Source organism: Oceanobacillus sp. NCCP-135 (assembly GCF_059698015.1).
Window position 1 is genome coordinate 57,672 of sequence record NZ_BAAKSZ010000009.1, and the last position, 57,671, is coordinate 115,342.

Below are 57,671 nucleotides of genomic sequence, written 5' to 3' on the forward strand. Positions count from 1 at the left end.
GATTTGTTTATGTCAATCTTGGTAGAATTGAAGCTAAACTGGCTGAGCCGGAACAGATGCCCACTGAAGAATATCATGTCCATGATCGATTAAAAGTATTTGTTACAAAAGTGGAAAATACGAGCAAAGGGCCGCAAATTTATATTTCGAGATCTCATCCTGGGCTTCTAAAGCGGTTATTTGAGATGGAAGTACCTGAAATATATGATGGAATTGTTGAGATTAAATCTGTTGCAAGGGAAGCAGGAGACCGATCCAAAGTATCTGTTTATGCTGCTGACCCTGATATCGATCCGGTTGGTTCATGTGTTGGGCAAAAAGGCCAACGGGTTCAAACGATTGTTAATGAACTAAAAGGTGAAAAAATAGATGTTGTAGAGTGGTCAGAGAATCCAGTAGTGTATGTTTCAAATGCATTAAGTCCTTCAAAAGTAGTTGATGTGATAGTAAATGAAGACGAAAAAGCCACTACTGTAATTGTTCCTGACTATCAATTATCACTAGCTATTGGAAAACGGGGGCAAAATGCAAGACTTGCCGCTAAATTAACTGGATGGAAAATTGATATTAAAAGTGAATCAGAAGCAAAAGAACAAGGTCTTCTTCACATAGAAGAAGATAATTATTCTGACAATGATGTAGAAGATTTGTTTGAATAAGGAGGGACCACGATGGTTCAAAAAAGAAAGATACCTGAAAGAAAATGTATAGTAACAAATGAATCGAAACCCAAAAAAGAATTAATCCGCATAGTCAGAAACAAAGAAGGACAGGTTTTTGTTGATCCGACAGGGAAGAAAAATGGCCGAGGTGCGTATCTATCGCGTGATATGGATGTTATCGCAAAAGCTGAGAAATCGAATGTGTTGGGCAGGCATTTAAATGCCGAGGTGGACTCAAGCATTTATGAAGAGCTAAAACAGCAGGTACATGGTATAGAAAATGGAAAATAACTATTTGAATATGGTCGGACTTGCATACAGAGCAAGGAAATGTTCGATAGGTGAAGAAACAATTTTGAAGGATATTAGGCAAAAGAAGGCAAAATTAATATTGTTAGCTAGTGATATTGGACCACAAACGAAAAAAAGACTTACAGATAAATGTAAATACTATGAAGTACCATTTGAAATAGTAGATGAACGGGAAACATTATCACATGCAATTGGAAAATCCCAAAGGGTAGCTATTGCTATTTTAGATGCAGGATTTGCTGCTAAGATTAAATCGTTACTCGGGTAATTAAATTCGGGGGTGAACGTATGAGTAAAATACGTGTATATGAATATGCAAAACAAAATAATACGTCTAGTAAAAATGTACTAAACTATTTAAAAGAATTAAAGGTTGAAGTTTCTAATCACATGTCAACCATATCAACAGAAACAAAATCAAAATTGGATGCCAGGTTTAATGCTAAGTCAAGTAATCATACAAAACAACCTGCTAAACAAGAAACTTCATTGAATACATCTAAGAAATCCATGAATAATAAAATGAATAATCAGGAAAATAAGGGAAAGCCCAAAAACAACCCGAATAAACAAGCAAATCAAAATAAACAATCTAACAGAAATAATAGTTTTCAAAATAGAAAGCCAAAAGGCAAAAAAGGAAAAGGAAATAGACAAGTGAATAATCAAAAAGCAGTAATAAAAGAGACACCAAAACATATTACGTACAACGGGACACTTACTGTTAGTGAACTTGCAGAGAAACTTAATAAAGAAGCAGCAGAAATTATTAAAAAGCTCATGTTCCTTGGTGTAATGGCAACAAAAAACCAGGATCTTGATGATGATGCAATAGAGTTATTATGTGAAGAGTTTGATGTGGAAGTAGAAAAGGAAATTATATTGGAAGATACAGATTTTGATAAGTATATTGAAGAGGAAAATGAAACTGACTTAATTGAAAGACCTGCTGTAGTAACGATTATGGGTCACGTTGACCATGGTAAAACGACACTTCTGGATTCGATACGTCATACAAAGGTTACAGCGGGAGAAGCAGGGGGAATTACGCAGCATATCGGTGCATACCAAGTAGAGAATAAAGGAAAAAAAATCACATTCCTTGATACACCAGGACACGCAGCTTTTACAAGCATGCGTTCCCGTGGAGCTCAAGTAACTGATTTAGCGATATTGGTGGTAGCAGCTGATGATGGTGTAATGCCTCAAACTGTTGAAGCAATCAATCACGCCAAAGCTGCAGAGGTTCCTATTATTGTAGCAGTTAACAAAATGGATAAGGAAGCAGCCAATCCAGATCGAGTAATGCAGGAATTAACAGAATATGAGCTTATTCCTGAAGATTGGGGCGGTAACACGATTTTTGTTAACCTATCAGCAATTAAACGGGAAGGTATTGACGATTTATTAGAAATGATACTTTTAGTGGCAGAAGTTGAAGAACTAAAAGCGAACCCTAAGGCAAATGCTTTTGGTACGGTTATTGATGCACAGCTTGATAAAGGACGAGGATCTGTAGCGACATTACTTGTTCAAAATGGAACTTTACATGTTGGAGACTCTCTTGTAATTGGAAATACCTATGGACGTGTCCGTGCTATGGTTAGTGATATTGGTCAGCGTGTGAATGAAGCAGGACCATCGACGCCAGTGGAAATAACCGGTCTAAATGAGGTTCCACAGGCAGGAGATCAATTCTTAGTATTTGCTGATGAGAAAAAAGCCCGTCAAATCGGGGAAACTCGTCAACAAAAATATATTGTTGAAAGTCGCAGTGAACAGTCAAAGGTTAGCTTGGATGACTTGTTCGAACAAATCAAACAAGGCGAAATGAAGGAACTTAATATCGTTCTCAAAGCAGATGTACAGGGTTCTGCTGAAGCACTTGCTGGATCATTGCAGAAAATTGAAGTAGAAGGTGTGAATATCAAAATCATTCACACTGGAGTTGGTGCAATAACGGAATCAGATATTATTTTAGCCTCTGCATCAAATGCGGTAGTAATCGGTTTTAATGTTCGACCAGATGTTAATGCTAAAAAAGCTGCAGAATCTGAAAAAGTAGATGTCCGACTGCATCGCGTTATATATAAAGCAATTGAGGAAATTGAAGCTGCAATGAAAGGATTGCTTGACCCTGAATATGAAGAGAAAGTTATTGGTCAAGTAGAAGTACGGGAAATATTTAAAGTCTCTAAAATCGGTACAATTGCTGGAAGCTATGTGACAGACGGTAAAATTACAAGAGATTCCGGAATAAGACTGATTCGTGATGGGATTGTTCTATTCGAGGGAGAAATAGATGCATTAAAACGTTTTAAGGACGATGTAAAAGAAGTAGCACAGAACTATGAATGTGGGATTACTGTTAAAAACTTCAATGATATTAAAGAAGGAGATGTTATGGAAGCATTTGTGATGGAGGAAATTGAACGTAAATGATTATCTATGCAGAAGTAGAATGTATGTTGTATGTGGGCATTCACTAAAGCAAAAAAGGTCTGTAATCAAGCGTTTAATGGCTAAACTGCGCAATGATTTTAATGTAGCAATTACAGAACTCGATTATCATAACTTATGGCAGCGGACCAAAATAGGTATTGTTACGATTTCAACTGAACGAAATCATGCAGAACAGGTAATACAGGAAGTTATACGAATAATCGATGGATATCCGGAGCTTGAACGCACAATTACAAATGTAGATCGTTTATAAGCTCAAATATAAAAGGTAGAAGCTTCCACTAATGAGGTGAATAAATTGGCTGAACTACGTGCAAATAGAGTAGCAGAGCAAATGAAGAAAGAATTAGGAGAAATCCTGGCCCGTAAAATAAAAGATCCTAGAGTGGGTTTTGTTACAATAACAGATGTAGAAGTGACAGGTGATCTGCAGCAAGCAAAAGTATTTATATCTGTTTTAGGTGATGATCAGCAAAAAAAGGATACACTTTTAGGGCTGTCAAAAGCAAAAGGATTTATCCGCTCGGAAATTGGCTCACGTATCCGTTTGCGGAAGACTCCAGAATTAACTTTTGAATTTGATGAAGCATATGAATATGGTAATCGTATTGAAACTATTCTTCGTGATTTAAACGAATAATGAAAGAATAATAATCTGACTTGTTCACGATAGCAAGTCAGATTTTTTCCATGTACTAAATCATAATGGAGGCAGAAAATATGAATGGTATATTACCATTATGGAAGCCAAAAGGATTGACATCACATGATTGTGTTATGAAAATACGTAGACTTTTTAAAACCAAAAAAGTAGGTCATACTGGTACCCTTGACCCGGAAGTTGAAGGTGTCCTTCTGATATGTATTGGGCAAGCTACAAAGATTGTGCCCTTTTTAACAGATACAAAAAAAACTTATATTGCGGAAGTAACACTTGGTAAAAGTACAGATACGGAAGATAGCCAAGGGAATACACTTGAGGAAAAAGAAGTAATTGATCCGCCTACCAATGAAGAAATAGAAAAGGTGCTAAGTGCTTTTGCAGGAACTATTACACAAATTCCTCCAATGTATTCTGCCGTAAAAGTGAACGGGAAGAAATTGTATGAATATGCAAGAGCAAATGAATATATTGAACGACCAGAAAGAAAAGTAATCATACATGATATTAAAAAATTACCTACAAATAATAAAGACAATAATTCTTTTTGTATGAAAATCGTTTGCTCTAAAGGTACATATATTCGTACGCTTTGTGTTGATATCGGAGAACAGTTAGGGTATCCAGCACATATGTCCAATCTAATTCGTACAGAAACTGCGGCATTTAATAAGCAAAATACAGTAACTTTTGCTACTATAGAAGAGAGAGAAAAATCAAATCAACAAAATCGGTTGTTATTGCCAATTACTGCCGGTTTAGACCACTTAGATAAATTATTTGTCGATGATGAAATGAAAAAAAGAGTTCTTCATGGTCAAAAGCTTTTGAAGCCTGAACAAAGTATAACAACAGATCCATTTGTTATTATGCATGGTCAGAAATTACTAGCGATTTATCAAATACATCCAGAAAAGGCAGAACAAATTAAGCCTGTTCGTGTTTTTAATGCTTAGTAAAACGGTTTCCCTTAAGAGAAAGAACTAGAGAAAAAAGTGTAGGTGAATGAATTTGAGAACGATTGAGCTAACATATCCACACACATTAGATGTGGAAGAATTACCAAAAACAGCATGTGCCATAGGTTTTTTTGATGGTATACATAAAGGTCATCAGGAAGTAATTGGCGCGGCTGTTAAAGCGGCAAAAAATAAAAATATGGAAAGTGCGGTAATTACATTTCATCCGCATCCATCCGTTGTTTTGAAAAAAGATACACAACATGTGCAATATATTACACCAATGCGTGAAAAAAAAGAACTACTGCAGAAGCTAGCTGTTGATCGATTATATATTATAAAATTTAATAAAGAATTATCCTTATTGTCTCCACAGGAATTTATTAATCATTTTATTATAGGATTAAATATAAAGCATCTTGTAGCGGGGTTTGATTACTCATACGGGCATAAGGGAAAAGGGAACATGAATAATATAGAAGACCATGCAAATGGTTTATTCACACATATTGCAATCGATAAGGTGACATTGAATAAGGAGAAAATAAGCTCTACAAAAATTAGAGAGTTCTTTAAATTAGGAAAAATCGAAGAGGCTAACATATTGCTTGGAAGACCTTTCGCAATTAATGGTATTGTTATAAAAGGCGCGCAGCGAGGTAGAGAACTCGGCTACCCGACAGCAAATTTACAGGTAAACCCTGATGCGTTATTGCCCAGATCTGGAATTTATGCAGTAAAAGTACATTATAAGAATGAAGTATATGAGGGGATGGCTAATATTGGTACAAACCCAACCTTTACCGAAGATCGAAAAGATTTATCAGTAGAAGTAAATATTTTTGATTATAATAATGATTTATATGGTGAAGAGCTTCTTGTTGAATGGCATAAATATATTCGGAAGGAAGAGAAATTTGATAGTGCCGATGCCCTAATAAAAAAAATCGCTGATGATGAAAGAAACATACGCAATTATTTTCTGAATTAGTGTTTACCGTCGATGAACCTGAGATTTCACTTGCATTTTTTACTAAAAAGATGTACGATAAATAACGTAAAACCATCGCTTGGCAAATCGTAACTCCGACGTTTGCTAGGGGGTTGGGGCTAAGACATAATCATAGGAGGTGAACCAGGATGGCTATCACACAAGAACGTAAAAATGAAATTATTAGCGAATACAAAGTTCATGGCACTGACACTGGTTCTCCAGAAGTACAAATTGCTGTACTTACTGAAGAGATCACAACGTTAAACGAACATTTACGTGTTCATAAAAAAGACCACCATTCACGTCGCGGTCTTTTGAAAATGGTTGGTAAACGTCGTAATTTACTTAACTACCTTCGTAATAAAGATGTTACCCGCTATCGTGAATTAATTAAAAAACTTGGCTTACGCCGATAATTATTCAAAAAGCAGGAGCAATCCTGCTTTTTTTATAATTATCGTTCTGTTCAAAAGGTGATAAAGAATCGAGAAAGCTCGGGGGATAGCTTGGGTTTGAATAATAGGATTCCAGCTTATTTTATGGATGCAGTAAATCCATGAAAAGAGATGCAAACGAACGAAAATTCAAAGAGTAATTTTGCCTTATTTTTTTAAATAGCTTCTTTTTAGCTTTTTTTACCTACATAAAATTTACATTTATCGATATAAACTATAAAATGAAAGATAGAATGTTCTATTGAAAGGAGTACTATATCTAATGACAGAAGAAAAACAAATATTCTCCACTGAAATTTCTGGTAAAAAATTTACTGTCGAAATAGGCGAATTAGCAAAGCAAGCGAATGGGGCTTGTATGATTCATTATGGTGATACATCTGTATTGTCAGTAGCCACAGCTTCAAAAGACCCAAAGGATTTACCATTCTTTCCATTGACTGTGAACTATGAAGAACGTTTATATGCTGTTGGAAAAATACCAGGAGGGTTCATCAAACGTGAAGGAAGACCAAGTGAAAAAGCTATTTTATCTTCACGGTTAATTGACCGGCCTATTCGTCCTCTATTCCCTGATGGATTCAGGAATGAAGTGCAAGTAATCAGTACGGTAATGAGCGTCGATCAGGATTGTCCGTCAGAGATTGCGGCAATGATAGGCTCATCCATCGCACTTAGCGTTTCGGATATTCCATTTGCTGAACCAATCGCAGGTGTGAATGTTGGACGAGTGGATGGGGAATTTGTAATCAACCCTACAATTGAACAGATGGAAGCAAGTGATATTGAACTTACTGTAGCAGGTACGAAGGATGCTATAAATATGGTTGAGGCTGAGGCGAATGAGGTACCTGAAGATGTCATGCTTGAAGCTATCATGTTTGGTCATGAAGAAATCAAGCGGCTTGTAGCTTTTCAAGAGGAAATTGTGCAAGCGGTAGGAGTTGAAAAGTTACCTGTTCAATTATTTGAGCTAGAAGATGAATTAACTCAGAAAATTGAAGCAGAAGCAAAAGGAAAACTTGTTGCAGCAATTCAAGTAAAAGAGAAGCAAGCAAGAGAAGATGCAATTAATAATGTAATAAATGAGGTATTAGAGGGTTATGAGGAAGAAGCGGCAGAAGTTATCAAACAAGTGAAGTCTTTGTTAGATAAAATGATTAAAGAGGAAGTACGACGCCTAATTACAAAAGAAAAGGTACGTCCAGATGGTCGTAAACCGGAAGAAATTCGCCCGTTATCGTCGCGAATTAATATCCTTCCTAGAACTCATGGTTCTGGATTGTTTACGAGAGGACAAACCCAGGCGCTCAGCATATGTACACTTGGAGCCCTTGGTGATGTGCAGATTTTAGATGGTTTAGATTTAGAAGAATCAAAACGATTTATGCATCATTATAACTTCCCGCAATATAGTGTTGGCGAGACGGGGCCAATTAGAGGTCCTGGACGCAGAGAAATTGGACATGGAGCACTTGGGGAACGTGCACTTGAAAAAGTGATCCCATCCGAAAAAGTTTTTCCATATACAATCCGACTGGTTTCCGAAGTATTAGAATCAAACGGGTCCACCTCACAGGCAAGTATCTGTGCAAGTACGCTGGCAATGATGGCTGCAGGTGTACCTATTAAAGCCCCGGTTGCAGGTATTGCAATGGGTCTGGTTAAATCCGGAGATGATTATACAATTCTAACTGATATTCAAGGAATGGAAGATGCACTTGGTGATATGGACTTTAAGGTAGCGGGAACAGCAGAGGGTGTTACTGCATTACAAATGGATATTAAAATCGAAGGACTTTCAAAAGAAATTTTGGAAGAAGCGTTAAGCCAGGCTAAAAAAGGACGTATGCACATTCTTGAGTCTATGCTTGCAACAATTAAAGAACCTAAAATCGAGCTTTCTGAATACGCTCCTAAAATCTTAACAATGAAAATAAATCCAGATAAAATCCGAGATGTCATTGGGCCAAGTGGTAAACAGATTAATCAAATCATTGATGATACGGGAGTAAAAATAGATATAGAGCAGGATGGAAATGTATTTATTTCATCAACAGATGCAGTTATGAATGAAAAAGCTAAAACGATTATTGAAGATCTTGTTAGGGAAGTTGAAGTTGGTCAATTGTATTTAGGAAAAGTAAAACGAATTGAGAAATTCGGCGCCTTTGTTGAATTATTTAAAGGTAAAGATGGTCTTGTTCACATTTCCGAGCTTGCTGAGGAACGTACGAACAAAGTGGAAGATGTTGTATCGATTGGTGATGAAATAATGGTAAAAGTTAAAGAAGTTGATCACCAGGGACGTGTGAATCTTTCCCGTAAAGCAGTTCTGAAAGAAGAAAGGGAAAGACAGGAAAAAGCTAAGTCATAAGAAGTAAGAGAAGCTGGATAACCAGTTTCTTTTTTTATTGCTTTTCAAGATAATAAAATCATACCTTGTCCCATATGTTCATATGAATGAACAAGGGGGGATTTGTATGTATCGCTTTCGAGGTGTTGTTAATTTATGTGTGTTTATGATTATAGTTGGATTAGCATTTAATTTTGAATATAATCCGTTTGTTATGAAGGAAGCAAACACCTTAATACAAGCAACTAAAACTGAAAATGTATTATATAAAGAAATTCAAAATAAAAGTATAGATTTGACTGAACCTCCGCAAAATGCATATATTGACGATGTTTGGAAAAAAACACCAGGGAGAAATGGTCTATCAGTAAATTTGGATAAATCATATGAAAAGATGAAGGAAGAAGGTAAGTATAATGAAGCGCTGCTTGTGTATGAACAGAAATCTCCGGAGATATCGATAAAAGACTTACCCGCTTCACCGATATATCGAGGACATCCTGAAAAAGATATGGTTGCATTCTTAATTAATGTTTCCTGGGGAAAAGAATACATACCGGATATATTAAATATATTAAAAGATAATAAAATAAAAGCAACGTTTTTTATTGAAGGCAGGTGGGCAAGAGATAATTCTGAACTTGTTAAAATGATTGATGAACAAGATCATATAATTGGAAATCATGCGTATAATCATCCTGATATGGCTAGAATATCTAATCAGAATATTATGGAACAGATCAGTCAAACAAATGAAATAATCGAAGCGATAACAGGAAAAAAACCTGAATGGTTCGCACCACCTAGTGGGAGCTTTAATAATCAAGTTGTTAATGCAGCACACCAATTAAATATGGAAACAATTTTATGGACAGTTGATACAATTGATTGGAAGAATCCTACTGTATCTGTTATGATAAACCGAGTAAATAGTAAAATCCATCCAGGTGCTACCGTATTAATGCATCCAACTTCTTCGATCGCTAATAACCTTGAAGCTTTAATTAAAACTATTAAAGATCAAGGATATAAAATAAGCACCATTGAAACATTATTAAGTGAAGAAAGATAACACGTAGGAGGATTTAAATTGATTGAAAAACATACGAGTAAGAACGGACTTCGAATAGTATTAGAAAAAATTCCAGCAGTTCGCTCAGTTACAATCGGTATATGGGTACTAACTGGATCAAGAAATGAAACAGAGCAAAATAATGGTATTTCACATTTTCTTGAGCATATGTTTTTTAAAGGTACAAATACAAGATCAGCACAGGATATTGCTGAGGCATTTGACTCCATTGGTGGTCAAGTAAACGCTTTTACCTCTAAAGAATACACTTGTTTTTATGCAAAGATCCTAGATACACACAAAGAGTATGCTTTAGAAATTTTAGCGGATATGTTTTTTAATTCATCATTTGATGAGGAAGAGATGGAACGAGAGAAGAAAGTAGTATTTGAAGAAATAAAAATGTATGAAGATACTCCAGATGATATTGTTCATGACTTGTTGGCAAGGGCTTCATATGGTGAACATCCATTAGGATATCCAATTCTGGGAACAGAAGAGCAATTACAAGCATTTAAACCCGAAGCTTTAAGAAATTATATAGAAGAGCGTTATACACCGAAAAATGTTGTGGTGTCGGTAGCTGGGAATGTGGAAGAATCCTTTATTGATAAAATTGAAACTTACTTTGGTTCGTATCAATCTGATTTTGAACGTGCAACGATAATGAAACCAACATTTTTAGCAAATAATATCGAACGTGACAAAGATACAGAGCAAGCACATTTATGTTTAGGCTATGATGGTTTGGAAATAGGTCATGAAGATATTTACAGCCTAGTTATAATGAATAATGTTCTTGGTGGAAGTATGAGTTCAAGACTCTTTCAGGACGTCAGGGAAAAACAAGGATTAGCATATTCGGTTTTTTCTTATCATTCATCCTTTCTGGATAATGGATTACTAACCATTTATGCCGGAACCGGTAAAAAACAGCTCCCATTATTAAAAGATACAATCAGTAAGACGGTTGATAAATTGATCAGCAATGGACTAACAGATAAAGAACTAAAAAATAGCAAAGAACAGCTTAAAGGTAATTTAGTGTTGAGCCTTGAAAGTACAAATAGCAGAATGAGCCGCAATGGTAAAAATGAATTGCTGTTGCAGCGTCATCGTACATTAGATGAAATGATTCATGAAATTGATGAGGTTAGTCATGCATCGATTCAAAAAGTAATTGAAACTATATTTAAACAATCAGCTGCTCAAGCTCTAATCGCACCTAAAATGATTAACTAACTTATGTGGAATAACATAGGTTAGTTTTTTTCTGCATATATATGTATTACCTATTAATAATGGAGGGTAATCAATGCGCTATAAAGAGATAAGTGGAAAAGAAATTGTAAATGTCAACCAAGGCTCAAGATTAGGAATACTAGGCCAAACAGATTTGGAAATTAATGAAAAAACAGGACAGATTGAAGCATTTATTATCCCAAATTACAAATGGTTTGGGCTAAAAAAAGAGGGAGAAGAAACTAAAATCCGCTGGAGTGCTATAAAAAAGATTGGTGAAGATATGATCATGGTGGAAACAGATCAATTTGAATAATATTTTTTTAGCAAAGTCAGGCTAGTATCATTTTTTCGAGATACTAGCCTTTTTATTTTGTTTTTTTAAAACATTATCACTATCGGTCTACAAACACATAAGCTATAAAGAAATAACATTAGGAGTATGTCTGGAGGTATATACAAGAATGAGTCGATTAATAGCTGTTATAGGTGGAGACGGTCGCTATCTTGAGTTAATTCGGCAGTTGCAAGGATTACCTGACACAACTATCGTACTTACAGGATATAGTAAATTGGAACAAGGATTTACAGGTCTAAAACAGATGGAATTTAAGGATCTGGAAGTAGAAAAATTGGATGTGATTATCCTACCAATTACCGGAATGGACATAGAAGGAAATGTGGAAATTGTTTTTTCGGATCAGCCAATTCAAATAACGAAGCAATGGTTTACTCGATTGAAGAAAACGTCCCTTGTATTTACTGGAATTACAAATGATTTTTTAAATACTGCTACTAAAGAAGCTGATATTTCACTAATACCTTTACTGGATCGTGATGATGTTGCTATTTATAATTCAATACCAACAGCAGAAGGAGTAATAATGATGGCGATCGAACATACCGATTATACCATTCATTCTTCCCGCGTTTTCGTTACTGGTTTTGGAAGAGTTGGAAATACGGTAGCAAATAAGTTTTCTGCACTTGGAGCAAAGGTATCTGTCAGTGCCAACAATATAAAGGATTTGGCACGTATTACAGAAATGGGTTTAACAGCTATCCCATTAGATCAGCTTGATAAATCTACGGATAAATGTGATTTATTAATAAACACAATTCCTGCCATGGTTATTGATAAAAAGACAATCCAACAGTTACCTCCACATGCATTAATATTTGATCTTGCTTCACATCCTGGTGGAACCGATTTTAAATATGCTGAGCAACGTGGAATAAAAGCTATACTGGCAAAGAGCTTACCAGGTATCGTTGCACCAAAAACAGCTGGAAAGATATTGGCCGATGTAATAAAGCAATTATTGCAGGAAGAAGGTGGAGTAAAATGAACCTTGAAGGTAAAAGAATTGGTTTTGGTCTAACAGGTTCACATCATACGTATAGCCAGGTTTATCCACAAATTGAGAAACTAATGGCTGAAAAGGCTGAAGTAATTCCGATCGTTTCTTATACGGTAAGAAACATTGATACAACGTTTGGAAAAGCAGAAGAACATATAGAAAAAATTGAATCAATTACGAAAAAACGTGTTATTTCAACAATGCCGGAAGCGGAACCATTAGGTCCAAAAGAGCCATTGGACTGTATGGTAATAGCCCCCTTAACAGGAAACTCGTTAAGTAAGATGGCAAACGCATTGACAGATTCCCCTGTATTAATGGCTGCTAAATCTACAATGAGAAATCAAAGTCCTGTCGTCCTGGGCATAACAACAAATGATGCGCTTGGATTAAATGGGGTTAATTTAATGCGTTTAATGGCAAGTAAATATATTTATTTCATTCCGTATGGTCAAGATAATCCATATAAAAAACCCAATTCGTTAGTAGCTAATTTGGACTATTTGGTAGATACAGTTTATGCTGCACTAAAGCATGAACAACTTCAACCTATAATAATTCCCTATAATTAAATAAATTGTGATAAAATATAAAGTTAAGAACTATAATAAAATATTTTTCAGGGTGAAGGGAGTTATCAAAATGACAGAAAACAAAACATACAATATTGCAATATTGGGAGCAACAGGTGCAGTAGGACAGAAAATATTGCAAATTCTTGAAGATAAAGCTTTTCCATTAAATGAGATAAAGCTATTATCTTCAAAACGGTCTGCAGGAACAGAAATAATGTTTAAAAATAAGCGAATAGCTGTTGAAGAAGCAACTCCAGATAGCTTTACTGATATAGATATTGCTTTATTTTCTGCAGGGGGATCTGTGTCAAAACAACTTGCTCCAGAAGCGGTAAAACGTGGTGCTGTTGTAGTTGATAATACGAGTGCTTATCGAATGGCCGCGGATGTTCCATTGGTTGTACCAGAGGTTAATCAAGCAGATCTAGCAAACCATCAAGGTATTATCGCTAACCCTAACTGTTCAACCATTCAGATGGTAGCAGCATTAAATCCAATAAAGGATGCTTTTGGCATTAGCAGAGTTATTGTTTCAACATATCAAGCGGTATCAGGTGCAGGAGCAGAAGCTAATTTGGAATTAGAAAATCAAACGAAGCAGTTTTTAAATGGGGATGAATTGACGGCAGAATTACTTCCTGTAAAAGGAGATAAAAAACACTATCCAATTGCTTTTAATGCTCTGCCACAGATTGACGTTTTTCAAGAAAATGGCTATACATTTGAAGAAATGAAAATGATTAATGAAACAAAGAAAATCTTGCATGCCCCGAACCTATCTGTTGCTGCAACATGTGTTCGATTACCGTTTTTTACTTCTCATGCGGAAAGTATTTATATAGAGGTAGAAGAGGCGGGCATAACAGCAGCTGAACTGTGGAAAGTATTAGAAATCGCTGAGGGTGTTGTTTTAGAGGATGATCCTAGTACTCAAACTTATCCAACCCCATTAAGTGCTGCGAATAAAGAAGAAGTTTTTGTCGGTCGTGTAAGAAAAGATTTAGATAATGAAAAAGGATTTCATATGTGGGTAGTATCCGATAATCTTATGAAGGGTGCTGCGTGGAATACAGTACAAATTGCCGAAAGCTTAATAAAAAATAAATGGCTTTAAAAAAAAGAATATACGGTCGATCAATGTAACTAACGTAAGAGGTGTTACAATGCAGGTATTAGTTCAAAAATTTGGTGGAACTTCCGTACAATCTAAAGATAGAAGAAAGCATGTTATCAACCATATTAAAGAGGCTTTAATTAAAGGATATAAGCTAGTAGTTGTAGTATCTGCAATAGGAAGGAAATCAGATCCGTATGCAACTGATACATTACTCGAAATGGTTGACTTTCCAGCGAACTATAACTCAAATCGTGAACTTGATCTCTTAATGTCATGCGGAGAAATTATTTCCGCTGTTGTTCTATCAAATGAACTTAAAAAACATCATATAACTGCTTCAGCACTGACTGGTGCACAAGCAGGTATTATAACAACAGCAGATTTCAATCAAGCTAAAATTAAGAAAGTTGAAACGAAAAGAATTAGTAAAGAATTGGAAAATAATGATGTTGTTGTTGTTGCTGGATTTCAAGGGCAAACTGAAAGTGGTGAAGTAACTACAATTGGACGTGGTGGCAGTGATACTACTGCTGCTGCACTTGGTTCAGCTTTACATGCAGAAATAATTGAGATATTTACAGATGTTGACGGTATTATGACAGCAGATCCGAGAGTAGTGAAAACTGCACGTCCATTAAAAAATGTTACCTATACAGAAATTTGTAATCTGGCATACCAGGGTGCTAAGGTAATACATCCACGTGCTGTTGAAATTGCAATGCAAGCCAAAATCCCACTTCGGGTTAGGTCCACTGGATCTCATAAAAAAGGGACGATGATAACTTCCACTCTTATTCCAGAAGCAGGAATAGATATTGCTGATCGGCTGATTACCGGGATTGCACATATCGTGTCGATAACACAAATAAAAGTTCCTACAAAGGAAGACGACGTATTTCACCTTCAGTCAAACGTATTCAGGGCAATGGCAGATTCAGGTATTTCCATTGATTTTATTAACATTTCACCAACGGAAGTTATCTATACAATTCCTAAAGTATTTACAAAAAAAGCGGTTAATATATTAGTAAATTTAGGCTTTCAACCTGAAATTACTGAAAATTGTGCAAAAGTGTCAGTGGTTGGTGCTGGTATGACAGGGGTTCCTGGCGTTGCTTCTAAAATCGTGCAAGCACTAATGAATGTAGAGGTGCAAATTTTACAGTCTGCCGATAGCTATACTACAATCTGGGTTCTTATACATGAAAAAGATTTAGTATTGGCAGTAAATGCATTACATGATGTGTTTGAATTAAGCAGTATAAAAAAGCAAACAAATTTTCAAATCATGTCATCATAAAATTATTAAAGAAAGGTGAAATGAATGAACTTCGGTAATGTATTAACAGCAATGGTAACTCCATTTGATCATAATGGAGCGATTGATTTTGAGAAAACATCTATGATAGTTGAATACTTGCTGAATAACGGAACAGAAGGACTTGTACTTTCAGGAACAACTGGTGAGTCACCCACCTTGTCAACGGAAGAAAAACTAACCCTTTTTAAACATGTTGTTAAAGTTGTTAATAAAAGAGTCCCAGTGATTGCTGGATCTGGCAGCAATAATACGAAAAGCTCAATAGCTTTAACAAAACAAGCTGAAAATTGTGGTGTGGATGCAATCATGCTTGTTGTCCCATATTATAATAAACCAAGCCAGCGCGGTATGTATGAGCATTTTACCACTATTGCTAAAGAAACCTCATTGCCGATAATGTTATATAATATACCGGGTCGTTCTGCTGTTAAGATGAGTGCAGAGACTATAATCAGTTTGAGTAGTGATCATAAAAACATTATCTCGGTAAAAGAAGCTAGCGGTGACCTTGATCAAGTCACAGAAATTATTGAAAATACAAGTGATCATTTTAGCGTTTACTGTGGAGATGATGGGCTGACATTGCCAATGCTCTCCATCGGAGCACAGGGTGTTGTTTCTGTTGCTTCTCATATTATTGGTAGTGAAATTCAAGCAATGGTTATAGATTTTAAAAATGGCAATGTAAAAAAGGCTGCAGCAGCGCATCGTAAATTATTACCTATGATGAAAATTCTTTTTTCTCAGCCATCACCAGCACCTGTGAAGGCGGCTTTACAAATGAAAGGAATTGGAGTAGGTGGTGTACGCTTGCCATTGGTACCTCTTTCTAAACAAGAAGAACTCACATTAAAAGAATTAATTGATCATTAAAAAACCGACCAAATGTCGGTTTTTTAATTTCGCATGTTAATGCTCCATTACGTTCATACTATATTTAGTGTGATCAATTTATAAGGAGTGTTCAAATTATGAATAAAGATACAGAAAAAAAAGAAGACCAGAATCAAGATCAAGATCAACAGCAAAATTCATCTGCATTGGTTCAAAAAATACAGCAATTAGGTCAGTCAAATATTCCTCAGGCTCCAGATTCAAATATACATGTCCTTTCCATTATCGGACAAGTCGAAGGTCATATTCAATTACCACCACAAAATAAAACAACTAAATATGAGCATTTATTGCCACAGCTGATAGCTATTGAACAAAATCCGAAAATAGAAGGATTAATTATTTTGCTTAATACAGTCGGCGGGGATGTTGAAGCAGGACTTGCACTTGCAGAAATGATAGCCTCTATTTCAAAACCGACTGTCTCGATCATTTTAGGTGGTGGTCACTCAATTGGAGTACCAATTGCAGTAGCTACAAGCTATTCCTATATAGTACCGACCGCAACCATGACAATACACCCTATTCGTTTAACGGGTCTAGTAATTGGAGTTCCTCAAACCTTTGAATACTTAGATAAGATGCAGGAAAGGGTGATTAACTTTGTGGTCAATCATTCCAATATAAATGAGGAAAAATTTAAAGATCTTATGTTTGCCAAAGGGAATTTAACAAGAGATATTGGAACAAACGTTGTGGGTACTGATGCTGTTGATTATGGATTAATCGATGGTGTCGGTGGAGTACAGGATGCCATGCAGAAGATAAATGAATTAATTAATAATAATAAAAGTGTAGAAAGTCAGGTGATCCAATGATCTTATATACGCCACTATCTGAATACGATGTTTTCCCACAGTCTGCAGAGGATTATTCAAACAGATATTGTGTTTCATTTGAAGGGAAATCTTTATATGTAGAGAAAACTGCTGAAGGATCTTATCAATTATTGCAGCTACTTTCGACGGATCCTCAGGATTTTATGAATGAAAAATACACACCAGGAACTATTTTACGTTAATATTTACTTGATCTCATCATAAGGTCAACTAAATAAAAACAAGGATAAAGCAAAAAGGAAACGATCCTACCACTGAATAATGCTTCAATTTATGATATAATTTAATGTAACTATAAAGTGTAGACCCTTGCCATCTTTTTAGGCAGGGGTTTACTATTCATGTATACGAGCCTGTAAAATAATTGAGGTGAAAAAAATGGCAAAAAAAAGAAAAAAAAGAAAAGCTAAACTGAAAAAACAGCTGAAAGTAGAATTACTAGGGCTGCTATTTATTTTTCTGGCTATTTTTGGCAGTGGTGCCAGTGCGATTAGTGATGGAGCAATTCCAGGCGGATTAGAACATATCTTTCGTTTCTTCTTAGGTATTTGGTATTTTACAGCATCGATTTTTTTATTGATTACCGGTGTTCTTTTAGTTGTAAAAAGACGTTACCCTGATTTTTCAAATAAAAAACTAGTAGGTTTTTATATTTTATTTACTGGCGTATTACTCTTAACACATATTCAGACATTTGAAAGATTAGTAACTAGCTCAGGTGATGTTTCCATTATCGAAAGTACTTGGGATAATTTCTTTATGTTTATCGATGGACAAGGTACTGCTGGTCAAATTGGCGGTGGTATGGTTGGTGCTCTTCTATTTTCGTTTTGCTATTATTTATTTGCATTAGCTGGAGCAAAAATTGTCGCTGTGTTTTCCATTATGATTGGACTTATTTTCATGACAGAACTTTCTTTAGGAGATTTATTTTCTAAAATAGGAAAAAAGCTGAAAGCATTTATGCAAAGTATACAGGGAAAATGGAAGAGTGCTAGAGTTGAAAAAAATAATGTTAAGAAGGAGAAGCGAGTTGAGACCGAAGCACAGCAAGATGAAATGATTAGTGAAGAACCATTTATTCAGGACTTTACGGATGTAGCTTATGCGACTCCTGGTGAGCAATTAGTAGAACATCCTGAAAATGATAATCCAGAAGAAGATAAACAAGCAGATATTAATTTAGAAAATATGCCAATGACCGAGCCGGAAAACTATGAATATGTATTGCCTTCACCTGATTTATTAGCAGAGCCTGCACATAACTCACAACATCAGGAAAAGTCGCATATACAGGCAACAGTAAGAAAGCTTGAGAGAACCTTTACTAGTTTTGGAGTTAAAGCGAAAATAACCAAAGTACATGTAGGACCTGCTGTTACAAAATATGAAGTATATCCAGAGGCAGGTGTGAAGGTAAGTAAAATAGTTAGCTTGCATGATGATCTTGCTCTTGCACTGGCCGCTAAAGATATTCGTATAGAAGCACCCATTCCAGGAAAATCTGCAGTTGGTATAGAAGTCCCGAATCAGGAAATTGCGATGGTCTCGCTCCGTGAGGTACTGGATAGCACATTGAATAAACAGGTATCCAAGTTATTATTCGCACTAGGAAGGGATATTTCTGGGGATGCCGTTATGGCAGAGTTGAATAAAATGCCGCATCTATTAATTGCCGGAGCAACTGGAAGTGGTAAAAGTGTGTGTGTTAACGGAATAATTACAACCATTTTAATGCGGACAAAGCCACACGAAGTAAAAATGATGATGATCGACCCGAAAAAGGTAGAGTTGAATGTCTATAATGGAATTCCACATTTACTTGCACCTGTAGTAACAGATCCGAAAAAAGCATCAAGAGCACTGCAAAAAGTAGTTTCTGAGATGGAAAGGAGATATGAATTATTTTCGGATACAGGTACTCGTAATATAGAAGGATATAATGAATATATACGTAAATATAATCTAACTTCTGATGAAATACAGCCCAATCTGCCATATATTGTTGTGCTGGTAGATGAACTGGCAGATTTAATGATGGTAGCATCAAATGATGTAGAAGACGCTATTACACGACTCGCACAAATGGCTCGTGCTGCTGGTATTCATTTAATTATAGCTACGCAGCGTCCGTCTGTTGATGTTATTACTGGTATTATTAAAGCAAATATTCCCTCCCGGATTGCCTTTAGTGTTTCATCGCAAACAGATTCCCGTACAATACTTGATTCTGGTGGAGCCGAGAAGCTATTAGGCAGAGGAGATATGTTATTTCTTCCCGTTGGACAATCTAAACCTATGAGAGTTCAAGGAGCATTTCTATCTGATGAGGAAGTAGAGAGGATAGTTGATCATTGTATTGAACAGCAAAAGGCTTCTTATCAGGAAGAAATGATACCAGAGGATACAAATGAGGTTTCTGAAGAAGTAGCTGATGAACTATATGATGATGCCGTTCAATTGATAACAGAAATGCAAAGTGCTAGTGTTTCAATGCTCCAGCGCAGGTTTAGAATCGGTTATACACGTGCTGCAAGGCTAATTGATGCAATGGAAGATAGAGGGATAGTCGGCCCATATGAAGGAAGTAAACCCAGAACAGTATTGATTTCACAATCCAATGAGGAACGATCATCCTAAAGATTACTGACAGTACGTGTTCAAATAGGAGGATAAAAGGATCGAGATGTTCGCGGCAGCGTAGTTCCAGTACCGGAACGTATGCAATTAATCCGTGAAGAATCTAGCATGCAGGAAAATGTTATTCCTTTCCAAGGAGCAAAAAAAGCAAACCAACGAGTTTCACGTGTAGTGTGTGGTGACTTCGACGTTCGAAACAGGACAAGCAAAGCTTCAGCGGATACACAACGCATGTAGAAACAGTACTTTTCTTTTTCAAGGACGTGGTGTCGGTACTTAGTCGAAGACCCCTTATCCCAATATGTCATTTTTACTGGACTTTTTGAACATCCTCTAATAGAAAAAGGCAGTGTGTTCCATATTAGATGGAACATACTGTCTTTTTTAGTTTTTCGTATTTAATGATAAGAAAATGGTAAAATTAAGAGGAAATGAAAAAACATGAAGAAAACTTCCTATTTCTATTTAATTATTTTAGTAATAGTGGTATATTAATGACGGACAAAATAGTCATACGTCAGAGGTCAGATCTCTATAGTTAATTTGAAGACTATTAATCAAGGGGGGGCTACATGTCGATTAAAACGGATTCAAGACATTTATATTTGCAAGTAATTGATGAGATTAAACGAGATATTGAAAGCGGTAAATATAAAGAAAGAGAAAAACTGCCATCTGAATTTCAATTGTCAAAGCAATTAGGAGTGTCACGTGCAACCTTAAGAGAGGCCTTACGCATATTAGAGGAAGAAAATGTAGTCCGACGGCGTCATGGTGTAGGTACTTTCGTTAATCCAAAGCCGATTTATTCGTCTGGCATAGAGCAATTAAATAGTGTTACTTATATGATAGAGCAATCAGGAAAAACTGCGGGCTCGCAGTACTTAACCACAGAAATTCTTGAGGCAACTGAAGAAGAACGTAAAAGATTCTCACCTAAAAAGCTTGGTTCGCTTGCGAAAATTGAAAGAGTTCGTACAGCTGATAATAAACCAGTGGTGTTTTGCATTGATAAGGTACCGGAAAATTTGATACCACTGGATCGTGTGCATAGGGTGGATTCGTTATTCAAGTTAATGGAGGAATACGCAGATAAACACATCGCCTATGCTGTTACCTATATCGAACCGATAGGCTATCATGAACGGATTTATGATATTTTGAACTGTGATCCTGAACAATCATTACTATTATTAAAGCAAATGCACTATACAGCTGACGATGAACCCGTATTATATTCCTCCAACTATTTTCGCTCGGATGTGTTCAGCTTTCATGTTCTTAGGAAACGGATGTAAAGGGATATTTTGGAGGCTTTTAGGAGGTGATTTTTTAAAGAAGGTTATATCAGCTTTATGAATTAAAAAAATTAATTTTATCCAAAACGGGGGTATTTAGATTGAAAAATCGTAAATTTATTTTAATGTTTGCTTTACTGTTTTGCATTGGTATGATTTTAACAGCTTGTGGTGGCGGAGAATCTGATGAAGGAAACGGAAATACTGACAGTGGTTCTGACAACGAAGCATCAGATGAAAAAGAATCATCAGATTTTAGTGCTGCGATGGTAACAGATATTGGTGGTGTAGACGATAAATCATTTAACCAATCAGCATGGGAAGGTTTAACTGCTTGGGGTGAAGAGCAAGGGCTTACAAAAGGTAATGGTATAGACTATGCTCAATCAGATGAAAAAGCTGATTATATACCAAACCTTAATCGTCTTATTCGTGAGGAGTACAATTTAGTTTTTGGAATTGGCTTTGAATTGAAAGAAGATCTTCAAAAAGTTGCTGAACAGTACCCTGATACAAACTTTGCTTTAGTTGATGATACAATTGATGCACCAAATGGAGTGAGCATCCTATTTAAAGAACATCAAGGCTCGTTTTTGGTTGGTGTAGCTGCTGCAGAAAAAACGAAAACGAATAAACTTGGATTTGTTGGTGGAATTGATTCTCCTTTAATTAATAAATTTGAATCAGGTTTTATCGCGGGTGCCAAATCTGTTAATCCAGATATTGAAGTGGAAGTAGAATATGCAGAATCATTTGGAGATCCTGCAAAGGGTAAAATCATTGCCTCAAACATGTACAATAACGATATTGATATTATTTACCATGCTTCTGGTGGTACTGGAAATGGTGTGTTTAATGAAGCAAAAGATCTTAAACAAAATGATCCTGAACGTGAAATCTGGGTTATTGGGGTAGATCGTGACCAGCATGATGAGGGAATAATTGATGATTATAATGTTACGTTAACTTCCATGGTGAAACGTGTAGATGTAGCTGTTCAAGATGTAGCTAATCAAGCAATGAATGGTGAATTCCCTGGTGGAGAATTATTAGAATTTGGTCTGGAAGAAGATGCGATAAGTGTAGCTTCAACAAACGAAGAAGCAATGACGGAAGATATCATTAGTGCAGTTAATGAATGGCAAGAAAAAATTCTAAACGGCGAAGTGGATGTACCTCAAACACGTGAAGAAACGCAAATCTTTGTAGACTCACTTTAATACAATTGAAAAAGGCTGATTCTATCAGCCTTTTCCGTAATTAATATGTTGCAATAAGTAAGCGCAAGTCTAAAAAAAGTTTTCAAATAAAGGGGATAATTTTTAAATTGTCCTTTTTATTTGACAATTTTCTAAAACATTATTTTATAATAACGTGCTCAAAAAGGGGTGAATATTAGTGGAATATGTAATTGAAATGATAAACATTCGAAAGGAATTCCCGGGCATTGTCGCAAATGATAATATAACGATTCAATTAAAAAAGGGAGAGATTCATGCATTATTAGGTGAAAATGGTGCTGGTAAATCTACCCTGGTGAATGTACTCTTTGGTTTATATCAACCGGAAAAAGGAGAAATTCGTGTAAATGGAAAGAAAGTAAATATTACGAATCCTAATATAGCTAATGATTTGGGGATTGGGATGGTTCATCAGCATTTTATGCTAGTAGAACCGTTTACCGTAACCCAGAATATTATTCTAGGTAGTGAACCCACCAAAAGGGGTAAAATTGATATTAAAAAGGCTGAGAAAGAAGTTCAGGAATTATCGGATAAATACGGGCTTAAAGTAGATGCTACTGCAAAAATAAGTGATATTTCGGTTGGAATGCAGCAACGAGTAGAAATATTAAAAACCCTTTATCGTGGTGCAAAAGTGCTGATTTTTGACGAACCTACAGCTGTATTAACCCCTCAGGAAATTAATGAACTTATCGAAATAATGAATTCATTAATTGCAGAAGGAAAATCTATCATTCTAATTACACATAAATTGAAAGAAATCATGCAGGTCTGTGATCGCTGTACCGTTATACGTAAGGGAAAAGGCATTGGTACTGTAAATGTTGCAGAAACAAGTGTTACCGAGTTAGCATCACTTATGGTAGGGCGGGATGTGATTTTTAAAACAGTTAAGAAGCCAGCAGAACCAAAGGATATCGTATTGAAAGTAGCAAATCTTGTTGTAAAAGATTCCCGAAAAGTAGAAATGGTTAAGGATTTGCACCTTGATATACATGCTGGTGAAATTGTTGGGATAGCAGGTATAGATGGAAATGGTCAGACTGAATTAATTGAAGCGATCACAGGATTAAAGAAAAGCGAATCCGGTTCTATAACACTAAACAACAAAAACATAAAAAATTTATCTCCACGAAAAGTTACTGAAAGTGGTATTGGGCATATTCCGCAAGATCGTCATAAATATGGACTCGTGCTAGATTATCCGATTGGAGCAAATATAGTTCTGCAAACATATTATCAGAAACCATTTTCCAAAGCGACAGTCCTAAATTATAAAGAAATTTATCAGAAAGCAAAAGAATTAATAGATGAATTTGATGTTCGAACACCAAGCGAATTTTCAAAAGCAAGATCGCTTTCAGGAGGTAATCAGCAAAAAGCCATTATAGGTCGTGAAATAGATCGTTCACCTGATTTACTGATTGCAGCACAGCCTACAAGAGGATTAGACGTTGGAGCAATTGAATTTATCCATAAAAAGTTAATCGAAGAACGGGATAAAGGACGAGCTGTTTTATTAGTCTCTTTTGAGTTAGATGAAATTCTCGATGTCAGTGATCGAATCGCTGTCATGTTTGACGGTAAGATTGTGGCAAATCTAAGACCAGAGGATACGAATGAACAGGAGCTTGGACTTTTAATGGCAGGCAGTCATATAAATGGGGCAGGTGAAGCAAATGACACAAAATAATAAGTTATTCACCATTTTAATACCAATTATTTCGGTTTTACTTGGCTTAATTGTTGGAGCAATCATTATGCTTGTCTCAGGGTATAACCCGGTCATAGGATATACAGCACTTTGGAATGGTGCATTTGGTGATGCCTTTACAATAGGGGAAACAGTTAGACGAATTACGCCTTTAATCCTCACAGGTCTCGCTGTCGCATTTGCATTTCGTACTGGATTATTTAATATTGGTGCAGAAGGACAAGTTATCGCTGGATGGCTGGCAGCAGTTTGGGTAGGATTAGCCTTAGATGCTCCTATGATTATTCATTTGCCTTTAGCAATCTTTGCAGCTATCATAGCTGGTGCGTTTTGGGGATTTATACCAGGAATTTTAAAAGCAAAATTAGGTGTTCATGAAGTAATTGTTACAATCATGATGAATTATATTGCTCTATTTTCTGCAAATGAAATCATCAGAAGTGTATTAACTGATCAGAAAACTACAACAGAATCTATACATCCTTCAGCATCGTTAGCATCTGAATGGCTGCAAGGCATAACGTATTTTTCCCGAATGCATTATGGTATTTTAATTGCATTATTCGCTGCTATAATCATGTGGTTTCTTATTCAACGAACCACAATTGGTTATGAATTAAAATCTGTCGGATTCAATCAACATGCATCTAAATACGCTGGAATGAATGTTAGTAAAAATATTATCTTATCCATGGTCATTGCAGGTGCATTTGCAGGATTGGCTGGTGCTATGGAAGGACTCGGCACATATGGCACAATTTCTGTTATGTCAGGGTTTACAAACCTGGGATTTGATGGAATTGCTGTTGCTTTACTCGGAGCAAACACTGCATTAGGGGTTGTGTTTGCAGCAATTTTGTTCGGTGTGTTAAAAGAAGGGGCAGGACAAATGCCTACTGGTGCTGGTGTACCAACTGAATTGGTTGATATTATTATTGCTCTTATTATTTTCTTTGTTGCCTCCAGTTATATTATTCGCTGGATCTTACTTCGTTTTAAAAAGGAGGGGAACTAAATGATTGAGTTATTACAATCACTTATTCCAACCGTACTATTTTATTCAGCTCCCCTAATATTAACGGCGCTTGGCGGAGTGTTCAGTGAACGTTCTGGAGTAGTAAATATTGGTTTAGAAGGGTTAATGGTAATGGGAGCATTTGTCGGAATTGTATTCAATCTTACATTTGCTGATGTATTTGGATCATGGACACCGTGGATTTCTATTATAGTTGCATGCATTATTGGTGCCATGTTTTCCGTTATACATGCTGTAGCATCTGTATCTTTTAATGCAAACCAGGTTGTCAGTGGTGTGGCAATTAACATGTTAGCTTTAGGTGTAGGTGTATATTTAACAAAGCAATGGTACGGAAAAGGCCAAACCGATATGGTTCAAGAGCCCTTTTTCAGAACGGATATTCCAGTTTTAGCTGACATACCATTACTGGGACCGGTCTTCTTTCAAGGTATTTATGTAACCTCGTATATAGCTATTCTATTAGCCTTTACAGCCTGGTATGTTTTATATAAAACGCCATTTGGCTTGCAACTACGAGCTGTTGGTGAACATCCAATGGCCGCAGATACAAACGGAATAAATGTTTATAAAATGCGTTATATTGCAGTAATTCTCTCCGGTGCATTAGGCGGTTTGGGAGGTTCAGTATTTGCGCTAACCATTGTATCGAATTTCTCGCATTCTACGATTGTAGGACAGGGTTTTATGGCTTTAGCAGCAGTTATTTTTGGAAAGTGGCATCCATTAGGAGCGATGGGAGCTGCACTGTTCTTTGGATTTGCCCAAAGTCTAAGTGTGATTGGTGGCAGTATACCACTTCTTGAAAGTGTACCACAGGTATTCTTACTTATTGCTCCATATGTATTAACCATTCTTGCGTTAGCTGGATTTATCGGTCGTGCAGAAGCACCACGAGCAAATGGAGAACCATATATTAAAGGAAGTAGATAGAAAATACTGGATTGACTTGTTATGTATTCATAGCAAGTCAGTTTTTTTTTGGCAGTTAAGAAAGCATAAAATACTTCTTACTGCATAAGTGCAGGCTTTGTGCTGTCATCTAAGAACATGGTGACAACCAAGTTTTCTAACCGTATAATGGATGATAAATGGTAAATATGTGCAGAATAAACTAGATAATAATGTACTGGAGGATATTTAATGAATAAAATCGAAGAAAAAGTGATGAGTAAAAATGGCTTGAACATCCATTTTATCCAAAGTAATAAGTATAAAACGATAAACATAGTTGCAAAATTAAAAGCACCGTTGAGGCGTGAAACCATAACCAAAAGAGCCTTACTCCCATATGTTTTAAAACAGGGAACAAAAAGCTACCTAAGCAGGAAGGATCTGCAACTGAAACTGGATGAATTGTATGGGGCAATACTTTCGGTTGATGGGTCAAAAAAAGGGGAAAGTCACGTCATTAGTTTTCGTCTGGAGCTGGCCAATGAGAAATTCATCCCGGAGGAATCAGCCATTTTGGATGATGGTTTAGCTTTATTCCGTGAGCTTATATTTCAGCCAAATGCTTCCAATAAAGCCTTTGATGAAAATATAATAAACCGCGAAAAAGCTACATTAAAACAAAAAATGAATGCAATAAAAGATGATAAAATGAGCTATGCAAATATGCGATTAATTGATGAAATGTGCGAAGGTGAGCCTTATCAATTACATGTTCATGGCTATGAAGAGGATTTAAGCTCCATAACTGCTGAAAATTTATATGAATATTATAAAACAATGCTGACAGAAGATCTGTTGGATATTTATGTGTTGGGTGATTTTAACGAAAAAATAGTCGATGAAAAAATTAGAACCACGATGGAACGAAGCGAAATAAAAGGAACTAATCAACAAAGCACTTCTAAAAAAAACCAAATAGCCGAGCCGAAGGAAGTGATAGAAAAACAGAACATCCAACAGGCAAAGCTGCATATAGGCTACAGGACAAATACTACGTATCGTGATGAAGACTATTTTGCTTTGCAAGTATTTAATGGACTTTTCGGTGGATTTCCAAGTTCTAAACTATTTATTAATGTGCGGGAAAAAAATAGCCTTGCATACTATGCTGCTTCTCGTATTGAAAGTCAAAAAGGTTTATTGCTGTTGTTCAGTGGTATTGCACCAGCTGATTTTGAACAAGCAAGAGAGATTATTAAATTGCAGTTAACTGCAATGAAAGATGGGGATTTTACGGAAGAGGAAATGGGTGAAACAAAGGACTTGATTGTAAATCAAGTCCTTGAAACAATTGATCACCCACAAGGATTAATTGAGCTCTTGTATCAACAGGTTTTAGCGGAGAAAAAAACTTCCCCTGAACAAATCATAGAAAACATCAAAAAAGTAACCAAAGATGACGTTATTAAGCTTGCAGCTAAAATAGAAGAAGATACGGTATATTTACTAACAAATGAGGGAGGCGCATCTAATGAATGAACAAACATATAAGTCAATAGCTGAGACGATATATTCCGAGAAACTGGATAACGGGTTAAATGTATTTTTATTTCCTAAACAAGAAATGGCAAAAACATATGGTTTATTTTCAACAAATTACGGCTCCATAGACCAAACCTTTATTCCCATTGGAGAAGAGGTTGCAGTCACTGTTCCAGAAGGTGTAGCACACTTTTTGGAACATAAATTATTCGAGAAAAAGGACCGCGATGTGTTTGCTGATTTTGGCAGACAAGGTGCCTCGCCAAATGCATATACATCATTTACAAAAACGGCTTATCTATTTTCGGCAACAAATCATATTGAAAAAAACGTGGAAACACTAATAGATTTTGTTCAGGATCCTTACTTTTCCGAGCAATCCGTTGAAAAAGAAAAAGGTATTATTGCACAAGAAATTAAAATGTATGATGATCAGCCGGACTGGCAGTCATTTATGGGAACAATTAAAGGTCTATTCAAGAATCATCCGGTAAATATCGATATTGCAGGTACAGTAGAATCAATTAATTCCATCACAAAAGATGACTTGTATACGTGTTATAACACTTTTTACCATCCGGGAAATATGACTTTGTTTATTGCTGGAAACTTTGATGCCAAAAGCATGATGGATTTAATTAGAAATAATCAGCAATCCAAGGATTTCAAAAAAATGAATGCTATTGAAAGAGAATTTCCAGAAGAGCCTGCAGAGGTCGCTAAGAAGAAAAATGAGATTATAATGCCAGTATCCATTCCGAAATGTACAATTGGAATTAAGGAATCTGCCACTGCATTAACAAAAGATGAATTTTTAATTAGAGATCTCCTTCAAAGTATGATTCTTGATTATTATTTTTCAAAAGGTGGTTCATTTTATCAAGAGCTATATAATGGAAATCTTATTGATGACAGCTTTCATTATGAAACAAACCTGGAGAAAAACTTTGGTTATACGTTAATAGGCAGCAATACAGAGCAGCCTGATCAATTTGCAGACAAAGTTAAAGAATTACTACTGAATACAAACACTGCATCATTTTCTGCTGAAGCTTTTGAGCGAATGCAAAAAAAGAAAATTGGTCAGCTTCTAAGGGCGATGAATTCATTAGAGTTTATAGCCAATAAATTTATTCATTATAATACGATGGGTATCGACCTGTTTGATGTAATTCCGGCAATACAAAAATTAACACTTCAGGAAGCGAATCAATTCGTTCAAAGTTGGATTAAAGAAGAAAATTTAGCATTATGTACTATCGTTGCAGAGTAGGGATTTATGATGGGGAAGAATGTATTGATTATCGGTGCCAGCGGAGATATTGGAATTGCTATTGCCAAGCGACTGGCAGATGAAGGCTATCAATTATTATTGCATTATAATAAGAACAGGGAAATGATTGATGTTTTCAGGAGCACAATAAATGATGATTGTGTGCTGACAGTAATCCAGGCTGATTTGAGGAATGAAACGGAAACGAAAAAGTTGCTTGTTGAACTGGTTTTTCCGGTAGATTATATTATTTTCGCAAGTGGTACAGCCCATTTTGGTTTATTTCAGGATACCTCTGAACAGATAATGGATGAGATGCTCACATTACATGTCAAGGCACCCTGGATGATTACAAAGCATTTACTGCCTGCCATGATCAGACAACAATTTGGTAAAGTTTTATTTATCACATCTATTTGGGGAGATCAGGGAGCAAGTAATGAAGTCATTTATTCCTCTGTGAAAGGTGCTCAGAATAGTTTTGTAAAAGCTTTGGCAAAAGAGGTTGCCCCAAGTGGTATCTCAGTGAATGCGATAAGTCCAGGTTTTATTGAAACCAAAATGAATGATAATTTAACGGATGAGGAAAAGGAAGCACTATTTAATGAAATACCTATGAATCGAGCAGGAAAAGCCAGTGAAGTTGCACATATTGCGCATTTTTTACTGGAGGATAAGTCCAGTTATATTCAAGGAGAAATAATAAATATGACTGGAGGCTGGTAGGCTGCATTCTAAGTTCAATTTAAAAACATGTATAAACAATAGAAAAAATCAAATACTATACATGTAAAATATTGAAGGAGGCAGATCTATGTCAGTTCTGGATAATTTCGATAATTGGAAAGGCTTTTTAGCAAATAAGCTGCAAACTGCACAGCAACAGGGGATGAGCCAACAAACGATTCAAAATGTTGCTCATGAAGTAGGAGACTATCTTTCCCAAAGTGTTGATGCAAAGAATAATGAAGAAGCCGTACTGCGGGAATTATGGAATGCAGCTTCTGAAGACGAGCAACAGGCAATTGCTAATACAATGGTTAAACTTGTACAAAATCAAGGAAATACAAGTCAATAAGTACTATTCAAAAGAGAGAAGCTGTATACTAAAAATACAGCTTCTTTTTATTTATGTGATTAATCTCTTTTCACTTGTCGTAAAATCATTTATTATAGAATATAGATTGCATATTTAAAATGGATTGGTTAACATGAATAAAGTATGTTAAAAAAGGAGTTAATTATGGAAAAAACAGAATGGTACCTTGAATATGAAATTCAAATGAACCGTCCTGGTTTACTCGGCGATATTTCGTCTTTATTAGGAATGTTGTCAATTAACATTATTACAATAAATGGAGTTGAAAATGGAAGAAGGGGTATGCTGCTTCTTTCAAAATATGATGAACATATAACTAGACTAAAATCAATATTACAAACAATGGACACAATTAAAGTAACGAAAATTCGAAAACCAAAGCTACGTGATAAATTGGCCGTACGTCATGGCAAGTATATTCATAGAGATGCAGGTGACCGTAAAACCGTGCGTTTTATACGGGATGAGTTAGGATTGCTTGTAGACTTTATGGCTGAGCTATATAAACAGGAAGGACATAAGTTGATAGGCATACGCGGATTGCCAAGAGTCGGTAAAACGGAATCAGTTGTAGCTGCAAGTGTTTGTGCCAATAAACGCTGGTTATTTGTTTCTAGTACTTTACTCAAACAAACTGTTAGAAGTCAGTTGATTGAAGGAGAATATAATAAAGATAATATTTATATCATCGATGGAGTTGTATCTAAAAGGCGATCAAATGAAAAACATTGGCAGCTGATACGGGAAATCATGCAACTTCCTAGCATTAAGGTCGTAGAACATCCGGATATTTTTGTTCAAGCTACAGAATATAATATGGATGATTTCGATTACATTATTGAATTACGCAGCCATGAGGATGAGGAAATTACATATGAACCTGTAGAAAAAGGACAATTCGGTCAGGAAAATGGCTTTTCTATGTTTGATTTTTAAAATGGATGGTGTTAGTTATGGAAATAGGTGCAAGATTAAAAGAAGCTAGAGAGGCAAATAATATTTCTTTGGATAGCTTACAGGAAACAACAAAAATTCAGAAAAGGTATTTACTGGCAATTGAAGAAGGGAACTTTCAAATCCTGCCAGGTAAGTTTTATGCACGGGCATTTATTAAAGAATATGCGAATGCTGTTGGTTTGGATCCAAACGATCTGTTAGAGGAATATAAAGAAGAAATCCCTAAATCTGAAGAGGAAAGCGATCTTCAATATACAAGGATACAACGATCAAGAAAAGAAAATAGAACTGACAAAAATCCAGCCATTTTCTCTATCATACCAACGATCATTGTAGTTTTATTAATTATTGGTATTTTCTTTGTTGGCTGGTATCTGATTAAGGAAACTATGTCTGGAGATGATTCCTCCCCACAAGAAGAACCAAATGATAATATTTATATTAAAAATCCGGATGATAAAGAGGAGCAAAACAATAATCCGGAAGATGAAGAATCAAAAGATACAGAAGGCTCAAATTCTGAGGAAACGCATGGAGACGATCAGGCAGAAGAGGGGTTTAAGTCCGAATTAACCCTTGTAGAAGAAGGTACTGGATCAGCGCCAGTATCGGTATTTGAATTAAATAATCCAGGAGATGAAGTCTTATTAACAATTGAATCAGAAGGATATTCATGGTTGGATGTAAAAAATGGAAATGATGAAGTGTTTTATAGTAAAACCTTTTCCGAAGAAGAGCCAGCTTTGGAATTGGATATGACCGGGGAAGATCGAATTTACCTTAATATCGGCCATGCACCAGATATTAAAGTCCAAATAAATGGCATTGAATTAGAGTATCCAGTTGATCCGAATCAATTTGTACTGCAAAGAATATGGATTGATGTTAATCAAGAAACTGAATAATATAGATAAACCCTTCCTTTTATCTGATATGGAGGGGTTTTATAACTTATATAAAAAGAGTTTTAGTGGATCAAGCTATAGGAGGAAAAATAAAGATGAATATACCAAATAAAATTACATTATCACGCATTTTTTTAATTCCAATTTTTATTATTTTATTAAGTATTCCATTTGATTGGGGAAAATGGAGTATCGGCGATGCAGCGTTGCCTGTAGCTCATTTTATTGCAGCTTTAATATTTATTATTGCTTCAGCAACAGATTGGGTTGATGGTCACTATGCCAGAAAATATAATCTGGTAACCAACTTAGGAAAATTTTTAGATCCACTTGCGGATAAGTTACTTGTATCAGCTGCCTTAATCTTATTAGTGGAAATGGGATTTGCACCAGCGTGGGTAACGATCGTTATTATTAGCAGGGAGTTTGCGGTAACCGGTCTAAGATTAGTTGCTGCCGGTGAAGGAATTGTTTTAGCGGCAGGAAGTATGGGAAAATTAAAAACAGCTACACAAATGATTGCCATAGCGGCCTTATTACTTCATAATTTTCCTTTTTCCTACATTGGTTTTCCATTTGGAACCATTATGTTATATATAGCTTTATTCTTTACGGTGTACTCTGGTATTGATTATTTTGTGAAAAATTGGCATGTAATGAGGGATTCTAAATAATGAGTCAGGCTAAAGCGGAAATTATTGCAGTTGGTACAGAATTGTTACTGGGACAAATAGCAAATACAAATGCGCAGTGGTTATCACAGCAGTTAGCTATGTATGGTATCAATGTTTTTAATCATGTAGTAGTGGGAGATAATTTAAAGCGGGTGGAAGATACATTTGCACTTGCAGAAAGCCGTTCAGATATAATAATTATAACGGGTGGTCTTGGTCCAACAGAAGATGATTTAACTCGGGAAGCATTTCAAAGCATATCTGATTTACAAATAGTAGAACACCATTCTTCCATGGAGAAGATACAACAGTTTTTTGATAAGCAAAATACTGTTATGACGCCTAATAACCGTAAGCAGGCGCGTGTCTTTAAAGGTGCTGAAGTGCTTGAAAATAAAGAAGGAATGGCACCAGGAATGATCCTAACCCATAATACTAAAACCTGGGTGTTCCTACCGGGCGTTCCTAGAGAAATGAAGCAGTTAGCTTCGGATAATGTTTTTCCATATCTTCAAAAACTAACTGGAACTAAAGAAATCATTAAATCAACCGTCCTTAAATTTATTGGAATAGGTGAATCAAAGCTAACACATGAACTAAGCGATATTATTGAGTCACAGAGCAATCCAACAATTGCCCCACTTGCGCAAAATGATGGTGTTGTAATCCGGCTTACAGCAAAAGAAAATTCGAAGGAAAAAATAGATCGATTAATTGAGAAATCAAAACAACAAATTCTTCGTAGAGTTGGAGATCACTTTTATGGTATTAATGATCAGACGCTTGAAGAAAGAGTAATAAATTTATTAAATAGCCAAAATAAACAGATAGCCTCAGCAGAGAGCTTAACCGGAGGGCTATTTACCAGTAAACTTATTTCGGTTAATGGTGCATCTGCAGTTTGTCTTGGTGGCATTGTCTGTTATGATACAAAAATAAAACAAGATGTGCTTGGAGTTTCTGAGGAGACATTAGTAACCAATGGTGCAATTAGTGCAGAATGTGCAATTGAAATGGCAGTAAATGTAAGAAAACAACTGGGTTCTGCTATTGGCATAAGTTTTACAGGTATTGCTGGTCCGAGCGTTGTGGAAGGTCATCCTATAGGAACTGTTTTCATATCCGTCAGCAATAATGACGGGGAAACCTTAGTTGAAAAATATACTTTCCAGGGTAATCGAAATATAATCAGACATAAAACAGTATTAAAAGGTTTGGAAATTCTTTTTAACTACTTAAAATAACAAAATACAGGGTTATTATGTAAAAGAAATTGCTTTTTAAGCATGCTATTCTACTCTATAATTCTATTTTACAGGTGAAAACACCTGTAAAATATGAGAACGTTTATTCGTTTTTTTCTTGGCAAATCGACAAAAACAATGTATGATATAAATAGGTAAATAAAGGAGGAAAAAACGGTGAGTGATAGAAAACAAGCTTTAGATATGGCGTTAAGACAGATAGAGAAACAATTTGGCAAAGGCTCTATTATGAAACTTGGTGAACAGGAGGGTCAAAAAATTGCAACAGTGCCCAGTGGTTCATTAGCATTGGATGTAGCGCTAGGAGTTGGCGGTTACCCCAGAGGTAGAGTTATAGAAATTTACGGTCCGGAGTCCTCTGGGAAAACGACAGTAGCATTACATGCAATAGCTGAAGCACAAAAAAAAGGCGGACAAGCTGCTTTTATAGATGCAGAACACGCGCTTGATCCTACCTATGCAAGAGCATTGGGTGTGGATATTGAGGAATTATTGCTATCACAGCCTGACACAGGCGAACAAGCCCTAGAAATTGCCGAAGCACTTGTGCGAAGTGGTGCAGTTGATATTATTGTTGTGGATTCCGTTGCTGCATTAGTTCCTAAAGCGGAAATTGAAGGGGAAATGGGCGATTCACATGTAGGTCTGCAGGCACGCTTAATGTCCCAGGCATTACGAAAGCTTTCAGGAGCAATTAACAAATCAAAAACTACTGCAATTTTTATTAACCAAATTCGTGAAAAAATAGGTGTAATGTTTGGGAATCCAGAAACGACACCTGGTGGACGTGCGCTTAAGTTTTATTCATCTGTCAGGCTGGAAGTGCGCCGTGCAGAAACGTTGAAACAAGGTAATGAAATCGTTGGAAATAGAGCAAGAATTAAAGTAGTCAAAAATAAAGTAGCACCACCATTTAAACAAGCAGAAGTAGATATCATGTATGGGGAAGGGATTTCAAAGGAAGGTGAAATTCTTGATATCGGGTCTGAGTTGGATGTTGTTCTCAAGAGTGGAGCGTGGTACTCCTATAATGAGGAAAGACTTGGTCAGGGCCGTGAAAATGCAAAACAATTTTTAAAAGAAAATCAGGAAATGATGGAAGAAATCCACAATGCCATCCGCAAACATTATAATTTAGATGAAGAAGATGAAGCAAAAGAGGACGCAATAGGTCAGGAAAGCTTTGATGTATAAAAAATTAAAAACTTCCTAATTATCAATTGATAATTAGGAAGTTTTTAATTTACTGCAAATCCTTTATTAAATACTTGTGGCGTTTTCTTGACATTCGTTATGTAGACAATTAAAATTAAAATGTATAATTTTATAATTTATTTATAAGATTTATTGTTATTTTTGCATTTTAAATGGGTACATGCCGACAATAATGAATTGTACAATTTTATAGCAATAGGAGGTGAAATCATGGACAATCCTTTAATCATCTCCATTTTGCTTGCTTTAATCCTTATCGTAGGTCTGTTTGTTGGTTATCTGATACGTAAATCGATTGCAGAAGCTAAAATTTCAAGTGCTGAAAACTTGGCTAAACAAATAGCTGAGGAAGCACACCGGAATGCAGAGGCTGCTAAGAAAGAGGCACTTCTTGAAGCGAAGGATGAGAATCATAAACTTCGCCAGCAGTCAGAAGAAGAATTGCGCGAACGCCGAGCGGAAGCACAAAAACAAGAAAATCGTCTAATGCAAAAAGAAGAAAATCTGGATAGAAAAGATGAAACATTAGACAAGCGTGAACTTTCGTTAGAGAAAAGAGAACAATCACTAGCAGAAAAACAACAACAAATTGATGAAATGGAAAGCAAAGTGGAAGCTATGAAAAAAGAGCAGCAAACGGAGCTTGAACGCATTTCAGGATATACAACAGACCAGGCTAGACAAATTATTTTAGAGCGCATTGAACAAGAGGTAACACACGAATCGGCACTAATGATTAAAGAAGCTGAAAATCGTGCCAAAGAAGAAGCTGATAAAAAGGCAAAAACTATTCTTTCGTTAGCCTTACAACGCTGTGCTGCGGACCACGTTGCAGAAACAACTGTATCCGTTGTAAACCTACCTAATGATGAGATGAAAGGTCGTATTATTGGCCGTGAAGGTCGTAACATACGAACACTGGAAACGTTAACTGGTATTGATTTGATCATCGATGATACACCAGAAGCAGTAATTTTATCTGGTTTTGATCCAATTCGAAGAGAAACTGCTCGTATGGCATTAGAAAAACTCGTTCAAGATGGTAGAATTCACCCTGCAAGAATTGAAGAAATGGTGGATAAATCCAGGCGTGAGGTTGATGAATATATACGGGAAATTGGTGAAGAAACAACATTTGAGGTTGGTGTACATGGACTGCATCCAGACTTAGTAAAAATACTTGGCCGTCTAAAATATCGTACAAGTTATGGTCAGAATGTCCTGAAGCATTCAACAGAGGTGGCATATCTCTCGGGATTGCTGGCTGCTGAATTAGGTGAAGATATTACATTAGCCAAGCGAGCAGGATTACTTCATGATATTGGTAAAGCAATTGATCATGAAGTTGAAGGAAGTCATGTTGAGATCGGTAAAGAGCTGGCAATGAAGTACAAGGAACATGGGGTTGTTATTAATTCGATTGCTTCTCACCATGGTGATGAAGAACCAACGTCCATCATTTCTGTTCTGGTAGCTGCAGCTGATGCATTATCCGCTGCACGCCCTGGTGCGAGAAGTGAGACATTGGAAAATTATATTAAACGATTGGAAAAGCTTGAGGAGATTTCTGAATCATTCACTGGTGTTGAAAAGTCATTTGCCATCCAAGCGGGAAGAGAAATTCGAATTATGGTTAAACCTGATGAAATTGACGACATTGAATCTGTTCGTATTGCACGGGATATTCGAAAACGAATAGAGGGAGAGCTCGATTATCCAGGTCATATTAAAGTAACTGTGATCAGAGAAACAAGAGCGGTTGAATATGCTAAATAAAGGCGGCTATATAGTCGCTTTTATTTTTTTATAAACTATGACATTACATATCCGTTATGAAAAACTATTAGAATTAAAAGCTGTTTTTTTAAAGGTTTAGAACTGCGCAATGCTCACCAGCCACCCGCGGAAAGCGTAGTGTATTTTCGGAGCGCTGTATTAGCACTCATCTTCTAAAAAGTGGAAGGAAGTCACACTAAAGCTAGATCGCATTTTATATCAACTGAAAATTTAAAAGCAGAAAAAAATCGAAATGAGCCTTATTAAAAAAGTTAGGATGATCATAAGATGAAGATTTTATTTATTGGAGATGTAGTCGGCTCTCCAGGAAGAGATATGGTACAAGAATATCTACCAAAATTAAAGGAAAAATACCGACCAAATGTAACGATTATTAATGGTGAAAACGCAGCAGCTGGAAAAGGAATAACGGAAAAGATTTATAAACAATTTTTGGAATGGGGAGCTCAAGTTATTACAATGGGTAACCATACATGGGATAAAAAAGAAATATTTGATTTTATTGATGACGCAAAATACATGATTCGACCGGCAAATTTCCCCTTTGGCAATCCAGGAAAAGGCATGGTTTTTATAAATGTTAATGGGGTAGAAGTAGCTGTGATTAATTTACAAGGGAGAACATTTCTATCTCCAGGTGACGACCCATTTCGTGAAGCTGATGTATTGATAGAGGAAGCGAAAAAACGCACGAATATTATTTTTATGGACTTCCATGCAGAAGCAACAAGTGAGAAACAGGCAATGGGTTGGTATGCTGATGGAAGGGTAAGTGCTGTTGTTGGTACACATACACATATTCAAACAGCAGATGAGCGTATTTTGCCGGAGGGAACCGCATATATATCAGATGCGGGAATGACGGGACCTTATGATGGAATTTTAGGTGTAGAAAGAGATGCAGTTATGAAACGATTTCTTACTTCAATGCCAGTACGTTTTGAAATAACAAAAAAGGGTAGTACACAGTTAAATGGTTGTATTGTTACGATAGATAATAAAAATGGAAAGGCAACAAATGTAGAACGAATATTAATTAACGACGATCATCCATTCTTTAGTTGATTTATTGAATGTTTTGAATTATTGATGCATAATAAGGTAATAAGCTAACATCCCCAAGAATATAGTAGCAATAGAAGTCTAATAGCAAATGAGGGAGGTACTAGTAATGGATGTATTAAAGGTTTCAGCAAAATCAAATCCAAATTCAGTAGCAGGCGCACTTGCAAACGTTTTACGGGAACGTGGTTCAGCGGAGATTCAGGCAATCGGAGCAGGGGCACTAAACCAGTCTGTTAAAGCGGTTGCCATAGCAAGAGGATTTGTGGCACCAAGTGGAGTCGATTTAATATGTATCCCAGCCTTTACCGATATTATGATTGATAATGAAGAACGAACAGCAATTAAGTTGATTATTGAGCCTAGATGATTAAAATTAATTTTTAGATAGTGTTACGTACCTGCGTAGCACTATTTTTATGTCAAATTTGTGAACCAAGAAGGGTTTTTGTTTGCGCATATATCAGATGTATTGTTAAATTTGGCTAAAGGCATTATACTTTACTAATGTACAGTTATACATATTTATATATGTTTAGGTAGAAAGGAGAATACTGATGAATGAAGCGCAACGGAAAGAACAAGCTCAGATAAAACAAGTAGACAATCCACATGATGGAACTTCTGATAAGCATAATATTGATCGTATTAAAAATACTTCAAGTGATGATATGATTGCTAAATACTTCCAATCAAATTATCAGCCACCAGATATAAAAAAAGCAAGAAAACGACGGAAAGAGGACGTTCAATTTCACTATGATTTTTCAATTCCAGAAGACATGGAGTATATTGGGAAAGGGAAAAAATTCCTGATACGAACGTACGGCTGCCAGATGAATGAACATGATACGGAAGTAATGGCTGGAATTTTAACAGAAATGGGTTATGAATCTACAAATGATACAAATGATGCTGATATCATCTTACTGAATACATGTGCAATTCGAGAAAATGCAGAAAACAAAGTATTTGGTGAAATCGGTCATTTAAAACCTTTAAAACTTGAAAATCCAGATCTAATCATAGGTGTTTGCGGTTGTATGTCACAGGAGGAGTCTGTTGTCGACCGTATTTTGAAAAAGCACCAGCATATTGATTTAATCTTTGGGACGCATAACATTCACCGGCTTCCGCATTTAGTAAAAGAGGCATTATTTGGAAAAGAAATGATTGTAGAAGTATGGTCAAAAGAAGGTGACATTATTGAAAACCTTCCAAAAGCTCGTAAAGGTAAAATTAAAGCATGGGTTAATATTATGTATGGTTGTGATAAATTCTGTACGTACTGTATCGTTCCAATGACACGAGGTAAGGAACGTAGCCGTCGACCAGAGGATATTATCCAAGAGATTCGCCATTTAGCTGCACAGGGCTACCAGGAAGTTACATTACTTGGTCAAAATGTAAATGCATATGGAAAGGATCTCGAAAACATAACATATGGTTTAGGGGATTTAATGGATGCTATTCGTAAAATCGATATACCACGTGTTCGATTTACAACTTCACACCCGAGGGACTTTGACGATCGCTTGATTGAAGTATTAGCACAAGGCGGCAACTTACTCGATCATATTCATTTGCCAGTACAATCCGGAAGCAGTGAAGTATTGAAAAAAATGAATCGGAAGTATACAAGAGAGGATTATCTTGACCTGGTTCGTAAAATCCGCAAAGCAATGCCTAATGCAACGCTTACTACAGATATAATTGTTGGTTTTCCTAATGAAACAGAAGAGCAATTCGAAGAGACAATTACATTAGTGGAAGAGGTTGGTTTTGAAGCAGCCTATACGTTTATTTATTCGCCTCGTGAAGGTACCCCGGCAGCACGTAAAAAAGATGATGTACCTGAAGAAGTGAAGAAGCAACGCTTATACCGTTTAAACGAACTCGTAAACAAACAATCAGCAGCATCAATGAAAGCATATGATAAAAAAGTTGTTAAAGTCTTAGTTGAAGGCGAAAGTAAAAAAGATCCGGATGTTCTTGCGGGGTATACAGAAAGAAATAAATTGGTCAACTTTAAAGGACCGAAATCTGCCATTGGAAAAATAGTTGAAGTTAAAATAACTGAAACGAAAACATGGTCCCTAAATGGTATAATGGTAGAAAATACAGTTGAGGTGAACTAACATGGCTGAATACACTCGTACACAAATATTAGATGAAGCAAAAAAACTAGCAGAAATGCTTGCAAATACAGAAGAAATTGACCGATTTAAACAAGTAGAAGCAAAAATAAACGAAAATAAAAAGGTACAGCAATTAATCCAACGAATTAAAACATTACAAAAACAAGCTGTTAATTTTCAAGCCTATGAAAAAACAGAAGCTTTAAAAAAAGTTGATGCTGAAATTGAACGGCTTCAAGAAGAAATCGATGAAATTCCAGTAGTCCAGGAATTTAAAGAGACACAAATTGTTGTTAATGATGTATTGCAATTAGTATCAGGCACAATTGCCAGAGAAGTTACAAACAATGTAATTGAATCTACTGGTGGCGATGTTTTAGCAGGTGAAACGGGCTCTAAGTCACAAAACAGCATGAGCTGTGGTCATTAATACCAAAAACCAAGTGAGGAACGGAATTTCCCGCTTGGTTTTTTTCTCGTCTCAAAGCTGACTTACAGTAATAAACGTATAATAATTAATACTTTCCTCTCTTTCATAAAAGAGCTATGCACTTTAGGTGTTTGTCTTGCATAAAATGACTATGAAAAAAGAGGAGGTAAAGTAATTATGACTTTTCTTGATAAAGACTATAGAGAAATCATCACAAAAGCAGTTATTGGCAAGGGAAAAAAGTTTACACAGGAATCCCACTCGGTATCGCCATCACATAGACCTACGAGTATTTTAGGGTGCTGGGTGATTAATCATTTATATAATGCGAAGAAAAAATCAGAAGATACAGTAGAAATTAATGGAAGTTATGACATTAATATTTGGTATTCCTATAACGATAATACAAAAACAGAGGTAGTAACAGAAAGGGTTACCTACTCCGATGTTATCCCGCTTTCCGTCAAAGATGATAATTGCATTAATGATGAGTTTGATGTTATTGCAAAAGTAGTACAACAGCCAAACTGCCTGGAATGTAAGATATCAAATAAAGGGCATAAAATTGTGGTTGAAATTGAACGGGAATTCATTGTACAGGTGATTGGCGAAACAAAACTTTCGGTAAAGGTTAATCCAAAATGGGAAAATGATGACGATGACGATGATTCATGGGGATTTGAATTGACAGATGACGAATTGGAAGATGTGAAACCGGATTTTTTAGGTAAAAAAGATTAATAAACTTACGAGGGATAAATTCTCTCGTAATTTTTTTGGCAGTAAAGAAATTTATCCATATTTCTTTATAAGTAATACTTCGCAACAAATACCATCATAAACAAAAAGCAATTTCTCGCCTGAATTAATACATCACTCAGAACGATTTAACCTTAGAGCAAAAGGGTTTGTGAGGAAATAAAATTCACTTTCAAGCATTCCTTTAACGATTGCCAAGTTTGCTAATTTCATTTTCTATTCATCTTGCTATTTGAAAATATGTTATAATGGTATAAGAATATTATACGGTTTTTGGAGGATTAAACATGGCAAAACACACACCAATGATGGAGCAATATATAAATATTAAAGCAGCGCATAAGGATGCTTTTTTATTTTTTCGATTAGGCGATTTTTATGAAATGTTTTTTAATGACGCAATCGTTGCCTCAAAAGAATTGGAAATTACATTGACAAAACGTGATTCCGGACAAAAGGAACCCATCCCAATGTGTGGAGTTCCATATCATGCAGCCGAAAATTACATAAAAGTTTTAATAGATAAGGGATATAAAGTTGCTATTTGTGAACAAGTGGAGGATCCAAAAACAGCAAAGGGTGTCGTGAAAAGGGAAGTTGTACAACTTATTACTCCAGGAACGGTGATGGAAAGTAATATGCTTCATGAAAATGAAAATAACTACATTGCTAGCCTTTCCCATTTCAACGATGGTTCCTATGTAATCGTTTATAATGATTTATCAACAGGTGAAAATCGTCTCGCTCTTTTTACACAGGGGTGGGATGCTGTAATTCATGAATTATACAATCAGCCGATAAAGGAAATTGTAATTTCCTCTAATTTACCAGATGATATGCAAGAACAATTGCGTGAACGGTTAAATGTCACTTTATCGTATCAGGATGAAGTGAACTTCAATGCGGAGTATCGAAATCTATCTGAAAATTTAAATGATGAACGTCTGATGAAGGCGTTTAGTCGATTATTAAATTATGTTCAACATACACAGAAGCGCTCACTTGATCATCTGCAGCAAGCGGAAGTAATTGAATTAAATGATTACTTATCACTTGATATGTATTCCAAACGTAATCTTGAATTGACCGAAACGATTATAAAAAAAGAAAAGCATGGCAGTCTTTTATGGGTGCTTGACAGAACAGTAACAGCAATGGGGTCAAGGATGCTGAAAAAATGGCTGGAACGCCCTTTATTAAATAAAAAAACAATTGAAGAAAGACTGGAAATTGTAGAAGGTTTTTATCAAGGCTTCATGGAAAGAGATTCATTACGTGAAAAATTAAAATCAGTATATGATTTAGAACGACTTGCCGGTCGAATTGCTTTTGGTAATGTTAATGCACGAGACCTTATTCAATTAAAGCAATCGTTGGAGAGAATCCCACAAGTAAAAACGATATTAAGCCAGTTTGAGCAAACACAAATGAAAAAACTGGCTCAAGAGCTTATATTTCCTGAACACTTAATAGACTTATTGGATAAGAGTATAGTAGATGATCCACCAGTATCTATTAAAGAAGGATCAATAATTAGGGATGGCTACAATGAACAGCTTGATAAGTATAGATATGCTAGTGAAAATGGTAAAAGGTGGATTGTAGAATTAGAACAAAAGGAAAAACAAGAAACAAAAATTAGATCACTTAAAATCGGCTATAACCGAGTGTTCGGATATTATATTGAAGTTACTAAAGCTAATCTGCATTTACTTCCAGAAGGAAAATATGAGCGAAAACAAACACTTACCAATGCTGAACGTTATATAACACCAGAATTAAAAGAAAAAGAACAGCTTATTCTAGAAGCAGAGGAAAAAAGTGTAGATTTAGAATACAGCCTATTTATTGAAATTCGCGAACAAATTAAAGAATATATTCCTGAGCTCCAGCATTTAGCTGATATGGTTAGTAAGATTGATGTTTTACAAGCATTTGCAACAGTCAGTGAAGCTAATAATTATAAGCGGCCTCAGTTTGTCGACAAACGATTAGCTATAAAAAACGGTCGACACCCAGTGATAGAACAGGTTATGAAGGACGGTTCATTTGTACCCAATGATGTTTTACTAGATGATAGTAAAAATATGTTATTAATTACCGGTCCAAATATGTCAGGTAAAAGTACATATATGCGACAGCTGGCTCTTACAGTTATTATGGGGCAGATTGGCTGTTTTGTTCCCTGTGACAATGCAGATCTAATCCTATTTGATCAAATATTTACACGGATTGGTGCTGCAGATGATCTGGTATCAGGTCAAAGTACGTTTATGGTGGAAATGCTGGAAGCTAATCATGCGATTACAAACGCAACCGAAAAAAGTTTAATTATATTCGATGAAATCGGGCGTGGGACAAGCACTTATGACGGAATGGCGCTGGCGCAGGCAATTGTGGAATATATTCACAACAATATCCATGCCAAAACTTTATTTTCGACACATTACCATGAGCTGACAGTATTGGAAGAATCACTTTCCAGGTTGAAAAATATTCATGTCCGAGCAGAGGAATATGAAGGAAATGTTGTATTTCTTCATCAAATTAAGGATGGTGCAGCTGATGAGAGCTATGGTATTCATGTTGCTAAGCTTGCAGAACTGCCTGAAACTCTAATTGAACGGGCAAGCACAATCTTGCAGCAATTGGAAAGTGAGGATTTGCCAACATTGCAGACACGGAAAATAGATGCTGGTCAGTTATCATTTTTTGTGGAAGAAGAAAAACCAGCCAAAAAAGAAAAAGTGGGAGTATCACATGAGAAAGTGATCAATGAGCTAAAGCGTTTAAATCTATTTGAAATGACACCATTGGAAGCAATGAATGAATTATATAAACTGCAAAAAGAAGCTAAGAAATAGTTTTTATAGAAGGGATTGTTTACATGAAAATCGTACAATTGCCTGATGAATTAGCTAATAAAATAGCTGCTGGTGAAGTTGTTGAAAGACCGGCATCTGTTGTGAAGGAATTAGTCGAAAACAGCATTGATGCAAACAGTACATGGATTAAAATTGAAATTATGGAAGCTGGATTACAGCAAATCAAAATTACTGACGATGGAGATGGTATGTCACAAGAAGACTGTGAACGAGCTTTCCTTAGGCATGCAACAAGTAAAATTAAACATGAAAGTGATTTATTCCATGTAAAAACATTAGGCTTTCGGGGTGAAGCTCTTGCAAGTATTGCCTCTGTAAGCAGATTAACGCTTAAAACTTCACAGGGTGATGAAGCTGGCACCCTATTAACCTTAGAAGGTGGAAAAGTAACACAGAAAAAGAAAAGTGATGCGAGAAAAGGAACAGAGTTTTTTGTAGAGGACTTATTTTTTAATACACCAGCACGCTTAAAATACATGAAAAATCTTCATACAGAGCTTGGTCATATTACTGATCTGTTAAATAGAATGGCATTAGCGCATCCAGAAATAAGGTTTGAAGCAACACATAACGGAAAAGGCTTATTTAAAACGTCCGGAACGGGAGATTTACTTCAGGTAATAGCAAATGTCTATGGAATGGGGATAGCAAAAAAAATGCTTCCCATCAATAATAAAACAATAGACTTTTCTATCGAAGGTTATATTGCAAAACCAGAAGTGACTAGAGCATCACGTAATTATATAACAACAATTATAAACGGACGTTACATTAAAAGCATTCCGCTTACACAGGCAATCATTCGTGCATACCATACTTTACTGCCGATCGGAAAGTTTCCCATTGCCGTTCTGTCAATAAACATGGATCCTATTTTAGTGGATGTAAACGTACATCCTACAAAATTGGAAGTCCGCTTTAGTAAGGATAGAGAGTTATTTACTTTACTTGAAGAAACGATTCGAACTAAATTCAGAGAAATAACTCTGATTCCAGAATTACAGCAAAAACCAATACCGAAAGAAAAGTCTGTACAACATACAATGAATTTTGATCGCTCTAAACCTAAGAATGATACTGTAATAAATTGGGAAACAGATAGAGAAGTACATGAAAAGCAGCCGGAAATCAGGCAAACACAAGGACAGGATTACGACGAACAACAGAATGTTACAAAAGAAAATACTTTAGCGGAACCTATAAAAAATGAGATAAGCCAAGGGATGGAAAAAACTAACATCCCTGAAGAAATAGCATCAAAACAGCGCATTCCCGCAATGTATCCTATTGGTCAACTACAGGGAACTTATATACTGGCTCAAAATGAAAATGGCTTATATATGATAGATCAGCATGCGGCTCAAGAGCGAATCAAATACGAGTTCTTTAAAAAAAAACTAGGTAATACGATGAATGAAGCACAGGAATTATTGCTGCCTTTAACATTTGAATTTTCGAAGCAGGAAGCAATTTTTATTGAGCAATATAAAGAACAATTAGAACGGGTTGGCTTATTTTTTGAATCATTTGGTCACCAAACTTATGTTATCCGTTCTCATCCTAACTGGTTCCCAACAGGATTTGAAGAAGAGGTTATACGAGAAATGATCGAACAAATTATGACGGAGGCAAAAATCAATATAGAGTCCATTAGGGAAGATGCAGCAATTTTAATGTCATGTAAACGATCAATCAAAGCAAATCACTATTTAAATAATGAGGATATGTTTCGATTACTGGAAGATTTACGTCAAACAACAGACCCATTCACATGTCCCCATGGAAGACCGATTATCGTACATTTTTCTTCCTATGAACTGGAAAAAATGTTCAAACGTGTGATGTAGAAATGTATAAATAGAATATACCTTGCTAAAGCTATGGGAAAAGGACAAGCGAGGTGTATGATGGAAAATCAAAAGCTTATTAATTTCCTAAACCAATTATTATCAAACTACTTTGTAATGTACGTCAAATTACACCGATATCATTGGTTTGTTCAAGGAAGGCATTTTTTTCAATTGCATGAGACATTTGAAGAAATGTATAACATGGTTGCAAATGATCTGGATCAGATTGCTGAGCGAATTTTAATGATAGATGGAAAACCATTAGCAACAATGGTTAAATATTTAAAAGAAACAACGTTGAAGGAAGCTAATGCTGATGATAAAGAGGATGAAATGATTCTTCAATTAGTTAAGGATTATGAACAAATTATTTTAGAAATTCAGAAGGAAGGTCTTCTGCTTGCAAGTAAACAGGAAGATAATCCGACGGAGGATATGTTAATTTCCATACAAGCAAAACTGGAGAAGTACGTCTGGATGCTTCATGCATATCGTGCATATGAATAAATCAATATAATCTAGGGGAATACTAATGAAAAACAATGTAATTGCGATTGTCGGACCAACTGCTGTTGGTAAAACAAAACTAAGCATTGAGCTTGCTAAAAGGTTTAACGGGGAAATAATCAGTGGGGATTCCATGCAGGTTTATAAAGGTATGGATATTGGTACAGCGAAAATAAGCAAGCGTGAAATGCAAGGAATTCCCCATCACATGATTGATCTTAAAAGTATGGATGAAGAATTTTCTGTCGCTGATTTTCAATTCTATGTTAGGAAATATACTGATGAAATTATTGCACGTCACAAACTGCCAATAATTGTAGGTGGAAGTGGTTTATACATACAGGCCGCATTATATGATTATAATTTTTCAAATCAAAAAAGAGATGGTTCTGTTACAAACCAATTTAAAGAAATAGCAGAGTCCAAAGGAATTACACCGCTATATAATCGACTAAAAGAAATTGATCCTGAACAGGCAGAAAAAATTCATCCAAATAATCACAGACGGGTTATTCGTGCATTAGAAATCTATGAAACAACTGGATTAACCATGTCTCAATATCAAAAAGAGCAAAAGCTTACACCTGTCTACAATAGTTTAATTATCGGATTAGATATGGATAGAGAACTATTATATGATCGAATTAATCAACGAATTGATTCCATGCTAGAAGAAGGTCTTCTTGCAGAAGTGGAACATTTGTATCGTAAAGGATTTGCAAATATGCAATCAATGAAAGCAATTGGATATAAGGAATTTATCCCATATTTAAATGGCGAACAAAGTCTTGAGGATTCAATCGAACGATTAAAACGCAATTCGAGAAGATATGCTAAAAGACAGTATACTTGGTTTCGAAATAAAATGAATATTACATGGTATACAATTACACCCGATTCAATTAATGAAAGATTTAGAATAATTTTAGATGATTTAGCAGGATTCTTGAAAAATATGTAGAAATTATTATATATAGATAGAAAAGAGGAGGAAATGCTATGGCTCAAACTGCGAACATTCAAGATCAATATTTAAATCAACTGAGGAAAAATCATATCTCGGTTACTGTATTTTTGACTAATGGTTTTCAAATAAGGGGTATTGTAAAAGCTTTTGATAATTTTACTGTGTTATTGGAAACTGAAGGCAAGCAGCAGTTAATATTTAAACATGCTATTTCAACTTTTGCACCTGTTAAAAATATTTCACTTGAAAAAGAATAAACAATTAGCGGACGCTCAGGGGAGAGCGTCCGCTTTTAATATTATATAGGCATTTGTCACAACTTTTTTATCCCGGGCGTATAATAAATTGACTGAGGGGTGATGACATGGAAACACAGATGACAAGAAATAGAAATGGGCAAATCAATATTGTTTTACATGATAAAAAGGAAGTACAAATCACTCATGACAAGCAATTACATTTTATTAAAAATAGCCCATTTACACATATCGATCAACAATTCTCATCATTCATTGCTATGAAGGAATTAAAACGCACCATCAAGGAAATCTATGCTACAATTGTTGTTAATGAAAAACGGGAGAAGATTGGACTTACCTGTTCCAAACAAGTCCTTCATATGCTTTTTAAGGGGAATCCAGGAACAGGGAAAACCACGGTCGCCAGAAAACTGGCTAAAATCTACTTCGATATGAATCTACTCTCGAAAGGGCACTTTATTGAAGCGGAGCGAGCGGACCTTGTAGGTGAGTATATCGGGCAAACTGCACAGAAAACACGGTCGATTATTCAAAAGGCAATGGGTGGAATTCTATTTATTGATGAGGCATATTCCCTTGCTCGCGGTGGTGAAAAAGACTTTGGTAAAGAAGCTATTGATACATTAGTAAAGCATATGGAAGATAACCATAATGATTTTGTTCTCATTTTAGCTGGTTATCCGTATGAAATGAATCGTTTTCTAACGTTAAATCCAGGTCTCGAATCCAGATTTCCTTTTATATTGGATTTTAAAGATTACAATGTGGATCATTTAATGAAAATTGCAAAACAAATGGCATCAGAAAGAGAATATCAATTAACGAAAGAAGCAGAATGGAAGTTACATGCTCATTTAGATAAAAAAACGCTTGAAAAAGAGCGTAATTTTTCAAATGCACGATATGTACGAAATGTAATAGAGCAAGCAATTCGAAAGCATGCTGTACGTTTATTAGCCAAAGATCGATTTCAGTCAGAAGATCTTATCTATCTGACAGGAAAGGATATACAGTTCGATAATTAAGGTTATTAAAATAGTGCATTTTGTGGTGTGAATACTTCTTTGATATGATATAGATACTTGAATAATGATATCGTGCTTATAAATGTGTGATAAAGAAAGAGGTTAGTAAACATGCCTGAAGAAAAAATACTAGTTATTGCAGTAAAAAAACAAGGACAAAATGAGGAACGATTTCAATCTTCTTTAAATGAGCTGATATCTTTAAGTGATACTGCGGGTGGAATGGTAATGAAAGTAATGACGCAAAATCGAAGTCGTATCCACCCTGCAACATATATAGGTGAGGGAAAGTTAGAGGAAATAAAAAGAGAGATAGAAGATCTGGAAATTGATTTAGTTATTTCCAATGATGAGTTATCCGCAGGTCAATTACGAAATTTAACCAGTCGGCTTGAAGTTGGATTAGTCGATCGCAGTCAGCTCATCTTAGATATTTTTGCACAACGTGCCCGAACAAAAGAAGGAAAACTGCAGGTTGAACTTGCTCAGTTGGAATATTTGTTACCGAGACTTCATGGACAAGGTGTAGCAATGTCAAGACTAGGAGCAGGGATTGGAACAAGAGGTCCTGGTGAAACAAAATTGGAAACAGATCAACGGCATATTAGAAGAAGAATTTATGATATAAAAAGGAGATTAAAGTTGGTTGTTATGCAACGTAATCAATACCGTAAACGTAGAAAAAATAATGATGTTTTTCAAATTGCAATTGTCGGGTATACAAATGCGGGTAAATCTACATTATTCAATCAGCTGACAAATAGCAATTCATTAGAAGAAAATAAGTTATTTGCAACACTTGACCCTTTAACAAGAAAAGTTCAGCTTCCATCAGGTTTTCAGGCGTTAATTACAGATACGGTAGGGTTTTTGCAAGAATTACCCACCGCTCTCATTGCATCATTTCGATCAACTCTCGAAGAAGTAACAGAAGCAGACTTTTTATTACATGTTGTTGATGGTTCTCATATAGATCAGGAACAGCATCAAGATACGGTTATGCAGCTTCTTGAGGAACTTGATGCCCATAGACTACCGATGCTGACAGTATACAATAAGAACGATTTAATAAAAGATGATTTAATACCAATGCATCACCCGTATATTTTTATTAGTGCAACTGAACAATTAGACATTGACATACTTTTAGAAAAAATGGAAGATGTTTTAAAAGACCAGTGGGATAGGTATATCTTAAATCTAGATCCAGATGAAGGGAAAATGCTTAACCGATTGGGACGTGAGACAATTATTGAAAAGAAATTTTTTGATGAAGATATTAATCAATACATTGTGAAAGGTTTTATGATAAAAGACGATTCATTAAAAAGCTTATTAAAGGGGCAGTAACTGAACATGATTGATCAATTAATTAAACAAGCAGATGATGATTGCAGCATAAAACATAAGGAAATCAATACGATTGTCGAGATAAATCAAAGGCGTGTTCTCGATGCATTTAAAAAAAATCGGATAAGTGACAGCCATTTTAACTCAACAAGCGGGTATGGCTATGATGATCTTGGTCGTGAGGCATTAGAAGCGGTATATGCAGATGTATTTGGTGGAGAAGATGCACTAGTTAGACCACAGTTAGTTTCAGGTACACATGCGATATCAACAGCATTATTTGGGTTACTGCGTCCGGGAGAGGAATTGATCTATATTACCGGAAAACCCTATGATACATTAGAAGAAGTCATTGGAATAAGAGGAAGTAAGACGGGGTCTTTAATGGATTATAATATTACTTATAATGAGGTGACTTTAAAGGAGAATGGAAAAATTGACTATGAAGCTGTAAAAAATACGATATCAAGTCAAACAAAAGTTATCGGTATACAGCGGTCGAAAGGGTATGATGACAGACCTTCGTTTACAATCGATGAAATAGAGCAAATGATTCGATTTGTTAAAGACATCAATCAAGATTTAATTATTTTTGTTGATAACTGCTATGGTGAATTTGTTGAAGAAAAGGAACCATTACATGTTGGAGCAGATATAATCGCAGGCTCCCTTATTAAAAATCCGGGTGGTGGCATCGTGCGATCAGGTGGGTATATTGTCGGACGAAAAGAGCTTATTCTTCTATGTGCCAACAGATTAACTGCTCCAGGTTTGGGTAAAGCTATGGGCGCGACATTAAACACACTTCAGGAAATGTACCAAGGATTCTTTTTAGCTCCGCATATAGTTGGTGAAGCATTAAAAGGAGCAATATTTACAGCAAGACTTTTAGAATTGGCTGGCTTCATAACAACACCACATTACCGAGCAAAAAGGACTGATTTAATTCAATCCGTTACATTTAATAATGCAGAGCAAATGATAGCATTCTGTCAGGCGATCCAACAAAATTCCCCTGTAAATTCGTATGTCACACCATATCCTAGTGAAATGCCCGGATATGAAGATGATGTTATTATGGCTGCAGGAACATTTATTCAAGGTTCAAGTATTGAATTATCTGCAGATGGGCCTATTAGAGAGCCGTATATTGTTTTTGTTCAAGGTGGACTTACATATGCACATGTGAAAATTGCATTAATTGCATCGGTAAAAGCTTTGCAAAATAATGCGTATTTATCTATAAAATAGGGTAGAAGAGAAGGGTAAAAATTTTACTCTTTTCTTTTTTTATTCCATTTATGTTAGGTATACTTACAAAATATTGACAGATTACCTTACATCTTGTATAGTGTTAACTATAAAAAAATAGGGGGTCATGAATTGAAGGATCAGGATCGCCGCTCTATGCCTTTATTTTCTATAGGTATTGTGATAAAGCTTACGGAGCTAACAGCTAGACAAATTAGATATTACGAAGAGAATCAATTAATAGCTCCAGTACGAACATCTGGAAATCAGCGTTTGTTTTCTTTTAATGATGTAGATAGACTCTTGGAAATTAAAGATTTATTGGATAAAGGTCTTAATATAGCAGGGATAAAACTCTTATTAACTGGACAAGAAAAAGACGAGATAATTCAGCCAAAGGGATCTGATTTAACTAAAAAAGAATTAAAACAAATATTGAAAAATGAATTAAATGAAGCAGGAAGGTATGGAAAAGCAAGTTTAAGACAAGGTGAACTATCAAGATTTTTTGTAAAGCATTAAAAAAAGTATAAGAAATGAAGGTTATCCTTTTTGAAATGAATATCTTATATTTCTAATTTATATACTTGAAAAATTTAGGAGGAGAAAGAATGAGTGACAGGTTTACGAAAGAAGCAATTAAGAAACAGATTGAGGAAGAAAATGTTAGGTTTATCCGGCTGCAATTCACTGATATGCTTGGGATTATTAAGAATGTGGAGATTCCACTAAGCCAGTTGGATAAGGCGCTTGATAATAAAATGATGTTTGACGGTTCTTCCATTGAAGGATTTGTTCGTATTGAAGAATCAGATATGTACCTATTTCCTGATTTGAATTCTTTTGTAGTATTTCCCTGGACGTCTGATAAAGGAAAAGTAGCACGGTTTATTTGTGATATTTATAATCCGGATGGAACTCCATTTGAAGGATGTCCACGTTATAATCTCAAAAGAAATTTAAAAAGAATGGAAGAATTGGGTTTCGATGCATTTAATATTGGAACAGAACCAGAATTCTTTTTATTCAAGCTTGATCAAAATGGAGACCCTTCATTAGAACTTAATGACCATGGAGGTTATTTTGACTTAGCACCAACGGATTTAGGGGAAAATTGCCGTAGAGATATTGTTTTGGAGTTGGAAGAAATGGGATTTGAAATTGAAGCATCCCATCATGAGGTAGCACCAGGACAGCATGAAATTGATTTTAAATATTCTGATGCTGTAAAACATGCTGATGATATTCAAACATTTAAATTGGTTGTTAAAACTATTGCAAGAAAGCATAATTTACATGCAACATTTATGCCAAAACCACTGTTTGGCGTAAATGGATCTGGAATGCATGTCAATATGTCTTTGTTCAAAAATGGCAAAAATAAATTTTTTGATACAGAAGGTGAAATTCAATTAAGCGATGTAGCTTTTCAATTTACTGCCGGCATCATGAAGCATGCTACAAACTTTACTGCAGTTACCAATCCAACAGTTAATTCGTATAAAAGATTAGTTCCAGGTTATGAAGCTCCCTCTTACGTTGCATGGTCTGCCTCAAATAGGAGTCCACTAGTTCGTATACCGTATTCACGTGGATTAAGCACACGTATTGAAGTAAGAAGTGTGGATCCATCAGCGAATCCATATTTGGCTATGGCAGTATTACTTGCTGCGGGGCTTGATGGTGTGCAGAATAAATTAACTCCACCAACCTCTGTTGATCGCAACATTTATGTAATGAGTAAAGAGGAACGTGAAGAAAACGGTGTTAAGAATTTGCCTGCAACATTAATGAGTGCGTTGGAAGAACTGCAAAAAGATGAAGTTATCACTTCAGCTCTAGGTGAACATCTACTCGAACATTTTATAGAAGCAAAAGAAATTGAATGGGATATGTTTCGAACAACTGTACATCCATGGGAGAGGGAGCAGTATTTGACGTCTTACTAAGTAGAATCTACAGGGATTTTAATTTGGGAGCCGGACGTGGCTGATTCGGTTGTTTTGTTATCCATAGCCCACAAATTTTATAATTTCTTAGACGAAAGTAAAAAACCGTCCGTATTTTTAACTGGTCGGTTTTTTGTTGTTTAAAAAATTCAAGATCCTTGGGTAATTTAGTTTTCGGAATCGCTATGTCCGGTCTCAGTGCTAAAGCCGTAGCGAAACTATCCGACTTTGAATTACCTGTGAATTTATGGACTTAAAGAACTTTCAAGTATTGTCCTACTGAAGGATGGAATGAAAACAAGACCTAGCGATGGAAAGATTTATATTAATCAGCCTCATAAACGAACAATAGTCACAATCGATCCTAATATACAAAAGGATTATCGATTTGAACCACTAGTAATACAGGGATTAACCATGCCTTCTTGCTTGAGATTTAATGAAGATGGATCAGAAATGTATATTTGTTCAATGACAACAGGAATAGTATGGAAAGTTAATGAGTTAGATTAAAAGCTCAAGTTTAAATTTTTTGCGAAATCGAACCTTTTTAATGCGCTATCCAACCAAAACTTTTTTAGGTTTTGGTTGGGACAGTCTGTTTCTGTTTTTGGGGCTTCTATGTACCAAGCAGCCTTACCTTTTTTAGTATTCCATATAAATGGTGGTGCTGTTGAATTAAGTCTCGCTAACACATTTTATATAGCTCCACAGACAATTGTACTATTATTTGGTGGTGTTTTTACTGATCGCTGGAACCGAAAATATACACTAGTCATATCTGATCTAATTAAATCTTTAAGTGTTTTTCTTATTTTTTTACTTTTATTATTTGATGAATTAAATATGTATCACTCGCACTTTTGTTCTTTGACAGAAGTTCACAGTGTATTGGCTAGAAGTTCACAATTTTTCGGCTGAAGTTCACAGTGTATTGGCTAGAAGTTCACAATTTTTCGACAGAAGTTCACATGTCCCAGCCAAGAATTTCCTCGATTTGTATGAAAAGACGCTTCAACTCTTTAAATAGGGTTAAAGCCTTCATAGTTAGTAGAATATAAGTGCGTTAAAGGTTGCTTTGGTGCTATGTATCTTTTCGCCTGGTTAACTGCGATAGGGCCTTCATTAAACCCGCCAGCAATTAAACCCAACTTGTTAGGATAGTTGGAAATATCTCCAACGGCAAATATCCCTGGAATGGATGTAGCCATCGAATCATCTACGAGAATCGTACCATCTTTCATTTCCATGCCCCATTCGGCAATTGATCCAAGAGAAATTTGGAATCCATGATTGACAATAATATTATCGGTTATGATTTCTTTGCGATTTTCTTTGCCAGTTTGTTTAATAACTACGCTTTTAACCTGACCATTTATTCCTTTTATTTCATTAATTTCGTATGGGTTAAATACATTGATCGTAGAATTCATCATCTTTGTCACATTGCTTTCTATCCCTGTAAACACGGGTTTACGGTAAATTAATGTAACTTTTTCAGCAATGCTTTCCAGCTGATTTGCCCAATCAACCGCACTGTTTCCACCACCGGAAATAAGTACATGCTTTCCTTGATAACCGGAGATCCTTTTAATGGAATAATGAAGACTTTTTTCTTCATAATCGTCTGCACCCGGAAGGTCGAGTTTAACTGATTTTAATATACCAAAGCCAGTTGCTAGTATGATTGTTTTTGTATAATGCTTTGAACCATTGCTGCTTGTTAAACAAAACGTACCATCTTCCAGTCTTTCAGTTTCCGTCACCTGTTCTCCCAGAATAATGGATGGATCAAAAGTCATTGCTTGTTTAATAAGATCCTGAATGAATTTTTCTCCTGAAATGTGGGGGATCCCTCCAATATCGCGGATTATTTTTTCTGGGTAGAAATATTGAACTTTACCACCTAGATAGGGTAGGAATTCTATAATTTTTGTTTTCATTTCTCGCATGCCACTATAAAATGCTGTAAATAATCCAACAGGTCCGCCACCAATAATGGTCACATCGAATAGTTCAGTTTGCTCTTGCATTGGTCATCCCCCAATATGATTATTTTGATTTCATTAATAAATAGATAAAATATGGTGCACTTAAAATGGCTACGACAATACCAACAGGGATTTGGGTTGGTGCTAGTATATTTTTACCAATAGTTTCAGCGACCATTAAAAGTAGCGCACCGATTAGTGCTGATATTGGAATAATTAATTGGTGTACTGGGCCAATTAATTTTCGTGCTATATGTGGAACTACTAATCCCAAGAAAGCAATTGCTCCACCAGCTGCAACAGAGGCTCCTGCAAGCGCTACAGCAATAAGTAATAATCCCGCTCTTTCCCGTTCAACACTTGTTCCCAGTCCAGATGCAATTTCATCCCCAAGGCTAAACACGTTTAATTTATTTGCCATGTACAATGCCATTGGAATAAGGATGAGCATCCATGGTAATAATGCCATCACAAAGATCCAATTTGCATTCCATATATCTCCTGCCAGCCAAACAGTCACTTGCCTGTAATCTTGTGGATCCATCTTTAGCTGCAAAATGGTTAACAAAGCGCTAAATCCGGCATTTACACCAATTCCAACCAAAACAAGTCGAATGGAATTCACTCCTTTTTTCCATGCCAGCATATATATTAGTAATGCTGCAAAGCAAGCGCCAAATAAAGCGGCAAAAGGCATTAAAAAGACAGACAATGAACTCGCAGAAGATAAACTATCCTGGAAAAAGAAGATAAATAAGACTACAGCAAGACCTGCACCAGTATTTATTCCTAAAATTCCGGGATCTGCAAGTTCGTTTTGTGTTATTCCTTGTAAAATAACACCGGAAACAGCTAATCCAGCACCAATTAGTATTGCCAGGATGATCCCTGGTAAACGGAAATCAAATAAAACCAGTTCCTGCCTGTCGGAACCGTTATTTAAAAGTGTATTTAATACCTCACTAGGAGAGATATGAATTACACCCGTGTTTAAACTAATAAAAAACATGAGAATGATCAGTACAATTAATAATCCATTTATCCATAAAAATTTCTTTTGTTTTTTACTTTGAAAAGTATTCACTATTTTCCACCTCCACTACCACGAGCCAAATAAAGGAAGAATGGCACACCAATAAGTGACGTAATTGCCCCAACAGGTGTTTCAAATGGAGCATTAACTAATCTTGCTACAAGATCAGATAAAACGAGTAGTAATGCACCGAATATGGCTGTTGATGGGATAATCCACCGATAGTCTGTCCCCATAATAAATCTGGTAATATGTGGTACAATCAGGCCAATAAACCCAACTGCACCAGCAATTGAAACAGCCGCTCCGGTTAAAAAGAGAACAGAAATAATGCCAAGGATCTTGATTAGAATATTGTTTTGCCCTAATCCGGTTGCAATTTCTTCACCTAAACCTAGTAACGTAATCGACCTTGAAATAACTAGTGCGACAATAAGACCAATGATTCCTGCAATCAACAGGATTTGAACGGATGTCCACGTTGTTCCATCCAGTCCTCCTGCCAACCAAAATCCCATTTCTTTTTCTAATTGAAAATGTAAAGAGATAATGGAAGAAATCGATCGTAACATAGCACCTAATGCAACTCCTGCTAATGCTAATTTAACAGGCGTCAACCCTCCAGCGGAACGAGTACCTATTACAAAAATGATGGAAACTGCAAACCCAGCACCAAGAAACGAAGCAAATATTACGCCCATATTTGACATGGTTGGAATAAAGGCCAACACAATAACTAGTGCGAATGCAGCTCCATCTGTTACCCCCATAATCGATGGGGATGCAAGGGGATTTCGAGTAACCCCTTGCATGATTGCCCCAGACACAGCGAGAGCAGCACCAACTAACGCTGCTGTTAATGCACGAGGTAAACGTAATTCCTGAATCACTTGATGTGATGTGTCGTTTTGATTGAAATGGAAGATAGCCTGCCAGATGGTTTCAAAATCAATATCAGTTGTACCAAAGGTGATGGAAATACCAATTGATATGAATATGGAAAGGAGTGCCGTAATAATTATAATTGTTTTTAATATATTTGAATGATTAATTAATGAACGCATGATTTACACCTGTTTTTCTTATGTATTCTATAAAAATAAAAAAACTCGATTGACTTATTAAATGAAAATGATTATCATTATCGGTAAAATAAAGTATATCATAAAGGAGAGATAGTATTGAAGAACATTTGTAAAAAAAGTGTCTTTTTATTCAGTTTAGTATTTATCATGTTATTTATACTTACAGCTTGCGGAAGTGGAAATGAATCGTCTGAGTCGGAATCTGATGAAAATGAGATACAAGTGAGTGAGGAAAGTGCAGAAGTTACACTTGATTCAGAAATGGGAGAAGTAACGATTCCCGCAGGTGCTGA

At 35.8% G+C, this 57,671-nt stretch carries 56 protein-coding genes (2 of these 56 cut by a window edge); 53 read left to right on the forward strand and 3 right to left on the reverse strand.

The features are described from left to right. The 52 genes from nusA to AC6HVZ_RS08860 all read left to right on the forward strand — a co-directional run. Positions 1-659: the 3' portion of a transcription termination factor NusA gene (gene nusA / locus AC6HVZ_RS08605; RefSeq protein WP_497557738.1), read on the forward strand. Its footprint begins 442 nt before the window's first position; 659 of the gene's 1,101 nt are visible here — the last part of the coding sequence; its start codon lies off the left edge, out of view; its stop codon occupies positions 657-659. A 12-nt stretch (positions 660-671) separates the two neighbouring features. Further along, positions 672-953 carry an RNase P modulator RnpM gene (gene rnpM, locus AC6HVZ_RS08610; RefSeq protein WP_497557739.1) on the forward strand — a complete coding sequence of 94 codons (282 nt, stop codon included), beginning with the start codon at positions 672-674 and terminating at the stop codon, positions 951-953. Next, on the forward strand, positions 943-1,242 hold the full coding sequence (locus tag AC6HVZ_RS08615; protein ID WP_497557740.1) for a YlxQ family RNA-binding protein: 300 nt from the start codon (positions 943-945) through the stop codon (positions 1,240-1,242). Before rnpM ends, AC6HVZ_RS08615 begins: the two co-directional genes overlap by 11 nt. 20 nt (positions 1,243-1,262) lie before the next feature. Further along, positions 1,263-3,416, forward strand: coding sequence for a translation initiation factor IF-2 (infB, locus tag AC6HVZ_RS08620; RefSeq protein WP_497557741.1), 2,154 nt, complete (start codon positions 1,263-1,265; stop codon positions 3,414-3,416). A gap of 19 nt (positions 3,417-3,435) precedes the next feature. Further along, entirely contained in the window at positions 3,436-3,690 is a 255-nt protein-coding gene (locus AC6HVZ_RS08625; protein ID WP_497557798.1) for a DUF503 domain-containing protein, read from the forward strand. 45 nt (positions 3,691-3,735) lie between these two features. Continuing rightward, complete coding sequence (gene rbfA, locus AC6HVZ_RS08630; protein ID WP_497557742.1) at positions 3,736-4,077, forward strand: 30S ribosome-binding factor RbfA; 342 nt, start codon at positions 3,736-3,738, stop codon at positions 4,075-4,077. A gap of 80 nt (positions 4,078-4,157) precedes the next feature. Further along, positions 4,158-5,054 carry a tRNA pseudouridine(55) synthase TruB gene (gene truB / locus AC6HVZ_RS08635; protein WP_497557743.1) on the forward strand — a complete coding sequence of 299 codons (897 nt, stop codon included), beginning with the start codon at positions 4,158-4,160 and terminating at the stop codon, positions 5,052-5,054. Positions 5,055-5,103: 49 nt separating this feature from the next. Next, positions 5,104-6,048 (forward strand): bifunctional riboflavin kinase/FAD synthetase, encoded by a 945-nt coding sequence (locus AC6HVZ_RS08640; RefSeq protein ID WP_497557744.1) that lies wholly within the window; start codon positions 5,104-5,106, stop codon positions 6,046-6,048. 149 nt (positions 6,049-6,197) lie between these two features. Continuing rightward, positions 6,198-6,467 carry a 30S ribosomal protein S15 gene (gene rpsO / locus AC6HVZ_RS08645; RefSeq protein WP_497557745.1) on the forward strand — a complete coding sequence of 90 codons (270 nt, stop codon included), beginning with the start codon at positions 6,198-6,200 and terminating at the stop codon, positions 6,465-6,467. 301 nt (positions 6,468-6,768) lie between these two features. Continuing rightward, positions 6,769-8,883: a polyribonucleotide nucleotidyltransferase gene (locus tag AC6HVZ_RS08650; RefSeq protein WP_497557746.1), complete on the forward strand. Its 2,115-nt coding sequence runs from the start codon at positions 6,769-6,771 to the stop codon at positions 8,881-8,883. A gap of 106 nt (positions 8,884-8,989) precedes the next feature. Continuing rightward, positions 8,990-9,934 (forward strand): polysaccharide deacetylase family protein, encoded by a 945-nt coding sequence (locus AC6HVZ_RS08655; protein ID WP_497557747.1) that lies wholly within the window; start codon positions 8,990-8,992, stop codon positions 9,932-9,934. Positions 9,935-9,952: 18 nt separating this feature from the next. Next, on the forward strand, positions 9,953-11,176 hold the full coding sequence (locus AC6HVZ_RS08660; protein WP_497557748.1) for a M16 family metallopeptidase: 1,224 nt from the start codon (positions 9,953-9,955) through the stop codon (positions 11,174-11,176). Between the two features lie 73 nt (positions 11,177-11,249). After that, positions 11,250-11,492 carry a YlmC/YmxH family sporulation protein gene (locus tag AC6HVZ_RS08665; protein WP_497557749.1) on the forward strand — a complete coding sequence of 81 codons (243 nt, stop codon included), beginning with the start codon at positions 11,250-11,252 and terminating at the stop codon, positions 11,490-11,492. 148 nt (positions 11,493-11,640) lie between these two features. Next, positions 11,641-12,525, forward strand: a complete 885-nt coding sequence (dpaA, locus tag AC6HVZ_RS08670) for a dipicolinic acid synthetase subunit A (protein ID WP_497557750.1) — start codon at positions 11,641-11,643, stop codon at positions 12,523-12,525. Next, entirely contained in the window at positions 12,522-13,109 is a 588-nt protein-coding gene (gene dpaB / locus AC6HVZ_RS08675; RefSeq protein WP_497557751.1) for a dipicolinate synthase subunit B, read from the forward strand. The genes dpaA and dpaB overlap by 4 nt, the downstream gene beginning before the upstream one ends. A gap of 70 nt (positions 13,110-13,179) precedes the next feature. Beyond that, positions 13,180-14,226 (forward strand): aspartate-semialdehyde dehydrogenase, encoded by a 1,047-nt coding sequence (gene asd, locus AC6HVZ_RS08680; RefSeq protein ID WP_497557752.1) that lies wholly within the window; start codon positions 13,180-13,182, stop codon positions 14,224-14,226. 49 nt (positions 14,227-14,275) lie between these two features. Then, the gene (dapG, locus tag AC6HVZ_RS08685; RefSeq protein WP_497557753.1) at positions 14,276-15,529 is read left to right on the forward strand and encodes an aspartate kinase; all 1,254 of its coding nucleotides are present in this window, start codon (positions 14,276-14,278) and stop codon (positions 15,527-15,529) included. Positions 15,530-15,553: 24 nt separating this feature from the next. Then, on the forward strand, positions 15,554-16,423 hold the full coding sequence (gene dapA / locus AC6HVZ_RS08690) for a 4-hydroxy-tetrahydrodipicolinate synthase (RefSeq protein WP_497557754.1): 870 nt from the start codon (positions 15,554-15,556) through the stop codon (positions 16,421-16,423). A gap of 98 nt (positions 16,424-16,521) precedes the next feature. Further along, on the forward strand, positions 16,522-17,262 hold the full coding sequence (locus AC6HVZ_RS08695) for a ClpP family protease (protein ID WP_497557755.1): 741 nt from the start codon (positions 16,522-16,524) through the stop codon (positions 17,260-17,262). Further along, entirely contained in the window at positions 17,259-17,465 is a 207-nt protein-coding gene (locus AC6HVZ_RS08700) for a YlzJ-like family protein (RefSeq protein WP_497557756.1), read from the forward strand. The genes AC6HVZ_RS08695 and AC6HVZ_RS08700 overlap by 4 nt, the downstream gene beginning before the upstream one ends. A gap of 196 nt (positions 17,466-17,661) precedes the next feature. Continuing rightward, complete coding sequence (locus tag AC6HVZ_RS08705; RefSeq protein ID WP_497557757.1) at positions 17,662-19,923, forward strand: FtsK/SpoIIIE family DNA translocase; 2,262 nt, start codon at positions 17,662-17,664, stop codon at positions 19,921-19,923. Positions 19,924-20,495: 572 nt separating this feature from the next. Next, positions 20,496-21,221, forward strand: coding sequence for a GntR family transcriptional regulator (locus AC6HVZ_RS08710; RefSeq protein ID WP_497557758.1), 726 nt, complete (start codon positions 20,496-20,498; stop codon positions 21,219-21,221). A 101-nt stretch (positions 21,222-21,322) separates the two neighbouring features. Continuing rightward, positions 21,323-22,441 carry a BMP family lipoprotein gene (locus tag AC6HVZ_RS08715; RefSeq protein WP_497557759.1) on the forward strand — a complete coding sequence of 373 codons (1,119 nt, stop codon included), beginning with the start codon at positions 21,323-21,325 and terminating at the stop codon, positions 22,439-22,441. Between the two features lie 178 nt (positions 22,442-22,619). Further along, on the forward strand, positions 22,620-24,158 hold the full coding sequence (locus AC6HVZ_RS08720; protein WP_497557760.1) for an ABC transporter ATP-binding protein: 1,539 nt from the start codon (positions 22,620-22,622) through the stop codon (positions 24,156-24,158). Further along, a complete protein-coding gene (locus tag AC6HVZ_RS08725; RefSeq protein WP_497557761.1) occupies positions 24,145-25,194 on the forward strand; it encodes an ABC transporter permease in 1,050 nt (349 codons plus the stop codon). The genes AC6HVZ_RS08720 and AC6HVZ_RS08725 overlap by 14 nt, the downstream gene beginning before the upstream one ends. Continuing rightward, on the forward strand, positions 25,195-26,148 hold the full coding sequence (locus tag AC6HVZ_RS08730; RefSeq protein ID WP_497557762.1) for an ABC transporter permease: 954 nt from the start codon (positions 25,195-25,197) through the stop codon (positions 26,146-26,148). 210 nt (positions 26,149-26,358) lie between these two features. After that, entirely contained in the window at positions 26,359-27,648 is a 1,290-nt protein-coding gene (gene yfmF, locus AC6HVZ_RS08735; RefSeq protein ID WP_497557763.1) for an EF-P 5-aminopentanol modification-associated protein YfmF, read from the forward strand. Beyond that, positions 27,641-28,924, forward strand: coding sequence for an EF-P 5-aminopentanol modification-associated protein YfmH (gene yfmH / locus AC6HVZ_RS08740; protein WP_497557764.1), 1,284 nt, complete (start codon positions 27,641-27,643; stop codon positions 28,922-28,924). Before yfmF ends, yfmH begins: the two co-directional genes overlap by 8 nt. A 9-nt stretch (positions 28,925-28,933) precedes the next feature. Continuing rightward, on the forward strand, positions 28,934-29,650 hold the full coding sequence (ymfI, locus tag AC6HVZ_RS08745) for an elongation factor P 5-aminopentanone reductase (protein WP_497557765.1): 717 nt from the start codon (positions 28,934-28,936) through the stop codon (positions 29,648-29,650). Between the two features lie 88 nt (positions 29,651-29,738). Continuing rightward, positions 29,739-30,002, forward strand: a complete 264-nt coding sequence (locus AC6HVZ_RS08750; protein ID WP_497557766.1) for a DUF3243 domain-containing protein — start codon at positions 29,739-29,741, stop codon at positions 30,000-30,002. A 165-nt stretch (positions 30,003-30,167) separates the two neighbouring features. Continuing rightward, positions 30,168-30,959, forward strand: a complete 792-nt coding sequence (locus AC6HVZ_RS08755; RefSeq protein WP_497557767.1) for a DUF3388 domain-containing protein — start codon at positions 30,168-30,170, stop codon at positions 30,957-30,959. Positions 30,960-30,976: 17 nt separating this feature from the next. After that, complete coding sequence (locus tag AC6HVZ_RS08760; protein WP_497557768.1) at positions 30,977-31,885, forward strand: helix-turn-helix domain-containing protein; 909 nt, start codon at positions 30,977-30,979, stop codon at positions 31,883-31,885. Between the two features lie 95 nt (positions 31,886-31,980). Next, positions 31,981-32,559 (forward strand): CDP-diacylglycerol--glycerol-3-phosphate 3-phosphatidyltransferase, encoded by a 579-nt coding sequence (gene pgsA, locus AC6HVZ_RS08765; protein WP_497557769.1) that lies wholly within the window; start codon positions 31,981-31,983, stop codon positions 32,557-32,559. Next, entirely contained in the window at positions 32,559-33,803 is a 1,245-nt protein-coding gene (locus tag AC6HVZ_RS08770; protein ID WP_497557770.1) for a competence/damage-inducible protein A, read from the forward strand. Before pgsA ends, AC6HVZ_RS08770 begins: the two co-directional genes overlap by 1 nt. 177 nt (positions 33,804-33,980) lie before the next feature. Then, the gene (gene recA / locus AC6HVZ_RS08775) at positions 33,981-35,018 is read left to right on the forward strand and encodes a recombinase RecA (RefSeq protein ID WP_497557771.1); all 1,038 of its coding nucleotides are present in this window, start codon (positions 33,981-33,983) and stop codon (positions 35,016-35,018) included. A 231-nt stretch (positions 35,019-35,249) separates the two neighbouring features. Next, a complete protein-coding gene (rny, locus tag AC6HVZ_RS08780) occupies positions 35,250-36,815 on the forward strand; it encodes a ribonuclease Y (RefSeq protein ID WP_497557772.1) in 1,566 nt (521 codons plus the stop codon). A 288-nt stretch (positions 36,816-37,103) separates the two neighbouring features. Then, complete coding sequence (locus AC6HVZ_RS08785) at positions 37,104-37,901, forward strand: TIGR00282 family metallophosphoesterase (protein ID WP_497557773.1); 798 nt, start codon at positions 37,104-37,106, stop codon at positions 37,899-37,901. 106 nt (positions 37,902-38,007) lie between these two features. After that, complete coding sequence (locus AC6HVZ_RS08790; RefSeq protein WP_497557774.1) at positions 38,008-38,268, forward strand: stage V sporulation protein S; 261 nt, start codon at positions 38,008-38,010, stop codon at positions 38,266-38,268. 187 nt (positions 38,269-38,455) lie between these two features. Further along, on the forward strand, positions 38,456-40,036 hold the full coding sequence (gene miaB, locus AC6HVZ_RS08795; protein WP_497557775.1) for a tRNA (N6-isopentenyl adenosine(37)-C2)-methylthiotransferase MiaB: 1,581 nt from the start codon (positions 38,456-38,458) through the stop codon (positions 40,034-40,036). 1 nt (position 40,037) lies between these two features. After that, positions 40,038-40,466: a YlbF/YmcA family competence regulator gene (locus AC6HVZ_RS08800; RefSeq protein WP_497557776.1), complete on the forward strand. Its 429-nt coding sequence runs from the start codon at positions 40,038-40,040 to the stop codon at positions 40,464-40,466. A 177-nt stretch (positions 40,467-40,643) separates the two neighbouring features. After that, positions 40,644-41,207 (forward strand): outer spore coat protein CotE, encoded by a 564-nt coding sequence (locus AC6HVZ_RS08805; protein ID WP_497557777.1) that lies wholly within the window; start codon positions 40,644-40,646, stop codon positions 41,205-41,207. Between the two features lie 305 nt (positions 41,208-41,512). Then, on the forward strand, positions 41,513-44,089 hold the full coding sequence (gene mutS / locus AC6HVZ_RS08810; RefSeq protein WP_497557778.1) for a DNA mismatch repair protein MutS: 2,577 nt from the start codon (positions 41,513-41,515) through the stop codon (positions 44,087-44,089). 23 nt (positions 44,090-44,112) lie between these two features. Further along, on the forward strand, positions 44,113-45,957 hold the full coding sequence (gene mutL, locus AC6HVZ_RS08815) for a DNA mismatch repair endonuclease MutL (RefSeq protein WP_497557779.1): 1,845 nt from the start codon (positions 44,113-44,115) through the stop codon (positions 45,955-45,957). A 60-nt stretch (positions 45,958-46,017) separates the two neighbouring features. Next, entirely contained in the window at positions 46,018-46,467 is a 450-nt protein-coding gene (locus AC6HVZ_RS08820) for a Dps family protein (RefSeq protein WP_497557780.1), read from the forward strand. Between the two features lie 25 nt (positions 46,468-46,492). Further along, positions 46,493-47,428 carry a tRNA (adenosine(37)-N6)-dimethylallyltransferase MiaA gene (miaA, locus tag AC6HVZ_RS08825; protein WP_497557781.1) on the forward strand — a complete coding sequence of 312 codons (936 nt, stop codon included), beginning with the start codon at positions 46,493-46,495 and terminating at the stop codon, positions 47,426-47,428. Positions 47,429-47,466: 38 nt separating this feature from the next. Then, complete coding sequence (hfq, locus tag AC6HVZ_RS08830) at positions 47,467-47,691, forward strand: RNA chaperone Hfq (RefSeq protein ID WP_497557782.1); 225 nt, start codon at positions 47,467-47,469, stop codon at positions 47,689-47,691. A 107-nt stretch (positions 47,692-47,798) separates the two neighbouring features. Next, a complete protein-coding gene (gene spoVK / locus AC6HVZ_RS08835) occupies positions 47,799-48,719 on the forward strand; it encodes a stage V sporulation protein K (protein WP_497557783.1) in 921 nt (306 codons plus the stop codon). Between the two features lie 111 nt (positions 48,720-48,830). Then, complete coding sequence (gene hflX, locus AC6HVZ_RS08840; RefSeq protein ID WP_497557784.1) at positions 48,831-50,069, forward strand: GTPase HflX; 1,239 nt, start codon at positions 48,831-48,833, stop codon at positions 50,067-50,069. 6 nt (positions 50,070-50,075) lie between these two features. Beyond that, positions 50,076-51,320, forward strand: a complete 1,245-nt coding sequence (locus tag AC6HVZ_RS08845) for a methionine gamma-lyase family protein (protein WP_497557785.1) — start codon at positions 50,076-50,078, stop codon at positions 51,318-51,320. Positions 51,321-51,452: 132 nt separating this feature from the next. Beyond that, positions 51,453-51,842, forward strand: a complete 390-nt coding sequence (locus AC6HVZ_RS08850) for a MerR family transcriptional regulator (protein WP_497557786.1) — start codon at positions 51,453-51,455, stop codon at positions 51,840-51,842. Between the two features lie 89 nt (positions 51,843-51,931). Further along, positions 51,932-53,269 carry a type I glutamate--ammonia ligase gene (gene glnA, locus AC6HVZ_RS08855; protein ID WP_497557787.1) on the forward strand — a complete coding sequence of 446 codons (1,338 nt, stop codon included), beginning with the start codon at positions 51,932-51,934 and terminating at the stop codon, positions 53,267-53,269. A gap of 621 nt (positions 53,270-53,890) precedes the next feature. Continuing rightward, entirely contained in the window at positions 53,891-54,190 is a 300-nt protein-coding gene (locus tag AC6HVZ_RS08860; RefSeq protein ID WP_497557788.1) for a hypothetical protein, read from the forward strand. Positions 54,191-54,291: 101 nt separating this feature from the next. On the opposite strand, the gene AC6HVZ_RS08865 is transcribed toward AC6HVZ_RS08860, so the two are convergent. The 3 genes from AC6HVZ_RS08865 to AC6HVZ_RS08875 all read right to left on the reverse strand — a co-directional run bounded on the left by AC6HVZ_RS08865 (position 54,292) and on the right by AC6HVZ_RS08875 (position 57,357). Continuing rightward, positions 54,292-55,302, reverse strand: a complete 1,011-nt coding sequence (locus AC6HVZ_RS08865) for an NAD(P)/FAD-dependent oxidoreductase (RefSeq protein WP_497557789.1) — start codon at positions 55,300-55,302, stop codon at positions 54,292-54,294. Positions 55,303-55,321: 19 nt separating this feature from the next. Beyond that, complete coding sequence (locus AC6HVZ_RS08870) at positions 55,322-56,269, reverse strand: FecCD family ABC transporter permease (protein ID WP_497557799.1); 948 nt, start codon at positions 56,267-56,269, stop codon at positions 55,322-55,324. 74 nt (positions 56,270-56,343) lie between these two features. Continuing rightward, positions 56,344-57,357, reverse strand: coding sequence for a FecCD family ABC transporter permease (locus AC6HVZ_RS08875; RefSeq protein ID WP_497557790.1), 1,014 nt, complete (start codon positions 57,355-57,357; stop codon positions 56,344-56,346). A 117-nt stretch (positions 57,358-57,474) separates the two neighbouring features. On the opposite strand from AC6HVZ_RS08875, the gene AC6HVZ_RS08880 reads away from it, so the two are divergent. Continuing rightward, positions 57,475-57,671 carry the beginning of an iron-hydroxamate ABC transporter substrate-binding protein gene (locus AC6HVZ_RS08880; protein ID WP_497557791.1) on the forward strand. 778 nt of this gene lie beyond the right edge of the window, so only the first 197 of its 975 coding nucleotides appear in the window; it begins with the start codon at positions 57,475-57,477; its stop codon lies off the right edge, out of view.

Excerpts from the sequence above, each read along its gene's own strand:
- AC6HVZ_RS08750 (WP_497557766.1), top strand. The coding sequence starts at position 29,739 with ATGTCAGTTCTGGATAATTTCGATAATTGGAAAGGCTTTTTAGCAAAT.
- rnpM (WP_497557739.1), top strand. The coding sequence starts at position 672 with ATGGTTCAAAAAAGAAAGATACCTGAAAGAAAATGTATAGTAACAAAT.
- mutS (WP_497557778.1), top strand. The coding sequence starts at position 41,513 with ATGGCAAAACACACACCAATGATGGAGCAATATATAAATATTAAAGCA.
- pgsA (WP_497557769.1), top strand. The coding sequence starts at position 31,981 with ATGAATATACCAAATAAAATTACATTATCACGCATTTTTTTAATTCCA.
- AC6HVZ_RS08865 (WP_497557789.1), bottom strand. The coding sequence starts at position 55,302 with ATGCAAGAGCAAACTGAACTATTCGATGTGACCATTATTGGTGGCGGA.
- AC6HVZ_RS08695 (WP_497557755.1), top strand. The coding sequence starts at position 16,522 with ATGAATAAAGATACAGAAAAAAAAGAAGACCAGAATCAAGATCAAGAT.
- AC6HVZ_RS08655 (WP_497557747.1), top strand. The coding sequence starts at position 8,990 with ATGTATCGCTTTCGAGGTGTTGTTAATTTATGTGTGTTTATGATTATA.
- rpsO (WP_497557745.1), top strand. The coding sequence starts at position 6,198 with ATGGCTATCACACAAGAACGTAAAAATGAAATTATTAGCGAATACAAA.
- dapA (WP_497557754.1), top strand. The coding sequence starts at position 15,554 with ATGAACTTCGGTAATGTATTAACAGCAATGGTAACTCCATTTGATCAT.
- AC6HVZ_RS08730 (WP_497557762.1), top strand. The coding sequence starts at position 25,195 with ATGATTGAGTTATTACAATCACTTATTCCAACCGTACTATTTTATTCA.
- spoVK (WP_497557783.1), top strand. The coding sequence starts at position 47,799 with ATGGAAACACAGATGACAAGAAATAGAAATGGGCAAATCAATATTGTT.
- AC6HVZ_RS08845 (WP_497557785.1), top strand. The coding sequence starts at position 50,076 with ATGATTGATCAATTAATTAAACAAGCAGATGATGATTGCAGCATAAAA.
- ymfI (WP_497557765.1), top strand. The coding sequence starts at position 28,934 with ATGGGGAAGAATGTATTGATTATCGGTGCCAGCGGAGATATTGGAATT.
- AC6HVZ_RS08755 (WP_497557767.1), top strand. The coding sequence starts at position 30,168 with ATGGAAAAAACAGAATGGTACCTTGAATATGAAATTCAAATGAACCGT.
- AC6HVZ_RS08820 (WP_497557780.1), top strand. The coding sequence starts at position 46,018 with ATGGAAAATCAAAAGCTTATTAATTTCCTAAACCAATTATTATCAAAC.
- AC6HVZ_RS08875 (WP_497557790.1), bottom strand. The coding sequence starts at position 57,357 with ATGCGTTCATTAATTAATCATTCAAATATATTAAAAACAATTATAATT.
- AC6HVZ_RS08860 (WP_497557788.1), top strand. The coding sequence starts at position 53,891 with ATGTACCAAGCAGCCTTACCTTTTTTAGTATTCCATATAAATGGTGGT.
- dapG (WP_497557753.1), top strand. The coding sequence starts at position 14,276 with ATGCAGGTATTAGTTCAAAAATTTGGTGGAACTTCCGTACAATCTAAA.
- AC6HVZ_RS08770 (WP_497557770.1), top strand. The coding sequence starts at position 32,559 with ATGAGTCAGGCTAAAGCGGAAATTATTGCAGTTGGTACAGAATTGTTA.
- miaA (WP_497557781.1), top strand. The coding sequence starts at position 46,493 with ATGAAAAACAATGTAATTGCGATTGTCGGACCAACTGCTGTTGGTAAA.
- AC6HVZ_RS08785 (WP_497557773.1), top strand. The coding sequence starts at position 37,104 with ATGAAGATTTTATTTATTGGAGATGTAGTCGGCTCTCCAGGAAGAGAT.
- hfq (WP_497557782.1), top strand. The coding sequence starts at position 47,467 with ATGGCTCAAACTGCGAACATTCAAGATCAATATTTAAATCAACTGAGG.
- glnA (WP_497557787.1), top strand. The coding sequence starts at position 51,932 with ATGAGTGACAGGTTTACGAAAGAAGCAATTAAGAAACAGATTGAGGAA.
- hflX (WP_497557784.1), top strand. The coding sequence starts at position 48,831 with ATGCCTGAAGAAAAAATACTAGTTATTGCAGTAAAAAAACAAGGACAA.
- yfmF (WP_497557763.1), top strand. The coding sequence starts at position 26,359 with ATGAATAAAATCGAAGAAAAAGTGATGAGTAAAAATGGCTTGAACATC.
- AC6HVZ_RS08870 (WP_497557799.1), bottom strand. The coding sequence starts at position 56,269 with ATGTTTTTTATTAGTTTAAACACGGGTGTAATTCATATCTCTCCTAGT.
- miaB (WP_497557775.1), top strand. The coding sequence starts at position 38,456 with ATGAATGAAGCGCAACGGAAAGAACAAGCTCAGATAAAACAAGTAGAC.
- AC6HVZ_RS08625 (WP_497557798.1), top strand. The coding sequence starts at position 3,436 with ATGTATGTTGTATGTGGGCATTCACTAAAGCAAAAAAGGTCTGTAATC.
- rny (WP_497557772.1), top strand. The coding sequence starts at position 35,250 with ATGGACAATCCTTTAATCATCTCCATTTTGCTTGCTTTAATCCTTATC.
- AC6HVZ_RS08790 (WP_497557774.1), top strand. The coding sequence starts at position 38,008 with ATGGATGTATTAAAGGTTTCAGCAAAATCAAATCCAAATTCAGTAGCA.
- AC6HVZ_RS08640 (WP_497557744.1), top strand. The coding sequence starts at position 5,104 with ATGAATTTGAGAACGATTGAGCTAACATATCCACACACATTAGATGTG.
- AC6HVZ_RS08615 (WP_497557740.1), top strand. The coding sequence starts at position 943 with ATGGAAAATAACTATTTGAATATGGTCGGACTTGCATACAGAGCAAGG.
- AC6HVZ_RS08805 (WP_497557777.1), top strand. The coding sequence starts at position 40,644 with ATGACTTTTCTTGATAAAGACTATAGAGAAATCATCACAAAAGCAGTT.
- truB (WP_497557743.1), top strand. The coding sequence starts at position 4,158 with ATGAATGGTATATTACCATTATGGAAGCCAAAAGGATTGACATCACAT.
- mutL (WP_497557779.1), top strand. The coding sequence starts at position 44,113 with ATGAAAATCGTACAATTGCCTGATGAATTAGCTAATAAAATAGCTGCT.
- asd (WP_497557752.1), top strand. The coding sequence starts at position 13,180 with ATGACAGAAAACAAAACATACAATATTGCAATATTGGGAGCAACAGGT.
- AC6HVZ_RS08700 (WP_497557756.1), top strand. The coding sequence starts at position 17,259 with ATGATCTTATATACGCCACTATCTGAATACGATGTTTTCCCACAGTCT.
- AC6HVZ_RS08760 (WP_497557768.1), top strand. The coding sequence starts at position 30,977 with ATGGAAATAGGTGCAAGATTAAAAGAAGCTAGAGAGGCAAATAATATT.
- dpaA (WP_497557750.1), top strand. The coding sequence starts at position 11,641 with ATGAGTCGATTAATAGCTGTTATAGGTGGAGACGGTCGCTATCTTGAG.
- AC6HVZ_RS08800 (WP_497557776.1), top strand. The coding sequence starts at position 40,038 with ATGGCTGAATACACTCGTACACAAATATTAGATGAAGCAAAAAAACTA.
- dpaB (WP_497557751.1), top strand. The coding sequence starts at position 12,522 with ATGAACCTTGAAGGTAAAAGAATTGGTTTTGGTCTAACAGGTTCACAT.
- AC6HVZ_RS08710 (WP_497557758.1), top strand. The coding sequence starts at position 20,496 with ATGTCGATTAAAACGGATTCAAGACATTTATATTTGCAAGTAATTGAT.
- AC6HVZ_RS08705 (WP_497557757.1), top strand. The coding sequence starts at position 17,662 with ATGGCAAAAAAAAGAAAAAAAAGAAAAGCTAAACTGAAAAAACAGCTG.
- AC6HVZ_RS08650 (WP_497557746.1), top strand. The coding sequence starts at position 6,769 with ATGACAGAAGAAAAACAAATATTCTCCACTGAAATTTCTGGTAAAAAA.
- infB (WP_497557741.1), top strand. The coding sequence starts at position 1,263 with ATGAGTAAAATACGTGTATATGAATATGCAAAACAAAATAATACGTCT.
- yfmH (WP_497557764.1), top strand. The coding sequence starts at position 27,641 with ATGAATGAACAAACATATAAGTCAATAGCTGAGACGATATATTCCGAG.
- AC6HVZ_RS08725 (WP_497557761.1), top strand. The coding sequence starts at position 24,145 with ATGACACAAAATAATAAGTTATTCACCATTTTAATACCAATTATTTCG.
- AC6HVZ_RS08665 (WP_497557749.1), top strand. The coding sequence starts at position 11,250 with ATGCGCTATAAAGAGATAAGTGGAAAAGAAATTGTAAATGTCAACCAA.